The sequence below is a fragment of the Gordonia sp. J1A genome, assembly GCF_055393515.1.
Window position 1 is genome coordinate 1310455 of the sequence record NZ_AP041607.1, and the last position, 56162, is coordinate 1366616.

Below are 56162 nucleotides of genomic sequence, written 5' to 3' on the forward strand. Positions count from 1 at the left end.
TCGAAGGCGATGTTCGCGGCGATGCCGTCGCCGCCGCACGAGGTGCCGAGCCGCAGCGACAGCTGCTGCCGGAGCCAGCGTTCCACTCCGCGCTCGGGGACCGCGACGATCTCGGTCCGCATGGGATCGGCCAGCGGCTGGGACAGGGTGTCGGCGAGCGCCTCCACGAGGCATCCCGCCTGCTCGGCGCGGTGCACGGTCAGCACTGGCGACTCTCCCCTCTGCTCAACTGGCGCTACCGGACTGCTCGGCCGTCTGGGACGGTGTCAGCGGCGCCGCCGGAACTCCACTTCCCCGCCGGTGTGTTCGGCGAGCCCCGCACGCACCGCCTCCGGGAGCGGCGCGGGTCGGCCGGTCGCGAGATCCACCACGGCACAGGTGGTCTCGGCGAGCGCAGCGAGTTCGCCGTCCCAGGCGCGGACGCGGTAGCCGTAGTCGAACGACTTCTCGCCGATCCGTGAGATCCAGATCTCGACCTTGGCCGATTCGTGGTGATAGAGGAGCGGAGTGACGAACTCGATCTCCTGCCGCGCGATCAGGAAGCCGAACCGCCGATCGTCCTTCTGGAACCACAGGTGCATGGCCCGGACCCGAGCCTCCTCGAGGATCCGCGCGAACTGCACGTTGTTGATGTGGCTGAGCGGGTCCATGTCACCCCAGCGCAATTGAATCTCGACGACGAACGGTGTGTCGGGCATGCGTGCACCCTATCGCCCACCTCCGACAGTCCGGCCCGCCGGGACGGGTCGGTCGGTGCGCCTCGCCGACGGACCCGAAGTCGCGCCGCGATGTCGGTCGTCGCCGATACACTCCCCACGTGGACATCGGGACTCGACGACTTCGGCTGCGCCCCGTGGCACCTCACGACGCACCGCTGCTGCACGGCCTGGACGCCGACCCGGTGGTGATGGAGTTCGTCACCGGAGGCGAAGCCACTGCGCCGGCGATGATCACCGATTGGGTCATCCCCCGATCCCAGGCGCAGTTCCGCGAATGCGGAACCGGCCTCTGGGTCGCGTTCGACCGCCGAACCCGGCTGTTCACCGGTTGGGTCTGGCTGCGGGCACCCCGGCATTCGGCGGTGCCGGAGCTGGAGCTCAGCTACCGGCTGCGGCGCGAATCGTGGCACCGAGGACTGGCGACCGAGGCGGCGTCCGCACTGATCTCGGTCGCCTTCACCGAGACCGGGACCGAGCGGATCTTCGCCAGCACTCACCCGGACAACATGCGATCGCAGCGGGTGATGCAGAAACTCGGCATGCGTCTGGCGGCCGAACACCTGCGTCGCGAGCAGTTCGACGACGGATTCACCGGTCACGATGTGGAGTACGAGATCTGCCGAGCCGATTGGCTCCGGACCCGCCGGCCCGCAGCCGTCGCACCGTCCGGACCCCGGCACCGTGCGCGCGGCCCCGGCACCGTCGAGATGACCGCCTGATCGTCGCGGACTACCGTGATCGGTCAGGGGCCCGGCATCACCGAGCATCCGCTTCACCTCGTCATGTGAACCCACCACCCAGGAGACATTCAATGACCAGCAGCCCAGCCACCAGCCTGCGGCGCCGCCGACAGGTGGTGATCATCGGCTCCGGTTTCGGCGGTCTGTTCGCGGCACAGCGCCTCAAGAAGGCCGACGTGGACGTGACCCTGATCGCGAAGACCACCCATCACCTGTTTCAGCCGATGCTGTACCAGGTCGCGACCGGCATCATCGCCGAGGGCGAGATCGCCCCGGCCACCCGGGTGGTGCTGCGGAAGCAGAAGAACACCCGGGTCCTCCTGGGCGAGGTGTTCGACATCGATCTCGAGAACCAGGTGGTCCGCTCGCAGTTGCTCGAGCGCGTCACCGAGACCGCCTACGACGACCTGATCATCGCCGCCGGGGCCGACCAGTCGTACTTCGGCAACGATCATTTCGCCGAGTACGCACCCGGCATGAAGACCATCGACCACGCACTGGAACTGCGCGGCCGCATCCTCGGCGCCTTCGAGCAGGCCGAGCTCTCCAACGATCCGGCCGAGCAGAAGAAGCTGCTGACCTTCGTCGTGATCGGTGCGGGCCCGACCGGTGTGGAACTGGCGGGTCAGATCGCCGAGATGAGCGACAAGACGCTCCGCGGCGCGTTCCGCAACATCGATCCGACCGACGCGAACGTCATCCTTCTCGACGCCTCGCCCGCCGTTCTTCCGCCCTTCGGCCCCAAACTCGGCGAGAAGGCGCGACGCAGGCTCGAACGCCTCGGCGTGGACGTGCAACTCGGTGCGATGGTGACCGATCTCGATTACGACGGTCTCACCGTCAAGGAGAAGGACGGCACCACCCGGCGCATCGAGAGCCAGTGCAAGGTGTGGTCGGCCGGTGTGCAGGCCAGTTCGCTCGGCAAGGTGCTGGCCGATCAGTCCGACACCGAACTCGACCGCGCGGGCCGGGTGAAGGTGGGACCGGACCTCACGATCCCCGGTCATCCCAACGTCTTCGTCGTGGGCGACATGATGGCGGTCGACGGCGTCCCCGGAGTCGCGCAGGGCGCGATCCAGGGCGGCCGGTACGCCGCCGACGCGATTCTCGCGGAGATCCGCAAGGGGCAGACGCCCGACCAGCGCAAGCCCTTCAGCTACTTCGACAAGGGCTCGATGGCCACCGTCTCACGCTTCAGCGCCGTGATGCAGGTGCCGATCCCCGGAACCAAGTGGAAGTTCGAGAGCGAGGGTTACATCGCCTGGCTCGGCTGGCTCGCACTCCACTTGGTGTACCTGGTGGGCTTCCGCAACCGGTTGAACACCATCATCAACTGGTTCTTCGCCTTCAACACCCGCGGGCGCACTCAGCTGGCGGTCACCGAGCAGCAGGTGTACGCGCGGACCGCCCTCACCGAACTGTCCTATCTCGAACGGCTCCGGCTGGCCGAGGCCGCCCGCGCCGACGGCGACGGCCCCGAACGGACCGACACTGCCGGCTGACCGATCGTTCCCGTGACCCGGGCCCTCTCGCCGCGGCGAGAGGGCCCGATCGGCATTCTCAGCCCGCGGGTGTCTCGATGTTCTGCAGGCGGACCCGCGACTGCGCGACGAGCCTGCCCGTCTGATCGGTGATGTCGACCTGCCAGAGCTGCTGGCGGCGGCCCCGGTGAATCGGGCTGGTCGACACCGACAGCGTCCCGCTCGACACCGAGCGGAGGAAATCGGTCGAGTTGTTCGCACCGACGGCGGTCCCGCCGAGTCCGCTCTCCTGCAGCCAGCAGAAGGCGCTGATGCTCGCGGCGCTCTCGGCCAGTGCGCAGTACACACCGCCGTGAGTGATGCCGAAGGGCTGATGGTGGATCTCGGAGAGTTCCAGCGTGCCGCGCAGTCCCTCGCCGTCTGCGTGGGTCACGGTGAAGCCGAGGAGTCGGTCGAGGCCTCGGGCCTCGGTCGGGTCGATCGCAATTGACGTCTCTTCCATACGTGAACCCTGCCACTGCCGGCAGGCCAGACGCCAGTGACCCCCGCGCTCCTCATCGAACACGGGGGTCACCGTCGCGGATCGGGGGTCTCTGCAGCCCTCAGGACTCTCACGCGATCCTTGGTGATGAATGTAGGCTAACCTTAGTTTCGTGTCAACACGGTCCGCCGCAGAGCCGACGGGAACTCCTTCCCCGCCTCACGCGTTACACAATCGTGAGCGATGGCGGCCTCGACCGACACGAACCATGACCGGCACGAAGCGGAGAAATCAGGGAGTCGACGTAAGATGAAGAAGATGAATGGATTGGGCGATCTCGAGCGTGCCGTCATGGACACCCTGTGGGCGTCCGCGACGCCACAGACCGTGCGTCAGGTGCATGCCGAACTGGCCAAGAGCCGCACTCTCGCGTACACGACCGTCATGACCGTGCTGCAGCGTCTCACCAAGAAGGGTCTGGTTACCCAGATCCGTGACGACCGCGCACACCAGTACACGGCCACCTCGCCGCGCGAGGACCTCGTGGCCAAGCTGATGGTCGACGCACTCAGTTCCGCCGACGCCCCGGACTCGCGTCACGCGGCCCTCGTCTCGTTCGTCGGACGAGTCGGCGCGGACGAAGCCGCGGCACTGCGCGAAGCTCTCGATGAGCTGGAAACCACGCGCGGCAGCCACAGTTGACTACCCTGACATGAGATCACCGACTCCGACGACCTGGGGAGGGCCATGACGGCGCTGCTGTTCGGCATCCTCACGATCGCCTTGGTCGGACCGATCCCCGCTTCCCTCTCCCGCGCCACCTGGCCGCTCTACGCTCCGCGTGCGGCGATGGCCCTGTGGCAGTCGATCGCCCTCGCAGCCGTGCTGTCGGCATTCAGCACCGGGCTCGCGATCGCCGCCAACCTGCTCTCGCCCGGGCCCAACGGTGCGCCGACCAGCAATCCCATCGAAGAGATCCACCGGCTCGGCTGGTTTCTCTGGACGGTCTACGTCGCGGTCTTCGCGCTGACCTTCCTCATCGGCGCGCGCCTGATGTACACCGTGATCCGCGTCGGCATCCGCACGCGGGCGCGACGCAATGCGCACCGCACGCTCATCGACCTGGTCGACAACGCCGACCGCAGGCTCGCGGCCGGGCGCGACATCCGGATCCTCGACGTCCCCGCGCCGCTCGCCTACTGCCTGCCCGGACTGCGCAGGCGAGTAGTCCTCAGCGAAGGGGTGCTGGCTCGACTCGACGAGCGCGAGCTGACCGCCGTCATCGAACACGAACGCGCACACCTGCGGGCCCGGCACGATCTGGTGCTTGAGGCATTCATCGCGCTGCACGAGGCCTTCCCCCGATTCGTCCGGTCCAAGTCCGCGCTCGGGTCGGTGGAACTGCTGGCCGAGGCCCTGGCCGACGATCAGGCCGCGCGTGCCACCACTCCCACCACTCTCGGCCGCGCACTGGTGGCCTGCGCGGACGCGACCGCACCTCGCGGCGCCATGGCGGTCGGCGGCCCGACCACCCTCGTCCGCGTCCGGCGGCTCTCATACATGCACTCCGCACGCCGCATCTCGGCGACGGCCTACCTGCTCGCCGCGGCCATCCTGGTCGTTCCGACCCTCGCGGTGGCCATCCCCTGGCTCACCGAGCTCAGCCGCCTCATCGCCCACCACTGACGACCGCCGAGACGCTGTGACATGAAAGGTTCCCCGTGCGCTTCCTGGACGGCCACGCACCGCACTACGACCTGACTTACGACGACGTCTTCATCGTTCCGAACCGGTCGTCGGTGGCCTCGCGGTTCGACGTCGACATGTCGACCTCCGACGGCACCGGCACCACCATCCCGCTGGTGGTCGCCAATATGACGGCGATCGCCGGAAAGCGGATGGCCGAGACCGTGGCGCGACGCGGCGGCCTGGTGGTGCTTCCGCAGGACGTGCCGCTCGGTGTCGCGGCCCGGACCATCGCCTACGTCAAGAATGCGCACCTGGTGGCCGAGACGCCGGTCACCCTCTGCGCGACCGACGTGATGGCGCATGCGCAGGCACTGATCCCGAAGCGTTCGCACGGCTACGCGGTGGTCCTCGACGGACGTCGGCCGATCGGACTGATCCCACGCGCGGCGCCCGGACACGAGATCGACCTCTTCACCGATGTCGCCTCGGTCGCCGAGCCCGTGCCGGTGACCCTGCCCGCCGAGACCGACCCCCGGCTTGTCTTCGACGCGCTGGTCGAGGCGAACGCCGACCTGGCCGTACTCACCGACGGAGCCGGCGAGCTCGCCGGCGTGCTGACCCGCCTCGGCGCGCTCCGGTCCGGTATCTACCGCCCCAACGTGGACGCCTCGGGCAGGCTCCGGATCGGTGCCGCGGTCGGCATCAACGGGGACGTGGTCGGCAAGGCCCGCGCACTGGTCGAGGCCGGGGCCGACCTGCTCGTCGTCGATACCGCTCACGGACATCAGGAGAAGATGATCAGTGCGCTCGCCGCAATCGCGGGCGCCGATCTCGGCGTCCGGCTGGCCGCGGGGAATGTGGTGTCCGCACAGGGCACGCTCGATCTGATCGAGGCGGGCGCCGACATCGTCAAGGTCGGTGTCGGCCCGGGCGCGATGTGCACCACGCGGATGATGACCGGCGTCGGCCGGCCACAGTTCTCGGCGGTCGCCGAATGCGCCGCCGTCGCACGCGAGCACGGTGCGGCGGTGTGGGCGGACGGCGGCATCCGGCACCCGCGGGACGTGGCGCTGGCGGTGGCGGCCGGCGCATCGAATGCGATGGTCGGTTCCTGGTTCGCCGGAACGTACGAGTCGCCGGGCGACCTGCACGCCGACTCCGCAGGCGAATACAAGGTGAGCTTCGGCATGGCGTCGAAACGCGCCGTCGCCGCGCGTTCGTCCGCCGACGCCGCATACGATCGTGCCCGGAAAGCGCTGTTCGAGGAGGGCATCTCCTCCTCGCGCATCCGTATCGACCCCGACCGCCCCGGAGTAGAGGACTTGATCGACCACATCTGTTCAGGAGTCCGCAGCACCGCGACCTACGCCGGTGCCTCGACTCTGCAGGAATTGCACGACAAGGTGGTACTGGGCGTCCAGTCCGCCGCCGGTTTCGCCGAGGGACGCCCGCTCCCGGGTGGTTGGTGACCCGCGCCGGTGAACGTATTCGTCATCATCGCGAGTCTGGCCGGATTCATCGCGCTGACGCTGGGCACGGCGCTGTTCGTCGCCGGAGAGTTCTCGCTGACCGCGCTCGAACGGTCCACCATCGCGGGCGACGTCGCGCGTCGCGGCGATCGCCGTGCGCGAGCCGTCGACCGAGCGCACCGATCCCTCTCCTTCCAGTTGTCGGGCGCCCAGCTGGGCATCACGATCACAACGCTGATCACCGGTTACATCGCCGAACCGGTGCTGGCGACCCTGTTCGCGCCCGTGCTGGAGGCGATGAGGATTCCGGACGGAGTCGCCGACGGCATCTCCCTGGCGCTGGCCCTGATCATCGCCACCTCGCTCTCGATGGTCCTCGGTGAGCTGATACCGAAGAACCTCGCGATCACCAAGCCGCTGGCGGTCGCGCGCGCCACCGCCACTCCCCTCGCGATGTTCTCCTCGTTCTTCCGGCCGGCGATCAACGGCCTCAACGGCTCGGCGAACGCACTGGTGCGGCGCCTGGGCATCGAGCCCACCGAAGAACTCGGGTCGGCGCGGTCGGCTGCCGAACTCGCCGCGCTGGTGCGCAACTCCGCGCTGCGCGGGGCCCTCGACCCCGACACCGCGACTCTCGTCGACCGGTCGCTGCGTTTCGGCGATCTCACGGCCGCGGACCTGATGACTCCCCGCGTGCGGATCGAATCGCTCGAACCCAACGACTCGGTGCGCGATCTGATCGCCGCCGCTTCCCGGACCGGCCACTCCCGGTTCCTGATCGCCGAAGGCGGCGACCTCGACAACCTCGTCGGCGTCGTCCACATCAAGCAGGCCTTCACCCTGCCGCCGCAGAGCCTCGCGACCACGTCGCTGCGGTCGCTGGCACGCCCGATCACCCGGGTCCCGGACAGCCTCGACGGCGACTCGCTGATGGATCGCATCTCGTCGAACGGCCTCGAGGTCTGCGTGGTCATCGACGAGTACGGCGGCACCGCGGGCCTGGTGACGTCGGAGGACATCGTCGAGGAGATCCTCGGCGACGTCACCGACGAGCACGACGTCGAGGAGTCGGACGTGACTCCGGTCGGCAACGGCTTCCGCTGCTCCGGGCTGCTGCGGCTCGACGAACTGCAGAGCGGCACCGGCTACCGCGCACCCGAGGGGTCGTACGAGACGCTCGGCGGACTGGTGATGTTCTGCCTCGGCCGCATTCCGCGCACCGGCGACATCGTCGACCTTCCGCAGCGCGAGTCGGCCGGCGAGAACTTCCTCGACGAACCCGAACCCCGATGGCGCGCGACCGTGGTGCAGATGGATCAGCGCCGCGTCGACAAGGTGTGGATGACGATCATCGACGGCAGTGCCGAGCCCGGCGGGACGGAGGCGTCCCGTGGGTGACTGGTGGGGAATCCTGCTGACGGTGGTGCTCCTGGCCGCCAACGCCTTCTTCGTCGCCGGCGAGTTCTCGCTCATCGCGGCGCGGCGGGACCGGCTCGTCGCCCTCGAGGAATCGGGAAAGAAGCGTGCCCGCACGGTGATCGAGGCCTCCGAGCATCTGTCGCTGATGCTCGCGGGCTCGCAGCTCGGAATCACGATCTGTTCGATCCTGCTCGGTCGGGTCGCCGAACCGGCCATCGCCCATCTGATCAGCGCACCGCTGGATCTGATGCGCGTGCCGAGTCAGCTGCTGCACCCGATCGCCTTCGCGATCGGTCTGGCGATCGTGGTGATCCTGCACATCCTGCTGGGTGAGATGGTGCCGAAGAACATCGCGCTCGCCGGCCCCGAGACCGTGGCGATGCTGGTGGTTCCGGTGCACCTGGTCTTCATGCGCGTCGCACGGCCGCTGATCTGGTTCTACAACGCGTTGGCGAACATCTCGCTCAGGGCGATGCGCGTCGAGCCCAAGGACGAGTTGGCGACCACGGTCAACGAGGCCGAGCTGGCCGACATGATCGGCGAGTCCCGGGAGCTCGGTCTGCTCGACGCCGACGAGCACGAGCGGCTCACCCGCGCACTGACGACCGTCGAACGGACGGTGGCCGAACTGATGATCCCGCTGAGCACGGTGCGCAGCGTGCGCGTTCAGCTCGACGCATCGACGGGCGGACTCGGTCCCACACTCGGTTCAGTCGAGCGTGCGGTGCGCGAGACGGGTTACTCCCGCTTCCCCGTCCGCGGGTTGGACGGCTCGTTCATCGGCTACCTGCACATCAAGGACGTGCTCGACGACATCCTCGATCCGGCCGTCGGCCCGGAGTCGATCATCGGTGTGGACCAGATTCGGCCGCTGCCGAAGATCGGTTCGGCGACACCGCTGGACGAAGCCACCGTCGTGCTCCGCCGCACCAGCGCCCACCTCGGGGCGGTCGTCGACACGGCGGGCACGATCATCGGGGTTATCGCACTCGCCGACCTCGCGGAGGCCTTCGTCGGCGACCTCCGCGACTCCACGCACCGCATCTGATGCAGCGGCAGGAGACGCTGTCGCGCCCGGAGTGGCAGTCCCGGGCCGACGCCCACCGGGAGCGCGTCGAGACCCTCATCGGTCCGTATCTGCGGATGCGGAACGAAGGACGCAAGCACCCGGTCATCGACTTCCTGTTCACCTACTACTCGGCCCGCCCCGGTCAGGTGCTGCGCTGGCATCCCGGCTACGGTGTGCGGCTGGCCCAGGCCCACCGCTACTCCGGTCTGCGTGGCTACCGCGTCGATGTCGACGGCACCGCAGAGGTGACGCGCGAACATCTCGAGTCCCGGGTCCGGCTGCTCACCGACACCGTCCGCATCACGCGGGCGACGGCGAACCGCGCACCGCGCCTCGGTTGTCTCGGCCTGCACGAGTGGGCGATGGTGTATCGCGCCGACGAGACCCGTCACGAACTGCCGCTCCGGCTCGGCGCGCGCGGCACCGACGCCGTGGTCGAGGAGAGCACACTCGCGTGCACGCACTTCGACGCCTTCCGGTTCTTCACCGCGGACGCGGTCGGGCGCAACGCCACCGCCCTGAGTCGAGCCGGAGCCGTCGACAACGAGCAGCCGGGCTGCCTGCACGCGACGATGGACCTGTACCGCTACTGTCTGCGCCTCACGCCACTGCTCCCGGCGGACCTGCTGGCCGACTGCTTCGAGCTGGCCCTGGACGCGCGGGAACTCGACATGCGAGCCAGTCCGTACGACCTCACCTCGTACGGCTACGCACCGGTGGCCATCGAGACGCCCGAGGGGCGGGCCCGGTACGTCCGCGAGCAGGCGGCTATCGCGCGGCGCGGGCAGGAACTCCGTGAGGCCCTCATCACAACCTGCGACAGCCTTCTCGAATCGGTCGGCCTCGGATAAATACTCGCTGGTAACCCCTTGTAACATGAATGATTGTGGGCGGGCCGCTTCCGGAGTCATCCGGCACGCAGCCGACGTTCCCGCAGTACGCACTCGCAAAGGAAAGGTTGCCATGACCGAACGCGTCACCGTCAACGGATTGCAGGTCGCCGAAGTCCTCTACGACTTCGTCAACAACGAAGCGCTTCCCGGCACGGGTGTAGACGCCGAGAAGTTCTGGGCGGGCGCTGCGGCCGTGATCAACGACCTCGCTCCCCGCAACCGCGAGCTGCTCGCCGTCCGCGACGACCTGCAGGCCAAGATCGACGCCTGGCACCGCGACCACCAGGACTTCGACTTCGACGAGTACAAGGCCTTCCTGACCGAGATCGGCTACCTCGTCCCGGTGCCCGAGGACTTCCAGATCACCACGGAGAACGTCGACGAGGAGATCGCGAACATCCCCGGACCGCAGCTGGTGGTGCCGATTCTCAACGCCCGTTTCGCCCTCAACGCGTCCAACGCGCGCTGGGGCTCGCTGTACGACGCTCTCTACGGCACCGACGCGATCCCGGAGACCGGCGGTGCCGAGAAGGGTTCGTCCTACAACAAGGTCCGCGGTGACAAGGTCATCGCGTTCGCCAAGGCCTTCCTCGACAAGGCCGTGCCGCTGGAGCAGGGCAGCCACGCCGACGTGACCTCGTACACCGTCGTCGACGGCAAGGTCGTCGCCGCGATCGGCGACGCCACCACCACCTTCGCCGACCCGAACGCGTTCGCCGGCTACACCGGCGACGCCGCAGCGCCGTCGGGCATCCTCCTGCGCCACCACGGTCTGCACGTCGAGATCCAGATCGATCCGGAGTCGCCGATCGGCGCCACCGACGCCGCCGGCGTCAAGGACGTCGCCGTCGAATCCGCCGTCACGACGATCATGGACTTCGAGGACTCGGTCGCCGCGGTCGACGCCGACGACAAGGTGCTCGGCTACCACAACTGGCTCGGCCTCAACAAGGGCGACCTGGCCGAAGAAGTCAACAAGGGCGGTAAGACCTTCACCCGCACGCTGAACCCGAACCGGGTCTACACCGCGCCCGACGGCACCGGCGAGGTGGAACTGCACGGTCGTTCGCTGCTCTTCGTCCGCAACGTGGGCCATCTGATGACCAACCCCGCCATCCTCGACGCCGACGGCAACGAGGTCCCCGAGGGCATCATGGATGCGCTGATCACCTCGGCGATCGGCATCCACGGTATGAGCGCCGAAGGTCTGCAGAACTCCCGCACCGGCTCGATCTACATCGTGAAGCCGAAGATGCACGGTCCCGACGAGGTCGCCTTCACCAGTGAACTGTTCGGCCGCGTCGAGGACGTCCTCGGCCTGCCGCGCAACACCCTCAAGGTCGGCATCATGGACGAGGAACGCCGCACGTCGGTGAACCTCAAGGCGTCGATCAAGGCGGCCTCCGAGCGCGTGGTGTTCATCAACACCGGTTTCCTCGACCGCACCGGCGACGAGATCCACACCTCGATGGAGGCCGGCCCGTTCGTCCGCAAGGCCGAGATCAAGGGCCAGACCTGGTTCAACGCGTACGAGGACTCGAACGTCGACACCGGTCTGCACGCGGGTCTGCAGCACAAGGCGCAGATCGGCAAGGGCATGTGGGCGATGCCGGATCTGATGGCCGACATGCTGGAGCAGAAGATCGGTCACCCCAACGCCGGTGCCAACACCGCGTGGGTGCCGTCGCCGACCGCCGCCACCCTGCACGCGCTGCACTACCACGAGGTCGACGTCTTCGAGCGTCAGGACGACATCGCCAAGCGCGAACCGGCGTCTGTGGACGACATCCTGACCATCCCGCTGGCGAAGAGCACCGACTGGAGCGAGGAGGAGAAGCGCGAGGAACTCGACAACAACGCGCAGTCGATCCTCGGCTACGTGGTCCGGTGGATCGATCAGGGCGTCGGCTGCTCGAAGGTGCCGGACATCCACGACGTCGCGCTGATGGAGGACCGCGCGACGCTGCGCATCTCCAGCCAGCTGCTCGCCAACTGGCTCCGTCACGGCATCGTCACCGAGGACGAGGTCGTCGCCGCGCTCGAGCGGATGGCACCGGTGGTCGACCGGCAGAACGCCGGCGATCCCGCCTACCGTCCGATGGCGCCGAACTTCGACGGCAACATCGCCTTCCAGGCCGCCAAGGACCTGATCCTCAAGGGCGCGACGCAGCCGAGCGGGTACACCGAACCGCTGCTGCACGCCGCGCGCCGCGAGTACAAGGCAGCCAACGCCTGATATACACGGAAGGTGCAGACCACCGAGCCCGGACCGGATTCTCGGTCCGGGCTCGGTGCATCGGCCCGCTGGACGCGCATCGGCCTGGCATGACACGAATCGCCGGAGGAAGGACGATCAGTGGCGAAGCACAATTCGGGTGGACGCAGTAGGACTTACATCAGCCGACCGCTGCTGGCATTCGTCCTCGCGATCATTCTGATCGCGGGCATCGTCACGGCGTGGCGTCAACTCGGCGATCGAATCGACGACGAACAGCCGGTGGCGGCCGGTGAGTGCCTCGAGGGACCGGCGAAGATCTCCGTTCTGGCCGATCCCGCGATCGCACCGGGTCTGCAGAGAATCGCGCAGGACTACAACAACACCGAGCCGGTGGTCCGCGACCACTGCATCACCGTGGACGTGCGACCCGCCGACGCCCGCGCGACTCTCGAGGGTCTGACCGCCCAGAAGTGGGACGCGCAGACCTACGGTGATTTCCCCGCCGCCTGGGTGCCCGAGTCGTCCATCTGGTCCGCGGCCCTGCAGACCGCGAAGCCCGACGTGCTCCAGGGCAACCCGGAATCGCTCGTGTCGTCGCCGGTCCGGCTGGCGATGGAGCCCGAGATCGCGAAGGCCGCCGACGGCCGCATCGGGTGGTCCGACCTGCCCGCGCAGACCCGCGCCAATTCCCTCTCCGCGTACGGCAGATCGTCGTGGGGCTCGATGCGCATCGCGATGCCCACCGGCCCGCAGTCGGCCGCGACCGCACTGGGAGCCCAAGCAGTCGCGGCCGCGACCGTCCCGACCCAGAAGCCGCTCACTCTCCGACAGGCGCAGTCACCCGAGGTGGTCGCTGCGCTCGATCAGCTCATGTCGGCTCCGCCGAAAGTCGGGGACGGCTCCATCGACGCCGCCGTCGACTCGATCGCCGGGACCGGCGATCCCTCCGATGCGCCGGTCCGCGCCGTGTCGGTGACCGAGCAGCACCTCTACATGCTCACCAAGGACGACAAGACCGCCCGGGTCGCGGTGGTCGCGCCGAAGGGCCCGACTCCGTCGGCCGACTATCCGGTGGTGAAACTGTCGGGCCAGTTGGTTCCGGCGCACGTCAGCGACGCCGTCTCTCAGTTCTTCACCTTCGCGCGCAAACCGGCCCAGATGCAGATCCTGACCAAGGCGGGTTTCCGCGGTGCCGGGCCGCTGCCTGCACCGACGCCGACCGTGACCTTCGGCCCGATCGCCGACCCGATGCCGCTCCCCGAGCCCGCGGCCGCGGTCGCGATCAGCAAGGTGGTCTACCCGGCGGCGGCGCCGTAACAGCGGGACCGGCGCGAAGGGCCTACCGCTTCCGATTCCAGAACTGGTGTATGAGGCCGCTGCCGGTGGTCACCGACTCGACGTCGAAGCGGTCCTGGAGTTCGGCACAGCTGTCCCAGATCGAGACGCCCGAACCGATCACCACCGGGACGACGACCAGATGCATGAAATCGACCAGGTCGGCGTGCAGGAACTCGCGGACGGACGTGGGTCCGCCACCGAGGCGGACATCGCCGCCGGCGAGTCCGCGCGCGTACTCGAGCGCCTGCGGCGCCGGGGCGTCCACGAAGTGGAAGACGGTGCCGTTCGCGAACTCGATCGGCGGGCGCTCGTGATGCGTCAACACCACCACGGGTGTGCGGAACGGAGGCTCGTCGCCCCACCACCCGCGCCAGCCGTCGTCGGCCCACGGTCCGGTCTGCGGACCGAACTTGCGGCGTCCCATTATCTCGACGCCGATCCCCTGACTCCACGCACTGGTGAACACGTGATCGGCGCGAACCGGCTCGGCGATCGCGTCCACACCCCAGATCACCCGGCCGTCGAAGTGGTCGAACAACCGGGCCGCCTCGCCGATCGGCGCATCGTACGTGACGGTTCCGCCCGCACTGAAACCGTCGAGCGAGACGTTGAGGTTGTGGACACGGACTTTGGACATCGCGAGCCTCCTGTCGGTGCCCGCGAGCCTACTCGCTGAAGGCCTCGATCGGAGGGCAGCTGCAGACGAGGTTCCGGTCGCCGAAGGCTCCGTCGATCCGGCGGACGGCCGGCCACACCTTGGCGCGCGCTCCGGACGACGGGAGACCGTTCGGGTACACGGCGGTGAGCCGGTCGTATCCGTGATTCCACTCGCCCACCAGGCATTCGGCGGTGTGCGGCGCGCCGGCGAGCGGATTGTCCTCGACCGACCAGGTGCCGTCGGCGACCTTGTCGATCTCGCCGCGGATGGCGATCATCGCGTCGATGAAGGCGTCGAGTTCGGCGAGATTCTCGCTCTCAGTAGGCTCCACCATCAGGGTTCCGGCGACGGGGAAGCTCATCGTGGGCGCGTGGAAGCCGTAGTCGGCGAGTCGCTTGGCGACGTCGTCGACCGAGACTCCACTGTCCTTGGTCAGTTCACGCAGGTCCAGGATGCACTCGTGAGCCACCCAGCCGCCCTCTCCGGTGTAGAGCACCGGGTAGTGGTCGCGCAGGCGACGCGCGATGTAGTTGGCGGAGGCGATCGCGGTCAGCGTGGCGGTCCGCAGTCCCTGGGCACCCATCATGGCGATGTACGCGTAGGTGATCGGCAGGATCGACGCCGAACCGTACGGCGCCGCCGAGATCGCGACGCCGGTCTGCGGAAGTTCGGAGGCCAGCGGGCTGCTCGGCAGGAACGGCGCCAGATGCTCGCGCACCGCGACCGGTCCGACGCCCGGGCCGCCGCCGCCGTGCGGAATGCAGAACGTCTTGTGCAGATTCAGATGCGAGACGTCGCCCCCGAACCGGCCCGGCCGGGCCAGGCCGACGAGCGCGTTGAGATTGGCGCCGTCCACGTACACCTGGCCGCCGGCCTCGTGCACCGCGTCGCAGATGTCGGTGACCTCGTGCTCGAACACGCCGTGGGTGGACGGGTAGGTGATCATGATGCCCGCCAACTCGTCGCGGTGCTTCTCGATCTTCGCGCGCAGATCGTCGATGTCGACGTCCCCGGTGTCACGGCTGGCCACCACCACCACGCGCAGCCCGGCCATGACGGCCGACGCCGCATTGGTTCCGTGAGCACTGGAGGGGATGAGGCAGACGTCGCGTGCGTCGTCGCCGCGCGAGAGATGGTAACGGCGAATCGCGAGCAGACCCGCGTACTCGCCCTGCGAGCCGGCATTGGGCTGCAGGCTCACGCGGTCGTAACCGGTGACGGCCACCAGCCAGTTCTCCAGCCGAGCGATCAGCTCGCGGATGCCCTCGCTGTCGGAGAGCGGGGCGAACGGGTGCAGGCCGCCGATCTCCGGCCAGGTGATCGGCTCCATCTCGGTGGTCGCGTTCAGCTTCATCGTGCACGAGCCCAGGGGGATCATGCTGCGGTCGAGAGCGATGTCCTTGTCGGAGAGCATCCGCAGGTAGCGCAGCATCGCGGTCTCGGTCCGGTGCAGGTGGAAGGCCGGATGCGTCAGATATTCGCTGCTGCGGTTCGCGATCGGGGCACTGAACTGCGTCGCCGCGGCACCCGCGGCGCCGAAGGCGTCCAGGACGGCATCGATGTCGGCGGCGGTGGTGGTCTCATCGCACGCGACGCCCACGCGGTCGGCGTCGATCAACCGCAGGTTGATGCCGTGGCGCGACTTGGCCGCGTCGACGATCTCCGCGGCCCTGCCGTCGGCCCGCACGGTGAGGGTGTCGAAGAACGAGGCGTGCTCCACACCGAATCCACCGCCCGCGAGGCGATCGGCGAGGTCTGCGGCGTGCCCGTGCACCCGCTCGGCGATCGCCTTGAGCCCGGACGGGCCGTGGTAGGAGGCGTACATCGCGGCGATGATGGCGAGCAGCACCTGCGCCGTGCAGATGTTGCTGGTCGCCTTCTCGCGTCGGATGTGCTGCTCGCGGGTCTGAAGTGCCAGGCGGTACGCGAGGTTGCCGTCCGCGTCCTTGGAGACGCCGACGAGGCGCCCCGGAAGCTGACGAGTGCGTTTGGTGTGCACCGCCAGGTAGCCGGCGTGCGGTCCACCGAAGCCCATCGGGACACCGAAGCGCTGTGTGGTGCCGAAGCACGCATCCGCGCCGAGCTCTCCCGGAGGGGTGATGAGAGTGGCGGCCAGCAGGTCGACGCCTGCGGCGATCAGCGCACCTCGCGCATGCGCCGCCTCGATGACCGGGCCGAGATCGGTGATCCGGCCGCTCGCACCGGGCGTCTGCACGATGACTCCGAAGAACTCGCCCTCGGGAAGCCCCGCGTCCGGCGCCGACCCATCGAGCTCGGCTTCGACCACCTCGATGCCTAGCGGCGTCGCACGGGTCTCGATCACCGCACGCGTCTGCGGGAAGAGGTCGGAGTCGACGACCACGCGGTTCGACTTCGACTTACCGGCGCGGCGCAGCAGCGTCATCGCCTCGGCGGCCGCGGTCGCCTCATCCAGCATTGAGGCGTTCGCCACCTCCATGCCGGTCAGATCGCACACCATGGTCTGGAAGTTGAGCAGCGCTTCGAGCCGACCCTGGCTGATCTCCGGCTGGTACGGGGTGTAGGCGGTGTACCACGCCGGGTTCTCCAGGATGTTGCGCTTGATGACTCCGGGCGTGTGTGTGTCGTAGTAACCGAGACCGATCATCGATCGGGCGACCACATTGCGATTCGCGAGTTCGCGCATCGCCGCGGTCGCCTGCGCCTCCGTCAGCGGAGCGGGCAGGGCGTCCAGTCCCGGAGCGAATCCGTTCGTGTCCGCGCCGTCGGCGATCGACGCGGGAACCACCTTCGCGGCGATCTCGTCCAGGGATCCGACGCCGAGGACGTCGAGGATGACAGCCAGTTCGTCGGCGTCGGGGCCGAGGTGACGCTGGGAGAACTCAGAAGCGGGGGTCGACAAGAGGGCACCTTGATCTTCTCGGTCCGGCCGCGCCGGACTGGTCCCTCCCCCTCTGTCATGCCGCACGAACGCAGCGCCTGAGAGATTCGGCAGCGGCGGACCGATGCCTTTCACCGTGGGCGGGCGGGTGCGCGCACCCGCCACTTTCCAGAGACGTCGTCAGCAGCCACGGTCCCGGGTGCCTGAGAGTTTGACGGAGAGGTGTTGCTCCTTCGGCGGTTGCCCGGATGTCCCGGACGACGCTCTCCCGCAGCGTAGCGACGCACCGACAGGGTACCAAGAGTCGGGCGCGAATCACGGTCCGGCGTGTGGACCGTCACGCGGGACTGCCGACGTGGCCTATCCGGTGCGCCGGGTGCGGTTCTTGCGACGGGCCGCCAACTCGTCTTCGGGCGACGGTTCGCTGACACCGTCGTCGGCACGCTCCCCCGGGAAGTCCGCGATGGTTCCGGTGAGTTCGCGCATGGCGCCCGACACGGCGATGCCGAACACGCCCTGTCCGCCCTGGAGGAGGTCGACGACCTCTTCGGCGGAGGTGCACTCGTAGACCGTGGTGCCGTCCGAGAACAGGGTGATCCGGGCGAGGTCCTCGACGCCGCGCTTACGAAGGTGGTCGACCGCCACTCGGATGTTCTGCAGCGAGATGCCGGTGTCGAGCAGCCGCTTCACGATCTTGAGAACGAGGATGTCTTTGAAGGAGTAGAGACGCTGGCTTCCCGAGCCGGCCGCGCCCCGGATCGACGGCACCACGAGCGAGGTGCGAGCCCAGTAGTCGAGCTGTCGGTAGGTGATCCCCGCGATCTGGCAGGCGCTCGGCACGCGGTAACCGACCAACTCGTCGGGCACCGTGTCGTTGGGGAACAATCCCGGAGCGATGTCATCCAGGCCGCCTTGTACCGGCATCGCACTCACCGATTCCGCATCGGCGGACGGGTGGTCGCCGGACTGCAGATCTGACGGATGATCGCCCACGGTAGCTCCCTTACACAAGACTCGGGCCGGCGGAACTCTCGTATCGAGCGTACTCCCGACCGCTGACAAAGTGTTCGTCAACGCTCACGGTGACGATGCTGGGATAAAACTATGGACTCCGCGGCACGCAATCAACGCGACTCGCGGTAAACCTCAACCTAAACTTCAGGTGTAGACAAACGGTGATGACGAAGAGACGGATTCGTTACCGTGTCGGGCGGCGCGCCGCCCCGGAATCCGACGTCGCATCGGGTTCGGCGACGAGCCCGTAGGGTCAGGACCCCGACTCGGGACCGAGGAAGTCCTCGGGCGAGACCTGGTCGAGGAACTCGCGAAACGCCTCCACCTCGTCCTCGCTCGCACCGTCCGCGGCCTCCGCGGAGGGCTCGCCGTCCTCGTCGGGCATCAGCATCCCGGCGTCGTCGAGGACGTCGTCGGCGGCGATGATCGGCGCACCGCAACGCATGGCGACCGCGATCGCATCCGACGGACGGGCCTCGACGACCACCTCGCCGTCGAAGACCATCTCTGCGTAGAAGGTGCCCTCCTGCATGTCGACGATCCGAACCTGCTGAAGGGAACGGCCGAAGGCCTCACAGAGATTGACCACGAGATCGTGAGTGAGCGGGCGGGGCGGCTCCACGCCCCGCTGCTGCAGCGCGATGGAGGCGGCCTCGCTCTGGCCGATCCAGATCGGCAGATACCTGGCGCCGCTCACCTCGCGCAGCAGCAGGACCGGTTGGTTCTGTGGAGGCTCCACTCGGATACCCACGACACGCATCTCACCCATGGTCTCGCCTCCTGATCTCTTGAAATACAGGTTACGCGGCTACCGGTCAGTCGAGGGCGCCGCGAACGGCGGCCTTGACCAACTGCGTATGCAGCGTCACCGACAGTGCCGCCATCTCACGGACCAGTTCCTCGGCACGGTCGCGCGCACCGGTGCCCTTGCCCTTCGCGATGGGGCCGGCGATCTGTGCGACCAACCCGGCCTCGCGGTCGGCACTGACCTTGAACGCACGCAGGTGGCGCGTCTCGAGCCCGAAGTTGGCCAGCGCCGCAGCAGCCTCCACCAGGCGCACGGCGTCCTCGTCGAAGAAGCCGCCGGGGCCCGCAGAGAGGAGTCCGTTGCGCACGAGTTCGGAGATGAACGCCGAGTCGACGCCGGTCCGTTCGATGAGCGTCTCCCGATCCACCCGGCCGCCGCGCGAGCTGAAATCAGTCGCCGGGGCCACCGCACTGCGCGCCGACGACAGCAGTCGCGGGCCCGCGCCGCCGGCGGCCGCGTCGATCTCGTCGAGCTGCTCGCGGATCACCTTCAACGGCAGATACCGATCACGCTGAGCGGTGAGCACGAACCGCAGCCGCTCGCAGTCCTGATCGCTGAATCGGCGATAACCGGACGGCGCACGATCGGGAGTCACCAGACCCTCGGTTTCGAGGAACCGAATCTTCGAGATCGTGACGTCGGGGAACTCTTCTCGCAGCACCGCGAGCACAGCACCGATCGACATCGTGCGGTCGCTCGCGGCGGACGCGCGCGCAGCAGACGAGGTCACGACTGCGTGGCACCTGCCTCACCGGCGCGCGGGCCGGACAGGAACACCAGACGGAACTTGCCGATCTGCACTTCGTCCCCGCTCGTGAGGGTCGCGGTGTCGACCGGCTCGCGGTTGACGTAGGTGCCGTTCAGGCTGCCCACATCGACCACCTGGAAGTCGTCGCCGTTGCTCCGGAACTCGGCGTGCCTGCGGCTCACCGTCACGTCATCGAGGAAGATGTCGCTGTCGGGGTGACGGCCGGCCGACGTGGTCGGCTGGTCGAGCAGGAACCGCGACCCTGCGTTCGGTCCCCGCTTCACGACCAGCAGCGCCGTTCCCGGCGACAGCCGCTCGACACCGGTATCGGCCGGCTCGTTCGACGCCGCGGGGGCGTCTACTTCCTTGATGAAGTCCTCGCGGAAGACCGAAGTCGTCTCCACGGGCGCTTCAAAGCCGTTGTCGTTACCGCTCACCACATCTCCTTCATCGTCAACGCACCCCGCCGTGACTCAAGACTCGCGACGCCCCCTGGTGGGGCATGCCGCAGGTCAGCCGAGGTACCTGCGCGAACTCCAATTGTCCGGGGGTACCGCACCTTTGGGCTCACTCGCTGTTACACATGCATCGGACCATCTCGTCGTTGAGATGTGCGTCTGCGAGGCAGGAACCTTCTTAAGTGAACCTACCGTCTTTGTCCGAACGCCGCCCGGGGTCGGGGACGTTTGGCGTACTGGAAATCATATCGACCCGGTCCGCGGTGCGGGCACGAGTCGCCTCCGGAAAGCCCGGTCGTCAGCTGGCGGTCAGCCGCTGATAACCGCCCGGTAGCCTTCCGCGTCGAGCAGACCGGCGAGAATCTGGTCCAGGTCGGCGTCGTCGCCGACCGTGATCTCGACCAGCCAGCCGTCCTCGTACGGGGACGAATTGACCAGCTCGGGAGCACCGTCGAGAGCCTCGTTGGCAGCGGCGACGGTACCGTCGAGCGGACCGAAGATGTCCGAGACGCTCTTGGTCGATTCGACCTCGGCGAACGACTCGCCCGTCTCGACGTCCGAGTCCACCTCCGGAAGCTGAACGAAGACCACGTCGCCGAGCGCGTCCTGCGCGAAATCGGTGATCCCCACTCGGACGGTCTTGTCACCGACCTTGCGGATCCACTCGTGCTCGTCGGTGTAACGCAGCTCTGCGGGGATCTTGGTGTCGCTCACGTTGCGGCCTCTCTCAGGAACTGTCGGAAGACTTGGACTCACCCTCGCCCGCCGCTCCGTTGCGGCCGCGAGGCGCTCCATGACTTTATCGTGACGAGCCGCCGGATCGCGCATCAGCCCGACCGAGCGAGCGATGCGTGATCAGCCTGTGACTGACCTGGGCGGCATCGTCCGCACCACGGCGACGGTCTGAATCCAGTACAGGACCAGCGACCACAGATACAGGCCGACGCCCCAGATCAGGAAGGCCCAGCCGATCGGATGGCACACCGTGCCCACCACACCGTCGATCTGACCGGCGAGAAGCAACGGGAAGGCGCTCATCAGCGCGAAGGTGGCGGCCTTGCCGACGTAGAGGGTCGGCAGGGCCGTCACGCCCCTCGATTTGAGCAGCGGCGCCGTGGCGAAGAGCAGCAGATCGCGGCCGACGATCAGTCCGATGAGCCACCAGGGAACGAAGTCGCGGATACCGAAGCAGATCGGGATCACGATCACGTACAGGCGATCGGCCGCCGGATCGAGCAGCGCGCCGAGCTTAGACGACTGTCCGAGCCAGCGCGCGAGCTTCCCGTCGAGCCAGTCGGTGAGGCCCGAGACGAAGAGCACCGCGAAAGCCCAGGCGGCCGACTCCTCCACGAGCAGCAGCCAGATGAAGACCGGGATCAGGAGCAGACGCAGCACGCTGAGCGCATTGGGCACCGTCCACACGGCGTCACTCCGTTCGGCTCGCGGTGCCTCGCGCGAGTCCTGCGGCCGCGGCCGAGTCATCGGAAGATGCCGACGATGCCCTGAATCGCCTGCGCACCGGCGGATGCGAAGTGATTCTCGTGAACCAGGTAGGTCCACGTCATCGTCGAGCGATGCAGTCCTTCCAAGCCGAGGTCGACGCCGTCGGCGGTGATGCGGGCGTCCACGAAGGTCTTGCGCGCCGCCTCCATCGCCTCGTCGGCGAGCTTGGCGAACTCGGCGAAGATCAGCTTGTGGAACTCCTCGAGCGGGCTCTGCGCGCCCAATGCCCGCAGGTGGATGCTGGCCTGCACGTCAGCGATGTACGCGAGGTGATCGGCCCACGCGCGGTCGAGGTGGTACAGCACGATCTGCCGCGCGGCCTCCGCCAGGACCTCGTCGTCGACGTCCGCCGACAGGCTCTCGTACCGCTCGGGCTCGGACTCCTTGAGGTCGGTCAGGGCTTGATCGGTGGTCAGTACCGCCATCCGCCGCCGGACGATCGCGTTGCGCTGCTCGTTGACCTGCTTGTTGTACTCCCACGTGTTGCTGTGGAGTTGCAGCATCGCGCCTTCGGCGATCTTCTGGGCGTTCTCGACGCTCTCGACTCCCTTGGCTCCCATCGACCCGTCCGAGGAGATCGGCTGCTGCTCACGCTGGTGCGTGAGGTTCTTGGTGACGAGCGGATCCTCCAGGCTCGAGAAGAAGACCGATCGGCCGGGATCGCCCTGCCGCCCCGCACGGCCGCGCAGCTGGTTGTCGAGCCGCTCGGTGTCGTAGCGTCCGGTGCCGACCACGCAGAGTCCGCCGAGCTCGATCACCTCCTCGCGGGCGGCCTCGTCACCGCTGGAGCCGCCGAGCCGGATGTCGGTGCCGCGGCCGGCCATCTGCGTGGAGACCGTGACGGCTGATCTACGGCCCGCCTCGGCGATGATCGCCGCCTCTTCGGCGTCGTTCTTCGCATTGAGCACCACCGACGGAACTCCCGCCCGCTCCAGGAAGTACGCGAGCTCCTCCGACTGCGCCACGTCGTGCGTGCCGATCAGGATCGGCTGTCCGGTCGCGTGGATCTCGGAGACGAACTCGACGACCGCCTCCACCTTGTGCGCCTTGGTGTCGTAGACGCGATCGGGCTCGTCGACGCGGATGTTGGGGGCGTTCGGCGGAATCTGCGATACCTGCAGATCGTAGAACTGCCGGAACTGCTCACCCGCAGCGATCGCCGTGCCGGTCATGCCCGCGACGCGCGGGTACCGGCCGATCAGCGCCTGAACGGTGATCGTGTCGATCACCTCGCCCGCCTGGGTGGGGTTGAGGCCCTCCTTGTACTCAACCGCGGCCTGGACACCGTCCGGCCAGCGCTGCAGCCGCGCCACTCGGCCGCGGGAGGCGTTGATCAGATGCACGCCGCCGTCGCGCACGATGTAATCGACGTCGCGTTCGAGCAGGTAGTAGGCGTAGAGCGCGACGTTCACGTGCACCAACGTGCTCGAGACATGTTCCTCGTCGTAGAGGTTGATGCCGCCGAGCGTGGACTCGACGAACTGGGCGCCCTCCTCGGTCAGCGAGACGTTCTTACCGTCCTGGTCGAGTTCGTAGTGCTTCGACTTGAGGTGGGACACCACCTCGTGGATCGCCTTGTTCGGGATCTCCGCGTCGGTCGAGCCGGCGAGGATGAGCGGAACCAGTGCCTCGTCGACCAGCACCGAATCGGCCTCGTCGACGATCACCACGTCGGGTTCGGGTGCGACGAGTTCGTCCGCGTGCAGCGCGAGGTGGTCGCGCAGGACGTCGAACCCGATCTCGTTGACCGAGGCGTAGGTGACGTCGGCGTCGTACGCCGCCTGCCGCTCCTCGCGGGTGGAGTGCTCGTTGATCGAGGCGACCGAGATCCCGAAGACGTCGTACAGCGGCTTCATCCACTTCGCGTCACGATCGGCGAGATAGTCGTTGACCGAGACCACGTGCACCTGATGACCGTCGAGCGCGTAGCCGATCGCCGCGATGGCGCCCGCGAGGGTCTTGCCCTCGCCGGTCGCCATCTCGACGACGTCGCCCTCGAGCATGCGCAGCGCACCCTGCAACTGCACGTCGAAGGGCTTCATGTCGAGCTTGCGGTCGCCGGCTTCGCGCACCAGCGCCAGGAACTTCGCGCGGTCGCCGACCACCGACATGTCGAGTTCGGCTGCGGCGCCCGCGAACTCACCGTCCCCGAGCCCCGCGGCCCACTCGTCGTGTTCAGCGGACTCCTCGATCATCGTCAGCGACTGCGACTGGTTGCGAGAGGTCTGCGCACCCAGCATGCGCCACATCGCGTTGGTGAGTCTTCCCACGTGCTTCCTGTTCCTCGAACTCCGGACTGCAGAGACCTCGGTGCGCGTCGCGACGCCGGGGTCGATCGTGATCTACCGTACGCGGCGCTGCGCTACCGTGGCGCACATGATCATCGGACGCCGGACGCGTTGGCGGGTGCTGGCAGCTATGGGCGCGATCGTCGCCGGTACGTCGATTCTGGCGGGCTGCGGGGACCGTTCGACCACGCCCGACGCCGACCCCGCAAAGCTGGTCGGGAAGACGTATCTGTCCACGGAGGTCCGGGGCCCGCAGATTCCGGGCGGAGGACCGCTGCTGCTCGCCTTCGGCAAGGGCACCATCAGTGCGAATGCCGGATGCAACGGGCACGGCGGCGCCGTCGCGTTCACCGGCGGCGTGCTCACGACCGGGAATCTGGTCGGCACGATGATGGCGTGTCCGCCGCCACGCGACGGCGCCGACCGATGGGTCACGGACCTGTTCGGCTCACCCCTGTCGTGGCATCTGGACGGTACGACGCTCACTCTGCAACGCGGCGATCGGAAGGTGACGCTCGCCGAGCGGCGCGAGCGTCCCGTCGTCGGCACCCGATGGCGGGTCAGCGCGCTCGTCACCGACGCCGCGGTCTCGACCTCTGCCGCACTCGAGAACAGCAAGCCGTACTTCGAGATCGCGAGCGACGGCGCGTTCGCGGGCAGCACGGGCTGCAACAGGATGACCGGGCGGGCGCGCGTCGACGGAGACCGGATCCACCTGTCGCCGATCGCGACCACCCGCCGGGCGTGCGATCCGGAGACCGCGGACGTCGAGCGCACGGTGCTCGCAGCGCTCCGGGACGAGGTGATCGTGGAGGTCGACGGCGACGAGATGCGGCTGACCAACGCGGCGAACAGTGCCGTCGGGCTGCGGCTGACGGCGTCGGGCATCGCGTAGCGCGTCCTGTCGGCGGTCCGCGGCCGCGGCCCCTACACTGCGTCTATGCCGAAGAAGAGCGGGCGGCCGCCCAAGCTGCCGAAGGACATCTACGAGGCCGAGCTGTTCCGCCTGCAGACCGAACTCGTGACCCTGCAGGAGTGGGTGCGGGCCACCGGAGCCCGCGTGGTGGTGGTCTTCGAGGGCCGGGACGCCGCAGGCAAGGGCGGAGCGATCAAACGCATCAGCGAGTACCTGAGCCCGCGGATCTGCCGGGTGGCGGCGCTGCCCGCACCCACCGATCGGGAACGGGGACAGTGGTACTACCAGCGATACGTCGCACATCTGCCCGCGCCCGGTGAGATCGTCCTCTTCGACCGCTCCTGGTACAACCGCGCCGGTGTCGAGAAGGTGATGGGCTTCTGCACGCCCGAAGAGCACACCCGGTTCCTCCGGCAGACACCGATCTTCGAGCAGATGCTCATCGACGACGGGATCATCCTCCGCAAGTACTGGTTCTCGGTGTCGAATGAGGAACAGCTCCGCCGATTCCGCGCCCGCCGCGACGATCCGGTGCGCCAGTGGAAGCTGAGTCCGATGGATCTCGAGTCGGTGTACCGCTGGGAGGAGTACTCCCGGGCCAAGGACGAGATGATGGTGCACACCGACACCTCGAGCAGTCCGTGGTACGTGGTCGAGTCCGACCAGAAGCGCAACGCCCGGCTCAATATGATCTCCCACCTGCTCTCCACCATCGACTACGAACCCGTCCAGCGGGCGGAGGTGAAGCTGCCCAAGAAGCCGATCGAGTCGGGCAACTATCATCGGCCGCCGCGGTCGTTGTCGAAGTTCGTGCCCGATCACGTGGCCGCTCTCATCGGCGACCGGGAGTCCTGATTCCGCCGTGTCCGTCCTGAACCTCCTCGCGTCCCGGCTGCCGGTCGGAACGCGGGAGGTGGTGTACCTGGTGAGCGTCGCCGGCTTTCCCAATCTCGGCGACGAACTCATCGCCGAGGCCTGGCTCCGGCATCTGGCGGCGCGGCGACCGGCCGCGGTGGTCGTGGTCGATTCGCCTCGGCCCGGGCAGGCGGCGCTGCTGCTCCAGCACGCCAATCCCGCCGCCGTGTTCGTCGACACTCTGTGGCGCCGGGTCTTCGCACCGGGCGACGGCCACCGCTCCGATCCGGTCTACGACCTGCATCGGTCCGCCGGCTCCGATCCCGGGGCCCGACTGCTGCTGCGGGCGGGGACCGTCCACATCGTCGGCGGCGGCTTCCTCAACGGCCTGTGGCCGCATCACCTCGCGCTGGTCCCCGCCGTCGCCGCGGTGACGCGGTCCACCGGCGGACGGGCGGTGGCCAGCGGTGCCGGTCTGACACCGGGTTTCGCAGGTCTCGACGCCGAGGATTTCCGCGCTGCCGTCGACGGCTTCGACGTCTTCGACGTTCGCGACGCGCCCAGCGCGGAGTACCTCGGGCCGGTCCGCGGTGCATCGTTCACCGGCGACGACGCGTGGCTGTCGGCCGCGGTGGCCCGCCCCGAACCCGGCCCGCCGGAAGAGGCGGGCGTGGTGGTGTGCGCACAGGGCGATCTGACCGACGACTTCTCGTGGCGCGGTGACCGCGGAGTGACCGCTGTAGCGCGATTCATCGAGGCGACGCTCGACGAATGGGCTGTCGCCGGCCCCGAGGTGGTGATCGCCGAGTGCAATCCCGGCATCGACGCGGTGGTCGCGAACCGCCTGGGCGCCCGGCTCGATGGCGCCGAGCGGCTGTCGTTCCAGCAGGTCTGGGCGTCGGGGCTGCCCACGGGCCGGGGACGGACGTGGGTGTCGACTCGTTTCCACCCGCACCTGATCGCGGCTTCGGCCGGAGATTCGGGCGTCGCGGTGATCGCCAAGCCCGACTACTACGGCACCAAGCACGCCTCGCTGTCGGAGGCCGGTTCGGCGTGGACCTTCGTCGGTCCGGACTGCGACGTTCCCCCGCGGCCCTGCGCCGGCGGCTTCTCCCCCGCCACCGTGGCCACGAATCGGTCTCGCAAGGCCGCGCTGGCGCACCGGCTGTACCCGCCGGGAACCGGCTTGCGCTGATCGGAAGATGCCGTAGAGTCGGCAACCCTATGTGGATAGGTTCTCTCGAATTCGATTTCCTGCTCGGCGACGTTCACTCGTTGAAGGGCAAACGCTCCGTCATCCGGCCGTTGATCGCCGAGATCCGCCGGCGGTACGACGTCTCGGTGGCCGAGGTGGATCATCGAGACGTCCACCGGCGGACCCTCATCGGGGTCGCGGCGGTCAGCGGCGACGCCGCGCACGTCACCGAGGTGCTCGACGCCGTCGAACGGTTCGGCGCCGCCCGGCCCGAGGTGGAACTCCTGTCGGTCCGTCGCCGGATGGTCTCGACCGACGACCTGTGAACCGTCCGCCCGGCGACGCTGTGGGCCGGTGACCCGGTCGCGTTCAGTCCGATGCGACGCAGAATTGATTGCCGTCCGGATCGGCCAGCGTGGTCCAGGCGAACCCGTCGCCCATGCTGCGCTCCGCCACCAGGGTCGCACCGGCGGCGATGAGACGCTCCACCTCCGCGGTCCTGTCGTCGGCACGCAGATCGAGGTGGATCCGGTTCTTGCCGGGGGTGGGGTCGGCGACCTTCTGGAAGGCGATCATCGGTCGGCCCGCCCCCAGCGCAACCGTCACGAACCAGCCCTCGTTCTCCTCCGCGATCTCGCCGCCGAGCGCCTCGGCCCACCACCGCGCGAGCTTCAGCGCGTCGGCGGTGTCGACGGTGATCATTCCGATGCTGATGCCCATGCGAGAGACCTTAACGGGCACGCCGCTGGTCAGCGGCCGAATCCCGCATCGCGCAGCGCCTGCGCCATCGATCCGCCGGCCGGCCGGTCGTCCCGCCGGGAACCGCCCCGGCCCTGACCGGCAGCGCCGCGCGGGCCGCCTCCGCGGCCCTTTCCGCCCCGGTTGTTGTCGCTGCCCCGGTTCTCGCCGCCCCCGCGTCTGCGACCACCGCCGCGCGGACCGGCGTCGGCCTCGTCGTTCAGTCGCAGCGACAAACCGATCCGCTGCCGGTCGACGTCCACCTCGAGCACTTTCACCTTCACGATCTGGCCCGAGCGAACCACCTCGTGCGGGTCGGAGACGTACCGGTCGGCCATCGCCGAGACGTGGACGAGTCCGTCCTGGTGCACGCCCACGTCCACGAAGGCACCGAATGCCGCGACATTCGTGACGACGCCTTCGAGCACCATGCCGGGCCGCAGATCGGACACCTTCTCGACTCCGCTCGCGAAGGTCGCGGTGGTGAACGCCGGCCGCGGGTCGCGGCCGGGCTTCTCCAGTTCGGCGAGGATGTCGGTGACGGTGGGGACACCGAACGTGTCGTCGGCGAACTCCGCGGGCTTGAGGGTGCGCAGCGTCGTGCTGTCACCGATGAGCTCGGTGAGTTCGCGACCGCTGCGGTCGAGGATCTTGCGCACCACCGGGTACGCCTCCGGATGCACGCCGGAGGCGTCCAGCGGATCGTCGCCGCCGCGGATGCGCAGGAAGCCGGCGCACTGCTCGAACGCCTTCGGACCCAGACGGGGGACGTCGAGCAGACCGGTCCGGCTTCGGAACGCACCCGTCCGGTCTCGGTGAGCCACGATTCCGGCGGCGAGTGTGGGGGTGATCCCCGAGACGCGCGAGAGCAACGGAACCGACGCGGTGTTGAGATCGACGCCGACGGCGTTCACCGCATCCTCCACGACCGCGTCGAGGCTGCGCGCGAGGTTGGTCGCCGAGACGTCGTGTTGGTACTGACCCACGCCGATCGACTTGGGATCGATCTTGACCAGCTCGGCCAGCGGATCCTGGAGGCGACGCGCGATGGAGACCGCGCCGCGGATCGAGACGTCGAGCTGCGGGAGCTCCTGGGAGGCGTACTCGGACGCAGAGTACACCGATGCGCCCGCCTCCGACACGACGGCCTTGACCGGCGGCCGGGCGCCGGACTTCTTGATGTCCGAGAGCAGCTCGCCCGCGAGCTGATCGGTCTCGCGCGAGGCCGTTCCGTTGCCGATCGCGATCAGTTCCACCCCGTGGCGCGCGATCAGCGCGGCCAGCGTGGCTTTGGCCTGATCCCATTGCTGCTGCGGCTTGTGCGGGAAGATCGCGCAGTGGTCCACCACCTTGCCGGTCGCGTCGACCACCGCCACCTTCACGCCGGTCCGGTACCCGGGATCGAGGCCGAGAGTGGTGCGCGTCCCGGCGGGAGCCGCCAGGAGCAGATCCTTGAGGTTGGTCGCGAAGACGGCGACCGCGTCGTCCTCGGCCCGGCTCCGGAGCTTCATCCGCGCGTCGATCGTCGCGGTGATCATGAGCTTGGTCCGCCACGCCCAGCGAACCGTAGCGGTGAGCCAGTCGGTGGCCGCACCCGGATGCGACTGGTCGACGCCCAGGGTCGCTGCGACCATCGCCTGGTACGGCTCGTCGTCGCCACCGTCGAAGGTCAGGCTCAGGACCTCCTCCTTCTCGCCGCGCAATACGGCGAGCACGCGGTGGGACGGCATCGCGTCGAGCGGTTCGGCGAAGTCGAAGTAGTCGCGGAACTTCTGCGCGGCGGCATCGGTCTCGGCACCGGGCCGGACCTGAGTCCGGAGCGAGCCGTCGGCCCAGAACTTCTCGCGGACCGCACCGACGAGCTCGGCGTCCTCCGAAGCGCGCTCGATCAGGATGTGGCGTGCGCCGTCGAGAGCGGCGGCGGCATCGGCGACCTGCTCGCCGATGTAGGCGGCAGCGGCGTCGGCGGGAACCAGCGACGGATCGGCGAGCAACGCCTCGGCCAGCGGCTCGAGACCGGCCTCACGCGCGATCTGCGCCTTGGTTCGACGCTTGGGCTTATACGGCAGGTAGATGTCCTCGACGCGCGCCTTCGTGTCGGCGGCCAGCAGCGATGCACGCAGTTCGTCGGTCAGCTTCCCCTGCTCGTCGATGGACGCGATGACGGCGGCCCGGCGCTCGTCGAGCTCGCGCAGATAGCGCAGTCGTTCGTCCAGCAGACGCAGCTGAGCATCGTCGAGACTGCCGGTGACCTCCTTGCGGTACCGGGCGATGAACGGGACGGTCGATCCTTCGTCCAGCAGCTTCACCGCCGCGCTGACCTGGCCTTCGCCGACGGAGAGCTCCTTGGCGATGCGGGCATTCACTGACTCGAGAGGCGCACTGTTGGTCACCGCATGCAGGCTACCGAAGGGTGGTGCCCGGGCCGCTGGCCGCCCGTGTCATAACCTGGCTGGCATGACCGAACCGACCCCGTTCGACAAGCTCGCGTTCACGTGGGAGGCGGCCTTCACCGCAGTCGACGCAGCCGAGGCGTCGCCGCGCGGAGCCGAACCCGGCGACATCGCATGGATGGAGACCATGCGTCCGCAACTGGAGAATCTGCGGCGGCGCAACGACGCGGGCGAGGACCTGGAAGCCGACTTCGACACCATGATGTGGGTGATGGCCAATACGCAGACGGCGATGCAGGTGCTGTCGCGCTATCGGACCACCCGCGAGGGCGCCGACAAACTCGCCGAGTTCGAGCGGCTGCGCGCGCAATCGCACACACTCGAGGCTCCGGACGACTGAGCGCCGCTCAGCACTCACGTTCCGGGTCCGGGGCGGCGACCGGGACCTCGGCGAACATTCCGAGCCGGCTGTCGCGCGCCAGCCCGGAGATCCCGTTCGACCGTCCGCGCTGCACGCGCACGGCTACCAGCGCCAGCACTCCGGCGATCACCGCCACCTGGATCACGCCGCCGCCGATGAGCGGCGCCCGCGGTCCGAACCATTCGGCGAGCAGACCGAGGAGCGGCGCGCCGATGGGTGTGCCGCCCATCAGCACCGTCATGTAGAGCGCCATCACCCGCCCGCGGACCTGCGGGTCGACATGCATCTGCACGTACATGTTGGTCGCGGTGAGCGACAGCAGCGCGGAGAGTCCCACGAGAGGCAGCACCAGGCCGTAGAGCAGCGGGGTCGGCAACGCACCCGACAGCACGTTGACGACCGCGAAGACCAGCGCGGCGCTGACGACGAACCGCAGTCCGGGAGACGACTTCCGCCGCGCGGCCAGCAGCGCGCCGAGCAGCGACCCCGCGCCCGAGACGGTGCCGAGCAGACCGTACATCTCGGCGTCCAGGTGGAACTCGTTGCGCACCATCAGCGCGTTCGTCATCTGGAAGTTCAGACCGAAGGTGCCGACGGCGAAACCCACGCCGAGGGCGATCAGCAGATCGGCGCGCGCGGCCACATACCGAACCCCCTCGCGCACCTGGCCCTTCGCCCGGCGCAGCGGTTCGGCCGGGACCAGTTCGTCCCTGTTCAGCAGCATCAAGGCGATCAGGAAGGCGAGATAGCTGACGCCGTTGCTGAGGATCGCCCACCCGCTGCCGAAGGCCGCGATGATGAGCCCTGCGACTCCCGGGCCGATGAGCCGCGCGGCGTTGAAGGCCGAACTGTTGAGCCCGATCGCGTTGGTGAGCCGTTCGGTTCCGACCATCTCCGAGACGAAGGCCTGGCGGGCGGGTGCGTCCAGCGCCGTACCCATCCCGAAGACGACGGCGAACACGTACACGTGCCAGGTCTGGGCCACGCCGGAGACCGCGAGGGCGCCGAGCACCAGCGCGCTCAGCGCCATCCAGCTCTGCGTGAACATCAGGAGTCTGCGCTTGTCGAAGCGGTCGGCGAGGACACCGCCGAAGGGTGAGAGGACGAGCGCCGGAACGAATTGGAGCGCCGTCGTGATGCCGACCGCCATCGCCGATCCGCCGGAGAGCTGCAGCACCAGCCAGTCCTGGGCCACCCGCTGCACCCACGTGCCGACGTTGGAGACCAGTGCGCCGGTCACATAGGTCCGGAAGTTCGGTACGGCGAGGGAGGCGAATGTCGACGACTGCCTCAGCTGCACGAACCCTCCTGGACTCCAGACTTCCGCAGTCCAACGTACGCCCTGTCCCCGCGCGTCTGCGCGGGCGATCGGTTCGCATTACCGTGGACGGCATGCGCGCAGTCATCATGCATTCGCCCGGAGACGTCAGCGTCGTCGATCGACCCGATCCCCGAATCGAACAGCCCACCGATGCGGTCATCCGTCTCGCCGCCACGTGCATCTGCGGCTCCGATCTGTGGCCCTATCGCGGTGCCAATGACGTCGACGAGGCGCCGATGGGCCACGAGTACGTCGGCTACGTCGAAGAGGTCGGGCCCGAGGTACGCACCGTGAAGGTCGGTGACTTCGTGGTGGGTTCGTTCATGGCCTCGGACAACACCTGTGAGATCTGCGAGGCCGGCTATCAGTCCCGATGCGTCAACGTCCACCCGATGGGCGGGATCGGAACCCAGGCGCAGTACGCCCGCATCCCGTGGGCGGACGGAACGCTGGTCGCGACGCCGGCGCCGCCCGACGACGACCTGATCCCCTCGTATCTCGCGGCGTCCGATGTCCTGGGCACGGGCTGGTTCGCGGCGGACGCCGCCCAGGTCCGGCCGGGCAAGACCGTCGCCGTCGTCGGCGACGGTGCGGTGGGCCTGCTCGGCGTTCTATCGGCGCGCCAGATGGGAGCTGAGCGCATCATCGCGATGAGCAGACACGCCGACCGCCAGGAACTCGCCAGGCAGTTCGGTGCCACCGACATCGTCGCCGAGCGCGGCAAGGACGGCGTCGCGGCGGTCAAGGAACTGACCGGTGGACTCGGCGCGCACTCGGTGATCGAGGCCGTCGGAACCCAGGAGTCGATGATGCAGGCGATCCGATCGACCCGCCCGGGCGGCCACGTCGGCTTCGTCGGCGTCTCGCACGGCGTGGAACTGCCCGGCGACAGGCTCTTCTACTCGGCGGTGCATCTGCACGGCGGGCCCGCACCGGTCCGCCGGTATCTGCCCGATCTGGTGCGCCGCATCGCGGCCCGAGAGATCGACCCCGGCCGCGTCTTCGATCTCTCACTGCCCCTCGAGGACGCGGCCCAGGGCTACCGCGCGATGGACCGGCGCGAAGCGATCAAGGTGATGCTCACCGTGTGAGCTGCTCGTTCAGCGTTCCCTCACGGCCCGGGCGCTCCACCGACCCTGGGCGTGGTCGACGGCGATCCGATGGTCGAAGGCCCGGCTGATGACCTCCGACGTGACCGTCTGAGCCGCCGTTCCGGAGGCCACCACCGCGCCGTCGCGGATCACGAGTGCGTGGCTGGTGGTCTCGGGCAGCTCCTCCAGGTGGTGGGTGACCAGCACGGAGGCCACCTCGGGCTCGGACACCGCGAGTGCGTCGACGGTTTCGAGGAGTTGTTCCCTGGCGGCGACGTCGAGGCCGGTGGTCGGCTCGTCGAGCAGCAGGAGTTCGGGATCGCTGATCAGTGCGCGCGCGATCAGCGCCCGTCCCCGTTCGCCCTGCGACAGGGTGAGCCAATCGGAGTCGGCACGCGCGCTCATTCCGACGTCGTCGATGAGGGCTGCGGCCCTGGCCCGGTCCTGCGCGGAGGGCACCCATCGCATCGGCAGATCGATGGTTCCGGTGACGCCGGTGAGGACGACCTCGGTCACGGTGAGTCCGGTCTGCAGCCGATGACGCGGGTTCACGTGGCCGATGTGGCGGCGCAGTTCGGCGGTGTCGACGCGACCGAGGCGCTTACCCAAGACGTCGACGGTGCCCGTCGTCGGGTGCGTCTGAGCAGCGCAGAACCCGACGATGGTGGTCTTGCCCGCTCCGTTCGGGCCGAGCAGCGCCCAGTGCTCTCCCGCATGCACGGTGAAGTCGATGCCGTGCAGGATCTGCCGGCCGTTGCGGCGGAAGGTGACGGCGTCGAGCCGCAGAACCTGTTGTGCGCGTGTCACGCGAGTGCCTCCTTGAGTCCGTCCAGATGGGTGCGTGCCGCGGTTGCGGCGTCGGCAGGTCGCCTCGCCGCCACGGCGTCGACGATGTCGGCGTGGGCGCGATGGTCGATGTCGGTGTCGAACTCTCGACGGATCCGCAGCAAGTCGACCATCGCGACGCGCACCCGCGGGGTCATCGCGTCGAACAGTTCGGTCAACACCGGGTTCCCGGCGGCGGAGACCACCGCCCGATGGAAGTCGATATCGGCCGCGACGCGGTCCTCGATTCCGCTCCGGCTCTGTTCGCGCTTCTCGAGCGCCGCACGCATGGCGCGCAGCTGCGCCGGAGTGCGGCGCCGTGCCGCCAGCGCGGCGGCTTCGGTCTCGATCGCGGTGCGCGCCTCCAGCACTGCGACGACGTCCGCCCTGCGAAGGACGTCGTCCCAGTTCTCCGGCACGTCGACTGCGGCGACGAAGACGCCGGCGCCCTGGCGTGACGAGAGGACGCCGCGCCCTGCCAGCTGGCGCACCGCCTCCCGCACGGTGGATCGGCCGACCCCCAGCTGGACCGCCAGCGTGCTCTCGCCGGGAAGCTTCTGGCCCAGTGTCCACTCCCCGGCGCGAATGCGCTCGAGCAGTACCTCGGCGGCCTGATCGGCCAGCGGCGTTCGCCGCACCTGTGCGGGCATGACCACTCACTCCTCTACTTGTCTGATGAGTTGTGTTAGATTCTAGCGCCATGCAGAACCTCGCTTCCCTCCGACTCATCAGCCACGGAGAGTCCTGATCCGCAGACCGGCGACTCCCCGTGGGCCCCGACGCCGGTCTGCACCCGACTTCTGCGAAAGCGAGATCCCATGTTCACCGAATCCGAATCCCCCGCGTCCCGGCCCGACGCCTTCGGCTCCATCAGCACCCCTGCCGGGCCGATACCCGACCAGTCACCCTCATGGAACCGCCAGCGGCGATCCCAGATGCCCTCGCACCGGTACCGCGACGTGTACCGTCGCGTCGAGGTTCCGCTGACGACGCGCCGGTGGCCCGAGGCTCGCCTCACGTCCGCGCCGCTGTGGGTTCCGGTAGACCTGCGCGACGGCAACCAGGCACTGCCGGAACCCATGAACCCGGCACGCAAGCGCCAGCTGTTCGAATTGCTCGTCGCCATGGGCTACAAGGAGATCGAAGTCGGCTATCCCTCGGCGTCGGCCACCGACTTCGATTTCGTCCGGCAGATCGCGGAGACCGATCTGGCCCCCGACGACGTGACGGTGGTCGTCTTCACTCCGGCGCGACGGGATCTGATCGAGCGGACCGTGGAGTCCATCCGCGGGATCGACAATCCCGTGGTGGTGCACATGTACACCGCCACGGCACCCGTCTGGCGCGACATCGTGTTGAGACAGTCGCGGTCGGAGCTGCTCGAGACCGTTCTGGGCGGCGGCCGGGACGTGTTGGAATTCGCCGGCGACCTGCCGAACGTCCGTTTCGAGTTCTCCCCCGAGGTCTTCAACCTCACCGAGCCGGATTTCGCGCTCGACGTCTGCAACGCGATGACGCGGCTGTGGGACGCCGCTCCTGATCGTCCGGTGATCCTGAATCTGCCTGCGACCGTGGAGATCGCGACGCCGAACGTCTACGCCGACCAGATCGAGTACATGCACCTGAACCTCGAGCGTCGGGAATCGGTGATCCTGTCGGTGCACCCGCACAACGACCGCGGCACCGGAATCGCGTGCGCGGAACTGGCGGTGCTGGCCGGCGCCGAACGCGTCGAGGGATGCCTGTTCGGCAACGGCGAACGGACCGGCAACGTCGACATCGCCACCTTGGCCCTCAATCTCCACGCACAGGGCGTCGACCCGATGATCGACTTCTCGGACATCGACGAGATCCGCCGAGTCGTCGAGGAGGCCAACCAGATCGAGATCCATGCACGCCACCCGTACGTCGGCGACCTGGTGTACACGGCATTCAGCGGCACTCATCAAGACGCCATCGCCAAGGGATTCGCCGACCACCGACGCCGGTCCGCCCATGCCGGTCACGCCGAATCGGAGATGCCGTGGGACGTGCCCTATCTGCCGGTCGACCCGGCCGACCTGGGCCGCACGTACGATGAGGTGATCCGGGTCAACTCGCAATCCGGCAAGGGCGGTATCGCGTATCTGCTGGCAGCCGAGTTCGGCGTCGAGTTGCCACGCCGCCTTCAGATCGACTTCGCACGCGTCGTGCAACGGCACACGGACACCGAGGGCCGCGAAGTCGACGCGGAGACGCTCTGGACGCTGTTCTGCGCGGAGTACATGCCCGCAGACGGCGCCGCGGACAGCACCTCAGCGCGCGCGGACGCCATCGAACCTCTGAGCCGTCACCGGAGCGCGATCACGGCGCCGGAACGCGGACGCTTCCTGACCGTTCTGGAGTGGCGGCGCGGGGACGACTGCGGCTGGTCGGCAGGCATCGGGGCGTCGGAGGACGAGGCCGATCGGGCGGCGTCGGCCGCCGCCCGCAGGCACTGAGCGGCCCTGCGTCAGTCCGCGTCGACACCCTGGCGCTCGAACGCGTCGTTGAACGCCCGCAGCTGAGCGAGCAGAATCGCGGGATCGCCGGGAGCGAGATCGGCGAAGACGCGATTGAGCCGATCGGCACGTCGTCTACCGTCGTGTTCGAGCGCCTCCATCCCCGCCGCGGTGGGCCGGTGCATCCGACTGACCTGCCCGTCGACGGGGAAGCGCTCGACGTATCCGCGCTTGATCGCCGCGTTGACCTGCCGGTTCACCGTCGACTGCTCCAGCGCGAGATCGTGGCTCAGTTCACGCAGAGTCCGCGCGCGGCCGTCCGACAGCAGCCAGAGGATATGAAACGCGGATGCGTCCAGAATCGCCTTCGGGTCGACCTCGTCACGTCTGCGACGCAACCGCAGGAGTTCTTCGACCACGTCCCGATGCACCTGGGACGGCCAGGTGGGCTCGCCTCCGTCTACCGTTCTCACCTCGTTCTCGACTGGACCGCACACAGCCCCGAGTTTGGGGTGTGCACGACGCATATGTACCTTACATAGGTTGTTCTCGCATGCTCCGCACTGAAACGAAGGCCTCTGAATGTCCTCCCCCTCCGGTACGGCGGATCCGACCGCCGACGATGTGAACCCCGCGCCCGCGCCGGCCGACGCCCCTGCCGCCGCAGCGTCGGACGAAACCGCAGGCGACCGCGGTGCACTCGGTATCGTCATCACCCTCTGTCTGGGCGGTCTGGTCGCATCCCTGATGCAGACGCTGATCATCCCGGTTCAGCCCGAACTACCGCAACTGCTGCACACGTCCATCTCGAACGCGTCGTGGGTGATCACCGCCACGCTGCTCGGCGGCGCCGTGGCTATGCCGATCGCGGGGCGCCTCGGCGACATGTACGGCAAGCAGCGCGTGATTCTCGCCAGCGCGCTGCTACTCGTCGTCGGCTCGCTGATCTGCGCCATCGGCGGCACACTCGTTCCGATGCTGATCGGACGCGCCGTCCAAGGCATGTCGATGGGCTTCATCCCGGTCGGCATCAGCCTGATGCGGGAGGTGACGCCGCCGCGTCTGACCTCGATGGCGGTGGCCGCGATGAGCGCCACGCTCGGCGTCGGCGGCGCCATCGGACTTCCGGTGTCGGCCTGGGTCGCGCAGACCTGGGACTGGCGGGCGCTGTTCTGGGCTTCGGCGGGACTGGCATTGCTGATCACCGTCCTGGTCGTAGTCATCGTGCCGAACGTCGCCGACAGTGCCGGTGGACGACTGGACGTAGTCGGCGCAGTCGGAATGGCGGCCGGTCTGTGCAGCGTCCTCATCGCCGTCTCGAAGGGTAAGGACTGGGGCTGGGCGTCCGGCGCCACCCTCGGCTTCCTCGCCGCCGGCGTGGTCGTGCTCCTGGCGTGGGCGATGTTCGAGTTGCGGCACAGTGATCCGTTGGTCGATCTGCGCACGACCGCCAAGCCGACGGTGCTGCTGACGAATCTGGCGGCGATCGCCATCGGATTCGGCATGATGGCGCAGGCGATCGTGGTTCCGACGATGCTCGAGGTGCCGGATTCGGTCGGCGGCTTCGGGCAGACCATCTTGCAGACCGGTCTGTGGATGGCTCCGGGCGGCATCATGATGATGCTCTTCGCCCCGATCTCCGGCATGCTCATCAACCGTCTCGGCCCGAAGCTCACGCTCGCGATCGGCGGCGCGGTCCTCTGTGTCGGCTACCTCACCGCGTACTTCCTGATGAACGCTCCCTGGCAGCTCGCCGTGGCTTCGGTGATCGGCTCGGCCGGCGTGGGCATCGGCTACGCGGCGATGCCCACGCTCATCATGGGCGCGGTGCCGATCACCGAGGCCGGGGCGGCGGTGGGACTCAACGGCCTGATGAGGTCGGTCGGCACCACCCTGTCGTCGGCGGTGATGGCGGTGGTTCTGGCTGCGTCGACCATCGATCTCGGTGGCGGTCACCAGGTTCCGACGCACTCCGCCTTCCGCTGGTGCTTCCTCATCGGGGCGGCCGCGGCCTTCGTCGGTGTGCTCATCACGCTGGCGATTCCGCGCGCCCGGGCGCGCTCAGCGGAGCTGGCGGTGGCCTGAGGGATTGGCGTTCACCCCTCGACGACACCGCCCGTCCCGTTCAACCGAGCGGGGCGGGCGGTGTTCCGTCTCCGAAGGGTCGGCCACCGAGCGCCTCCCTGCCGTGCGGTTCGGCCCAGTTCGACAGATCCGGACCCTTCGGCACGATCCCGGAGGGGTTGATGTCGCGATGCACCTGGTAGTAGTGCCGTTTGATGTGGTCGAAGTTCGTGCAGTCACCGAAGCCGGGAGTCTGATAGAGATCGCGCGCGTATGCCCAGAGCACCGGCATCTCGGAGAGCTTCTCGCGATTGCACTTGAAGTGGCCGTGATACACCGGGTCGAACCGCGCGAGCGTCGTGAACAGTCGCACATCCGCCTCGGTGATGGTGTCTCCGACCAGGTATCGCTGGGTGCGCAGCCGTTCGGTGAGCCAGTCGAGCCGGGAGAAGAGTTGGTCGTAGGCGTCGTCGTAGGCTTCCTGTGAGCCGGCGAAGCCGCACCGGTACACGCCGTTGTTCACGTCACGGTAGACCACCGCGTTCACCTCGTCGATCTCGCGGCGAAGGTCCTCGGGGTACAGCCGGGGCGCCCCGTCCCGGTGGAAGTCGACCCACTCGGTCTCGAAGTCGAGAGTGATCTGCGGGAAGTCGTTGGTGACCACCGCTCCGCTCGGGACATCGACGACTGCCGGGACGGTGATGCCCTTCTCATAGCCGGGGATCCGCCGGAAGTACGCGTCCTGCAGCCGCGGTATGCCCAGCACCGGATCCACCCCGCCCGGATCGAGGTCGAAGGTCCACGACCGCCAGTCGTGCGTCGGACCGCACACACCCATTGAAATCGCGTCTTCGAGACCGAGCAGCCGGCGCACGATGATCGACCGGTTCGCCCACGGACAGGCGTATGAGACGACGAGCCGGTAGCGCCCGGCCTCCACCGGGTAGCCGTCGGCGCCGTCGCGCGTGATCCGGGTCTCGATGTACCTGGTGTCTCGTTCGTACGGCTGATCTGCCTTGACGTACTTCTCGTGATCTCCCGAGCGGTTCTCAGTCATCTATCCAGCATGGCACCGAACAGGCGTCACATGCTTTCGAACGCGCGGCCGAGTTCGGCGTCGACGTCGATGAACCGGGCCTTGCGGATGGCCGGCTTGTCGATCTCGGTCTCCACGAACTTCGCGATGACCCTGCGGATCTCGTCGTCCACCTGAGCCAGATTGCGAATGATCTCGCCCCGGACGTTCCGCGAGCTGACGTCGACGAACACGTCGCGCGGTCGCGGTGGGTCCACCTCTATCCGCACCTGCAGCGGCGCCGCGCACCGGACCGTCAGCGGCAGTGTCACCAGACCGTCGACGTCGTACCGGATGCGGTCGACCTTGAGATCCACCGTCAACGCGATGTGCAGCGGCAGCTTGACCGTGAAGGTGATCAGCTGCCCGAGATCACGGACGATCTCCGGTTCGGCGACGCGCACCATCGCCCGCACTTTCACCACTCCTGCCGGTCCCGACCCGATCGGGCCGACCTCGAACTCCTCGCCCGCGATCGAGGTGAACGCGCTGCCGATCCGTTCCTCGGTGACGGCGAGCTCGAAGAACCGTCGACCGAACTCCTCGTACGACAGGTATGCGGGCTCGACGTCCGCCGCGGACCCATCGTCGGTCCCGCCGGCGCCGAGCGCGGCCTCCATCGATTCGACGGCTTCGACGACATCGGCCGCGTCGGCATCGACGACGCGGTCGTCCAGTTCGCCCGCCTCGGACGGTTCAGGGACGGCGTTCTCGTGGTCTGGGTTCTCCGACACGGCATTCATCCTTCCCTATTGGGCCAGAGGTTCGTAGCCGCAACCGTCCACGCGCACGCACGTGGCACGGCGGCCGACGAGACCAGGTCAGCGGCTCGCTGCGTCGGGGAGCCTGGGCGGGCACGCCGTTCCGGGCAGCGCCGCCAGTTCGAAGTGCCACCACTCGTTGTCGTACACCCGGCACAGGCCCCAGCGGATGCCGTTGGCCTGCAGCCAACGCGCGCCCGACCGCGGTCCCACATCGACGGCCTCGCCCGTGACGTGGGTCGACTCATCGGGCGGCAGTACCCAGCGGCGCGCGGCGGCGGCACTGCCGTAGTCGGCGATGCCCTGCCGCCACAGTGCCGCCTGCTCCGCGCGCGAGCGCTTTCCGGACGTCACCGACAGCGCCACCCCGGAGGCACGCGCTTCACGGTGCGCGAGCGTGTAGGCGATCGCCAACTGCGGCGTGAGTCCGGCGGTGCCGGGGGCCAACGACACGCCGAGGAAGTTCGCCCGGGCCGTCGCCGGATCGGCATGGGCGGCCGGCGCGACCGCCGCGGATGCGGCGATCGCCAGGGCCGCCGCAGCAGCGGTCACTCGCACTCGGATCACGGGGTCGAACCTACTACGGACCCGGTCGGCATGCGAGACGTCGACCTCCGACGGACCGGGCGACACGCCGATCAGCGTGCGTATCGGGGTACTTGCCCTCGAACCCGGCAGCTGCGACGGTTGACCGATGACAGGTTCGCCGCGCCAGGCCCGTGATCGTCGTTCCTTCACTCGCCGCCCCGTCAGCGGACGCCGCCGTGTCGCCGCGGTCACCGCCGTCCTGGCGGTCGGCGCGGCGGCAGCCGTCCATCCGGCCGAGGCGTCGGCGGCGCCCGCCGCCGCCTCGGCCCTCACACCGCACGACGTCGCCAGTGCTCCGTACGGCGCGCTGTTCTCGATGGGTGTCCCGGTGTACGAGCGCGTGAGGTTCATCCGCGAGCCGGGGGCGCACAGCCGGACGATGATCATGCAGCGGTTGCATCGTCCCACCGAAGGCAAGCGCGGCAGCGCCCGCTACGCCTTCCTCGGCGACCGGCTTCCCGAATCATTCCTGGTGAGCGAGGACTGGAGTCGAAACGGAACGCCTCAGGGCTTGGTGGTCCCGATGACCCGCAAGTCGCGCGGACGACCGCCCACCCCGAAGTATCAGTCGATCACCACCGTCACCGGACCGGTCGGCGAGCTCCGCGCGATCGGCTGGTCGCACCGCTACTCCGACTGATCTCACCGATTCGAGATCAGCGGCACCAGTTGTTCATCGTCGGTCCAGGCACCGTGATGACCGGCCATCGTCGACTCCATGGGCTCAGCGGTGGGACAGACGAGGACGCTCGTTCCTCGCGCCACCGCCAGAACGTCACCGATCCGGGACTCGATCGTCGGCACCGGAGGCCTGGGACCGAACCAGTGTTCGTCGAGCGCCTGCTCGCGAGTGACGATGCGGGCGTGCTCGCCGAGTGCCCCGGTCCATCGATCGGCCACGTCACGCACGGCGTCCGGATGGTCGGAGTAGACGTGCCGCACTCGGGCTTCGCCGGAGACCAGGCGGACATCGCGGCGCAGTTCGGGATCCGCCTCGAGGTCGATGGCCGCCCCCGCACGAATCATGCCGTGATCGCCGGTGATCAGCAGGGTGCACGTCGGGGGCAGGTCGTCGATCAGCTGTGCGACCATTGCGTCGACCGCGCCGAGCACGGCGCGCCACTGCGCCGACTCCGGCCCGGCGACGTGCCCGTGCATGTCGAGGTCCGGGAAGTAGGCGTAGGCGAATCGGCGCCCGCGATCGGTGTGCCGGGCGAAATCGAGGAGTCCGTCGCGCACGGAGTCGAGATCTGACGCCGGGTGGAGTCGTCCGGCCGTGCGGAACGCCGCCCGCGTCAACCCCGAACGCATCTGATAGCCCGGCACCACGTAGTGGACCTCGACACCGCTCCGAGCCAGCCGCTGCACCGAACTCTCCACGGGCTGAACGTCTTCCGGCACATGGGTGGTTCTCGCATCCGGCCCTTCGGCGCTGCCGGTCCGCCAGCGCAGCGCGTTGAAGTTCTCCGGTCCGGCGGCGGAGGGCAGCGCGAAACTGTATCCGATGATCCCGTGTGTGGCACAGGGTGCTCCGATCGCCAGACTCGAGATGCTCGAGGCCGTCGTCGCGGGGAACCCGGCTGCCAACGTGGTCCGCAGGTGCGCCGTCAGAGTCGGTGCCACGTCGCCGTGCCGCCGCAGGAGTTCGGCTCCCAGTCCGTCGATCAGGAGGACGGCGATGTCACGAGCCGGGGCCACCTCGAGCCCCTCGGTCTCGGCGCCGTCGAATGCGGCGGACACCGCGGGCAGGATGTCGGCGAGGGTATGACGCATGGCTCCCACTATGCCGGGCGCGGTTCCCGACTACGGTGGAGTCCATGGCGCCGCGCCCCGAATCCGCGCCCGATCGGGCGGCCAGTGCCCGCACGTTGACCGCGTTGGACGATCTGGTCGCACAGTGCCGGGCCTGTCCGCGGCTCGTCGCCTGGCGCGAAGAGGTCGCCACCGTCAAACGCGCGGCCTTTCGCGACCAGACGTACTGGGGTCGCGCCGTTCCCGGTTTCGGACCGGACGACGCACGGATCCTCGTCGTCGGGCTGGCTCCGGCCGCGCACGGCGCCAATCGCACCGGCCGGATGTTCACCGGCGACCGCAGCGGCGATTTCCTGTTCGCCGCACTGCACGCCGTCGGACTCGCGTCAGCGCCGCGTGCGGTATCCGCCGACGACGGCCTGCGGCTCATCGACACCCGGATCACGTCGCCCGTGCACTGCGCTCCGCCGGCCAACAAGCCGACGCCCGATGAACGTCGCCGGTGTGCGCCATTCCTGTCGCGGGAACTGGAACTGCTGGCACCGACCGTCCGGGTGGCGATCGCACTCGGCGGATTCGGCTGGCAGGCGCTGCTGTCGTCCCTCTCCGAGGGCGGTTGGATCGTGCCGCGTCCACGGCCGCGGTTCGGGCACGGCGTCCGCGTGGTGATCGACCATCCGAACGGCCGGCGTCTCACCGTTCTCGGATGCTTCCACGTCAGCCAGCAGAACACCTTCACCGGGCGGCTGACGCCGGAGATGCTCGAAACCGTGTTGCTGGACGCGAAGGCCGCAGCCACGCCGCCGGGCTCGACGGCACCGATAACGTCGAGGACATGACCACCGATCCCGAACCCGTCGAACTGTGCTGTCAACTCTGGGCCCGGCCCGGCCTCGCCGCCGATCTGTCGGCCTATGAAGACGAGGTCCTCGCCCTGCTACCCGATCACGGCGGGGTGCTTCTCGCTCGCGCGCTCGGTTCCGGCACCGCCGACGTTCCCGACGAGACGCAGCTGATCGGTCTGCCCGATCAGGCGGCCCTGGAGGCCTACCTCGCAGATCCGCGCCGGACGAGCCGGAGCGCCGAGCGCGATCGTGTCGTCGAGCGCACCGTGCTGTTCCCGGTCCGAGTCGTGACGCCGCACTGACGGTCACCGCATCGCGTCGGACGCCCTCGAATCGAGCAGATCGCGCAGCGCGTCGATCGTGTCCGCCTCGGCGGCGGGCTTGGCGTCGGCCCCGACGCGATAGCGTTTCACCCGCGCGAACCGCAAGGCGACCCCGCCCGGATAGCGCGATGACCGCTGCACGCCGTCGATCGCGATCTCCACCACCGTCTCCGGCCGCAGCGCGGTGACATGGCCCGCAGTGTCGACGGCGATCGTCGGAAAATGCGCGGTCTGCCATCGCAGCAGCTCGTCCGTGAGTCCCTTGAAGGTCTTACCCACCATGACGAATCCACCGGGCGGACCGAATCGCCCCGCCGGATCCCGCGCGCCCAGATGCAGGTTCGACAGCATCCTCCGCCGCCGTCCCGATCCCTGTTCGACGGCGAGCACGACCAGATCGAAGGTGTGCACGGGCTTCACTTTGATCCAGTGACTGCCACGGCGCCCGGCCGCGTACGTCGAGTCGAGCGACTTGACCACGACCCCCTCGTCGCCGGTGCCGACCGCCGCGGCGAAGAAGTCTTCGGCGAGGTGGCAGGCGGAGGGACCGGTCACCTCGATCCCGCGGATCATCCGCTCCCCGACGATCTCGGCCAGCACCCGCCGCCGACGCCGCAGCGGTGAGTCGATCAGGCTCTCGCCGCGGGCGTAGAGCACATCGAAGAACCACGCCGACAATGCGGTGCCGCCGCCGGAGCCGAAGCGACTCATCGTCTCCTGAAACGGCCGCGCCGCACCCGAGGGATCGAGAGCGAGTGTCTCGCCGTCCAGGACCAGGTCGCCGCCGGGGAACCCGGACACCAGTTCGGCGAGTTCGGGGACCCGGGAGGTGACGTCGGCCAGACTGCGCGTGTAGACGGTGACCGCGCCGCCGACGCGATGCACCTGGATCCGGGCGCCGTCGAGTTTCGCCTCTACGGAGGCCTCCCCCGTTTCGGCGACCGCGGCCGACGCGGACTCGGCCGTGGAGGCGAGCATCGGCGAGACCGGGACTCCCGGCGTGAGGCCGACTGCGGTGAGGTCGGATCCCGCACACGCCTGACGGACAGTGGTACCGAGGTCCCCGGAGAGCATCGCCGCCCGGCGCACCACTGCGGTCGGCAGACCGGACGCGATCGCGGCCGCATCGGTGACCACGCTCTCGAGCGCACCCGTCCGCATCTCGGCGGTGAGCACCCGGATCAGATAGTCCTGTTCGTCGGCGGTCGCACGCGACATCAGGGCGTGCAGTGCCTCCGCCCGGGTGCGCACCGCACCGGGACCGCGTGTGTTCGCCAGCGTCGTGAACGCCGCGTCCACATCGCTCACGGTGAGCGACGGGGTCGCCGCCGGTTCGGTGCGAGCGGCATGAGCGGCACGCCGGCCGACTCCGAGCCGGCCTTGACGCGGGCGGCCCAGCAACAGTCCGACGGACGCTGGAATCTCATCGGCCGACAGCGCTCGGAGAAGATCGGCGATCCGCTGTGTCTTGGCGTTGCGAGACCTCGTGGCGGTCACGTCCACGGCCGTCTGCACGACGGCGTCGAGTCCTGTGCGTTGCTGTCGCCGTGCGGTCACTCCACCGAGGATAGTGGGGCGCGCCCGCCCGCGGAGGTGTCGCGCACCGTCAGAACAACGGACCGGCGTTGCGACGAGCAACCCGCTGTGACGCGGAGACATCCGCACGACCACGCGGAGATCTACGGTGTGAGGATGGATCCAGTGCTGGCCGCGGGCGCGGTCATCGTCGACGACGGCGGACGAATACTGATGGTCAAACGCGGTCACGCACCGGAGAAGGGACGTTGGTCGGTACCGGGCGGACATGTCGAGGCCGGCGAGACCCTCGCCGAGGCTGCCGCACGTGAGGTCCGGGAGGAGACCGGCCTCGAGGCGGTGATCGGCAGGGAACTCTGGTGCGCGATCATCGATTACAGCGACGCGGAGACCTTCGAGATCCACGACTTCGCCGCGACGGTGATCGGCGGCGAGCTGCGCGCGGGCGACGACGCCGAGGACGCACGATGGATGACCGCTGACGAACTCGAACGTGCACCGCTCGTCGGCCGGCTCCGCGCGCATCTGCGTGCCGCCGGAATCCCACCCTCGGACCAGGTGGCGCCAAAGGGTCCCATCTGATCGGCCGGCGGGGTTTACTCCCCCTATGAGCCTCCGACCGCGAGCCCCGGCGCTGCTACTGGCAGTGCTGATCGCGGCAGTGGCAGTGGTGGGCGGATGCGGCGGTCCCGACGGTGGGCGTAGCGGCGAAGGCGTGCTCCGAGTGGGAACCGAGGGCACCTATGCGCCGTTCAGCTTCCACGACCCCGCGACCGGTCGACTCTCCGGCTACGACGTCGACGTGGCCGAGACCGTCGCGCATCAGATGGGCATGCGGGCCGAGTTCGTGGAGGCTCCCTGGGACTCGCTGTTCGCAGCACTCGGCGCGGATCGATTCGACGTGGTCGCCAATCAGGTCACGATCACTCCGGAGCGGCGAGCCGAGTACGCGTTGTCCAGCCCGTACGCCGTCGGCGAAGGGGTGGTCGTGACACGGGCGGACGACTCGTCGATCCGGTCGTTGAACGATCTGAGGGGCCGCACCGTCGCCCAGACGGCGACGAGCAACTGGACTCAAGTCGCTCGCGACGCGGGTGCACAGGTGCAGACCGTCGAGGGTTTCACCCAGGCGATCACACTGCTTCGGCAGGGCCGGGTCGACGCGACGGTCAACGACAGCATCGCCGTGTACGCGTATTTCGCCGAGACCGGCGACTCGTCGGTCACGATCTCGGCCAAGACCGGGCAGACGAGCGACCAGGCCTTCGCCGCCGCCAAGGGCAGTCCGCTGATACCGAAGATCGACCACGCGCTCGACCGTCTGCGGGCCGACGGCACGCTCACGGCGATCTCAGAGAAGTACCTCAAAGCCGATGCCAGCGGCAGCGGCCCGCGGGCACAGCCGCCGGAGAGCACCTGGGAGTTGATCGGGAGAAACCTCTGACCGATGGCGGAAGCCACGCTCACCACCACCATCCCGCTCGCGGCGGTGAGCTTCGTGATCGGCCTGGCGATCGCGCTCGTCGTGGCACTCGCCCGGCTCGCGGAGAACCCGATTCTCTCGCGACTCGCGCGGATCTACGTCTCGATCATCCGGGGCACCCCGCTGTTGGTCCAGCTGTTCATCATCTTCTACGCGCTGCCCGAGCTCGGATTCAAAGTGCCGCCGCTGCCTGCCGCCGCGATCGCTTTCTCGCTCAACGTCGGCGGGTACGCCGCCGAGATCATCCGCAGCGCGATCATGTCGGTTCCCAAGGGCCAGCGCGAGGCCGCCGCGACCATCGGCATGAACTACGCGACCACGATGCGCCGCATCGTGCTCCCGCAAGCGGCGCGGATCGCGGTTCCCGGTCTGTCGAACACGCTCATCTCACTGGTGAAGGACACCTCACTCGCCTCCACGATCCTGGTGACGGAGCTCCTGCGCGTCGCGCAGATAGCCGCCGCGCCCACCTTCGAGTTCTTCGCCCTGTACATGACCGCCGCGGTCTACTACTGGATCGTGTGCCTCGTGCTGTCGATGCTGCAGGGCGTCCTCGAGACCCGTCTCGGAAGGTTCATCCCGACATGACCGCACTCATCCAGGTCGATGGTCTGACGAAGGCCTTCGGTGACAACGAAGTGCTGCGCGGCATCGAGTTCAGCGTCGACTCCGGGTCGGTCACCGCGGTGATCGGCCCCTCCGGATCGGGCAAGACCACCCTTCTGCGGTCGCTCAATGCGCTCGACGTACCGGACACCGGTGTGATCCGGGTGGCCGACGTGACGATCGATTTCGCCGGCGACTACGCCAAGTCCGACATCGCCCGCTATCGGAGCCAGAGCGGATTCGTCTTTCAGAACCACAACCTGTTCCCCCACAAGACGGTCTTGGAGAACGTCATCGAGGGACCGGTGGTGGTGCAGCGACGGCCGGTGGCTGACGCGACCGCGGATGCGCAGCGGTTGCTCGACAGCGTCGGCCTGGGCGACCGCGCCGACGACTACCCGGCTCAACTGTCCGGCGGTCAGCAGCAGCGGGTGGGGATCGTGCGCGCCGTCGCGATGAATCCGAAGGTGCTGCTGCTCGACGAGCCGACGTCGGCACTCGACCCGGAACTGGTCGGCGAGGTCCTGCGGGTGATCCGCGACCTCGCGGCACAGAACTGGACCATGGTCGTGGTCACGCATGAGATCTCGTTCGCCCGCCAGGTGTCCGACCAAGTGTTGTTCGTCGACGGCGGCGTGATCGTGGAACGCGGCGCACCGGAGCAGGTCATCGGCGCTCCCGAGCACGAGCGGACAGCTGCCTTTCTGCGTCGTCTCACCGACCCGATCTAGATCCGGCAGCGGTCAGGCCGGCGCCACCCGAGCGGCGCCGGTGTACACGTTCATCGAATCGCCGCGGAGAAAGCCGATGAGCGTGAGTCCCGACCGCTCGGCGAGTTCGGCGGCCAGCGAGGACGGCGCCGACACCGCCGTGAGCATCGGGATGCCGGCCATCACCGCCTTCTGCACCAGTTCGAAGCTCGCCCGGCCCGACACCTGCAGAATGGTTCCGCGCAGCGGCAGCCGGTCGCGTGTCAGCGCCCACCCGATCACCTTGTCGACGGCGTTGTGCCTGCCGACGTCCTCTCGCAGGGTCAGCAACTCACCCGACTCGGCGTCGAACAGCGCCGCCGCGTGCAGTCCGCCGGTGCTGTCGAAGGCTCGCTGTCCGGCGCGCAGACGTTCCGGCAGTTCGACGAGCAGCGACGGTCGCACCGTCGTCTCGTCTCCGCGCAGGTCGAACGCCGACGAGGTCTCCACCGCGTCGATGCTCGTCTTGCCGCAGATTCCGCATGCGCTGGTGGTCAGGAAGTCGCGCGCGGTGGCCGGTCCGGGCGGCGGGGTGTCCGCGGAGAGTGCGATGTCGAGCACGTTGTACGTGTTCTCCGTGCCGCCGGTGCCCGGCCCGCCGCAGTGGATCGCGGCCCGGAACTGCTCGGCACGGGTGATGACCCCTTCGGAGACGAGGAATCCCGCCGCGAGTTCGACGTCGGTGCCCGGTGTCCGCATCGTCACCGCCAGCGGCCGTCCGCCGATCCGGATCTCGAGTGGTTCCTCCACCGCGAGTCGGTCGGGACGACGCCGCGGCTCGTGTCCGATCCGCACCTTCGTCACCGGCCATCGGGCGGTAATCCTTCCCACCTCCGCCAGGGTATCCGCTGGGCCGGCCGATAGAGTCCCCACCGTGCAGACCCGTCCCGATCCCCTGCCTCGTGTGCCGCCGAGCGCGCTGGTGGTCGCTGCGGTGTTCAGCGTCCAGTTCGGCAACGCGATCGTCGGTTCGCTGTTCGACCGGGTGGGACCGTTCGGCGCCGCCGCCCTGCGACTCGGGTGCGGCGCGCTGATCCTGGCCCTTCTCGTCCGGCCACGGGTGCTGAGCTGGCCGCGGCGCACGTGGCTCGGCGTGCTGCTGCTGGGTCTGGGCCTGGGCGGAATGAACCTGTTCATCTATCTGGCGATCGATCGCGTTCCGCTCGGCGTCGCGGTCACCGTCGAGCTGATGGGACCGTTGGCCGTCGCCGCCGCGGGCAGCCGGCGCCTGATCGACGCCCTGTGGGTCGCGCTCGCCGCGCTCGGGATAGCGATGCTCGGCGTGCACGGCGGCGCTGCCTTCGATGTCCGGGGAGCAGGATTCGCGGCGATGGCCGCCCTCTGCTGGGGCGTCTACATCGTGGGCTCGGCCCGACTGGGAACCCGGGTGCACGGCGTCGACGGCCTGTCGGCGGCCATGCTGGTCGCGGCTGGGGTGATCGTCCCGATCGGACTGTTCCAAGCGGCGCCCGCGGTCGCCGACGACCCGGGCCTGCTCGCGGCGTTCGGCGGCGTGGCCGTGCTGACCTCAGTGATCCCCTACGCCCTGGAGTTCACCGCACTCAAACGGATGTCGACGCGCGTGTTCGGCGTGCTGTCGAGTCTGGGCCCCGCGGTGGCCGCTCTCGCCGGCTTCGTGGTTCTGGACCAGTCGCTGGACTCACGTCAGCTCGTCGCCATCGCACTCGTCGTCACGGCGAGCGCGGGCGTTGTCCTCACAGCCGCGCGGTGAGTGTCTCAGCGGGATGTGGTGACGGCCGAGGCGTCACGATTGAGCCGCAGCACCAGCGCGACGATCAGCGGCAGCTGACACGCTGCGTAGATGATGTGGAAGACGTAGTGCACGTTGGGATTCTGCGGCCCTGAGACTGCGTTGCTCTGCGGTATGAGGCCGATCAGTGATGCGACCACCAGGATCCACGCCCAGATCAAGAGCAGCCAGCTCGACGCGGCACGAGCTCGTGGAACGAAGCCCAGCAGTCCGAGACCGAGGTAGACCGCGGTCGGAAACATGTTGGTGACGCTGAGCAGAGGCGTGGCCGGCATGTCGACGCGGTCGTGAATGAGCACCCCCGCCAGCGCGACGGCGGCGAATGCCAGGACGAGCACGTCGTCGCGCCTCGCGATGCGCCGATCCACCTGCGCCGACTTCGCTGTCCGCGTCCGCACCGCCACAAGAACCCACCTTCACTCCCTGCAGTGATGCCGATCCCTCGACCGCACTGGAGACTTCACCCCAGGACAAGGTAAGTGCATGAGAGCGGCAGAAATCTAGGGACCAAAGTAATCAGCCGGCGACGAAATGTCGGGACATTCGGATTGCTCGACCGCTTTGCGCACTGTTCAATGTCCTCGTGTCATTTGAACGTACGACAAGAATCAGAATCGTCGCGATCATCGCAGCCGTCGGATCACTCCTCGGTTCGCCCGCCACCGCGTCGGCCGCGCCGGCGCGCACGTGCGTCGTCGATCCGGGGAACGCCACGCGAACGGTCACCTCCCTGATGGAACACTGCACCGCCGAGGAGATCCTCGGGTTGTTCGCCGATGCGCCGCTGGGCGTTCGTCCCCTCGGGAAGAAGAAGCTCTCCCTGCTCCCGGTGTTCCAGCTTCGGGGCCGGACACTGCCCCATGATGCGGCGAAGACCCTCACTCGCACCCAGAGTGTCCTCGGGGACGCATTGACCTTCACCGAACGGGGCGGGCGCCCCTGGGTGTACAAGAACTACGTCTGGGGCACCGACGCCGGAGCCGAGGTGGTTCCCGCCGTCTCGCGCGTCGACGGTCGGCCGGTCTACGCCGCGGACTTCTCGGCTGATTTCCTCGGTGAGCCGGTCAGCCTCCATGAGTACCGTCAGCTCACGCCGGGTGTGTGGATCGCCCGCGACATCGGCGGCGGCAGCAGCCCCACCTCGACGCCGACGGGCGGGGTCATCGCGCTGAGCTGACCGGCCGAGGCCGCCTGCGTCACACCGGGATCCGTGCCCCCATCACGACGAGTTGCTCGCGCGGAAGCCGGAAGTAGTCACTCGCGTCCGACGACACGTGCGAACTCGCCAGAAACACTCGCTTGCGCCAGCCCGCCAGGCCCGGTTCGTCACTCAGACGCAACTCCACAGTCGACAGGAAGTACGTCACCGCCGCGGGGTCCACACCCACCGGAAGGTCACGGAGCGCACCGAGAGTCGCCGGGATGTCCGGCGGCTCGGCATACCCGAAGCGGACGACGACGGCGCTGATCCCCTCGTCGTCGGCACCGAGGTCGATTCTGCGGACCCGCGCCGCAGGATCGACGCGGGGCGCGGTAGCGACCTCCACCGACACGAAGAGGACCTGCCGGTGCCGGACACGGTTGTGATCGACGTTCGCCCGGAACGCGAGCGGTGCGCTGGCCGGGTCGCGATTGAGGAAGACCGCCGTGCCGTCCACCACGTCGACCTCGCGCTCCCCCGACCGCAGCGATTGGAGGAACTCGTCGACGGGGCCCTCGAGCAGCGATCGACGAGCCGCTACCAGCAGGCGACCGCGCCGCCACGTCGTCATGATCGCGAAAGCAGCGAGAGCGATGACCAACGGCAGCCACGCCCCGTGGACGAACTTGGTGATGTTCGCCGCGAAGAACAGCAAGTCGACGGTCAACAGTGCGGCCGCGGCGGGCGCCAGCAGCCACCACGGGATCCGCCAACGGTGCCGTGCGACGACGAAGAACAGGATCGTGGTGATCGCGATGGTCCCGGTGACCGCCATGCCGTACGCGTAGGCGAGGGCGTCGGAACTGCGGAATGCGAACACCAGGGTGATCACCGAGACCATCAGGAACCAATTGAGCCACGGAACGTACACCTGCCCGTACTCGCGGTCGGAGGTGTGCACCAGGCGTAGACGAGGCATGTAGCCGAGACGAGCCGCCTGCGAGGCGACGGAGAACGCACCGGAGATCACCGCTTGCGCCGCGATCACCGTCGCCATCGTCGTCAGGATCACGAGCGGGATCTGCCCCCACTGCGGGCTCAGCAGGAAGAACGGCGCGCTCAGATTGCGGACGTCGTGAAGCACCAGGGCGCCCTGACCGAGATAGCAGAGTGTCAGGGCCGGCGCGACGATCAGGATCCATGCGGTGGAGATGGGTCTGCGCCCGAAATGGCCCATGTCGGCGTAGAGCGCCTCGGCCCCGGTCACGGCGAGCACGATCGCGGCCAGCGCGAAGAACGCGACGTGGAAATGACCGGCGACGAAACGGACCGCGTAGGTCGGCGACAGTGCGCGCAGGATGCCGGGTTCGGCTGTGATTCCGTGTATTCCGAGCACCGAGATGACGACGAACCACGCCGCCATCACCGGCCCGAAGTAGCGACCCACGCCGCCGCTGCCGAACCGCTGGGCGAGGAACAGCACGAAGACGATCAATGCGGTCAGCGGGACCACCCAGGAATGCAGCTCCGGATCGACCACTTTGAGGCCCTCGACGGCCGACAGCACCGAGATCGCGGGGGTGATGATGCTGTCCCCGAGGAAGAGTGCGGCTCCGAGGATGCCGAGTGCGGAGAGCACGATGAACGTCCGCGGATCGATCTGTTCCACCCACCGTTTCAGGAGGGTCATCAAAGCGAGAATCCCGCCTTCGCCGTCGTTGTCCGCGCGCATGGCGAGCAGCACATACGTGAGGGTCACGATGATCATCACCGACCAGAAGATCAGCGAGACCACGCCGTAGACGTTGTCGGACGTCGGCGCGATCGGGTGCGGGTCCCTCGGGTCGAAGACCGTCTGAACGGTGTAGATCGGACTCGTCCCCAGGTCTCCGAACACCACGCCGAGTGCACCGACGACCATCGCCGCTCGCAGCGGTCGCACCGCGCGCACTGCCTGTTCAGACATTCCTCGGACAGTACCCCGGACCGCGCGCAGACGGGGCCGGTAACGGCACGTGCGAACCCCCGGCGCGGACGACAAATCCGCGACACCCTTGCGCGGCGGTGAGCGGGCCAGATAGCCTCGTGCAAATTAGAACGTGTTCTAGTCTGCTGGGACGGGGCACGCCAGATCACCGGGCACTGTGGTCTGTCACGTCGAGAATGAGGATGCACATGAAGGTCGCCGTCACCGGAGCTGCTGGATTCGTCGGAACCAACCTGGTCAACCAGTTGGTCGCCGACGGGCACGACGTCGTCGCCATCGACCGGGTGTCGCCGGCGCACGGCCTCGATCACCCGCAGGTGACCTGGACCGCCGCCGACATCTTCGACCACGACGCACTCGTCGCCGCGTTCGACGGCGTCGACACCGTGTATCACCTCGTCGCGATGATCACCCTCAAACAGCAGGACGAACTCGCCTGGCGAGTGAACACACAGGGCGTCGCATCCACCGCTCGAGCCGCGCTCGCCGCCGGTGTGCGACGCTTCGTCCACTGCAGCTCGATTCACTCCTTCGACCAGTACACCGACAACGGGATCGTCGATGAGAACTCCGCGCGCTCGGAGAATCCCGCGCTCCCGGTGTACGACCGATCGAAATGGGCGGGCGAGCAGGAACTGCGCAAGGTGATCGCGGACGGGCTCGACGCCGTGATCTGCAATCCGACCGGTGTCTACGGTCCCGTCGACCACGGACTCTCACGCATCAACGGCATGCTGCGCGACGCGGCGCAGGGCAGAGTCCCCTTGTTCGTCGAGGGCAACTTCGATCTCGTCGACGTCCGTGACGTGGCCAAGGGCCTCACCCTCGCCGCCGCGCACGGCGCCACCGGCGAGAACTACCTGCTCGGCGGTGAACAGGTCTGCCTCTTCGAGGCCATGCGCGCCGTCGCAGAGCTCTGCGGGCGATTCCGCCCGCTGTTCGCCGTACCGCTGCGTCTGCTGAACATGGTGGTCCCCATCGCCGAACCGATCAGCCATCTGTTCGGCTCCGACCTCGTCTCGCGTGCGTCCATCGCGGCGCTGGTCGCCCAACCCGTCGTCGACATCAGCAAGGCACGGACACAGCTCGGCTACGAGCCGCGGCCGTCCGCGGACACTCTCGCCGACCTCGTCTCCTTCCTGTGCGACTCGAAGCAGATGGGTTCCGCGCGCCCCCGGTCGGGCCGCGCGTTCGAGTCGGTCCTCCCCACCCCGGTCGGCTGACCCCGCCCCAGCCCCTCCAAGAACTCCCGCGCTGCTCGTCTCGCCCCCACCCGGGCGAGGCGAGCAGCGTTTTCGCATCTCACCATTATGCGACAGTCGCAAAATTATTATTGCGACGAGGTCTGGTGAGCGAGCGATCCCGCCAGGCTGATCTTCAGGCTTACTGCGAGCGACCCCGCGAGGCCCAATCTTCGCGCTCACTGAGCGAGCGCGACCCAGTCAGGCCTCATCTTCAGGCTTATTGAGCGAGCGCAGCGAGTCGAAATGAACCGCCACCACCGCAGGAACGACCCCGCCCCCACTGCGCTCGCTCGACCAGCCTGAGCGAACCACTCGAATTCGGGAGTGTCGCAAAACCAAGACCCGCCACTTTTGCGATACATTGTGAGACATGAGAGACGATGAGGCCGTCGGCGCCGGGTACCGACTCGGCTATGCACGAGCGCCCGGAGGGTCTCAGCGACTCGAGGCACAGATCGATACGCTCACCGATGCCGGCGTAGAACCGTCGCGGATCTACAGCGACAGGTCCGGCGCCGGTACCCCCTCCTCCGAGCGCCCCGGCTGGGCAGCGCTGCTCGACTACGCGAGGCCCGGAGACACCACCGTCGTCGTCGGCGTCGACCGACTGGGCCGCACCGCACGCGAAGTGCTCTCGAGTGCGCGCGAACTCACTCGGCGGCGGATCGGACTGCAGTCGCTGCGCGAGGGAGTCGATACCGCAGACCCCGCCGGAGCGATGATCGTCGGTGTCCTGGCGTCCCTCGCCGAGCTCGACGACGAGGAGCCGACATCGGAACACCGTCGGTCTCCGCATCGGCGCTCCCACGCCGCTTCCGGCGTCGGCCGGCCCCGCGCGCTGGACGAGACCCAAGCCGCCGCCGCCGAGCGCATGCGTGCCGCCGGCCATCCCGTACCCGCGATAGCCGCCGAACTCGGAGTCAGCCGAGCCACCCTGTACCGAACCCTCGCTGAAAGACGAACCCGCCGATGACCGCTCACTCCGCCGACCCTCAGACGACCGCGCCGCTCAGCGGTCACGCCACCGTGACGCGTCTGCCGACGTCGTATCCGCTCGTCGATCCGGAACTCGACGCATGCCTCGATCCGGACCTCTTCCAGCAGGGGTTCGACGAGTCGCTCGCCTACCTGTCGAGCCTTCCGCAGACGTGGGCGCGGCACCACGCGGCGTCAGTTCTCGAGAACGGCACCGACCCCGACGACGACCTGAGCTATCAGCGCGGTTACCGCGCCGGCCTCTACGGATTCCTTCGCCACGGCACCACCTGACACCCTCGCGTCGGTCTTACCTGCCGCGCGGCGTGAGAATGACCACGGGGATGTCCCGATCGGTCTTGCGCTGGTAGCCCTCGTAGCCGGGGTTGATCTTCACGATCGACGGCCACAGCCGCGACTTCTCCTCGGCGCTCGCCCGTCGCGCGGTCCATGACGTCGTCGTACCGTCGACAGTCACCTCCACGTCGGGGTTCGCTGCGAGGTTCTTGTACCAGTCGGGGTGGTCGGAGTGTCCGCCCTTCGAGGCGACGACCACGATCTGATCGGCCGAATAGATCGGTGCCGTGAGCATCGTCGACCGGCGCTGCCCCGACTTCCTTCCGATCGTGTGAAGCTCAAGAGTCTGCATCCCCAGCATCCGTTTCGGGAAGCGTCCGCCGGTGATCGCCAGGAGCGCGCGATGACCGTTCTCCAGAACCCAGGCACCGGCGGACGCGGTCGTGTCAGAGAGCTTCATGCGGCCCATTGTGCCGGAACGGCGCGTGCAGCGCCCTCGGCAGTCATGGATGACCGCTCAACCGACCGAACAGGTCACCATTCGTAGAATTCCTGCCCCGTCTTGCGGCCGAGATGCCCGGCTGCCACCTTGTCACGGAGGATCGCGGGCGGCTCGAACCTCGGTCCGATCTCCTTGGCGAGATGCTCGGCGATGGCGAGACGGACGTCGAGTCCGACGATGTCCGTAGTGCGCAAGGGTCCGGTGGGATGCTTGTAGCCGAGGGTCATCGCCGTGTCGATGTCCGCCGCGGAGGCGACACCTTCCTCCACCATCCGCATCGCCTCGAGTGCGATCGCCACTCCGAGCCGCGACGAAGCGAACCCCGGCGAGTCCGTGACGGTGATACCGGTCTTCCCGATGTCGCGCACCCACTGC

At 68.3% G+C, this 56162-nt stretch carries 56 protein-coding genes, 1 pseudogene and 2 riboswitches (2 of these 59 only partly in view); of the genes and pseudogenes, 29 read left to right on the forward strand and 28 right to left on the reverse strand.

Translation table 11 applies throughout. The annotated features are described in order from the left end of the window. Positions 1–206, reverse strand: partial view of an exodeoxyribonuclease V subunit gamma gene (recC, locus tag ACZ5QD_RS06100; RefSeq protein WP_062367704.1) — the start only. The gene continues 3175 nt to the left of window position 1, outside the view; the window shows 206 of its 3381 coding nt (coding positions 1–206); it begins with the start codon at positions 204–206; its stop codon lies off the left edge, out of view. Positions 207–266: 60 nt separating this feature from the next. Next, positions 267–698, reverse strand: coding sequence for an acyl-CoA thioesterase (locus tag ACZ5QD_RS06105; protein ID WP_062367703.1), 432 nt, complete (start codon positions 696–698; stop codon positions 267–269). Between the two features lie 119 nt (positions 699–817). On the opposite strand from ACZ5QD_RS06105, the gene ACZ5QD_RS06110 reads away from it, so the two are divergent. Together ACZ5QD_RS06110 and ACZ5QD_RS06115 are read left to right on the forward strand one after the other, a co-directional pair. Then, positions 818–1438: a GNAT family N-acetyltransferase gene (locus ACZ5QD_RS06110; protein WP_006895062.1), complete on the forward strand. Its 621-nt coding sequence runs from the start codon at positions 818–820 to the stop codon at positions 1436–1438. 92 nt (positions 1439–1530) lie between these two features. Further along, positions 1531–2961: an NAD(P)/FAD-dependent oxidoreductase gene (locus tag ACZ5QD_RS06115; protein WP_006895064.1), complete on the forward strand. Its 1431-nt coding sequence runs from the start codon at positions 1531–1533 to the stop codon at positions 2959–2961. Positions 2962–3019: 58 nt separating this feature from the next. Here ACZ5QD_RS06115 and ACZ5QD_RS06120 read toward each other — a convergent pair whose 3' ends face one another. Then, positions 3020–3442 carry a PaaI family thioesterase gene (locus ACZ5QD_RS06120; protein ID WP_045537875.1) on the reverse strand — a complete coding sequence of 141 codons (423 nt, stop codon included), beginning with the start codon at positions 3440–3442 and terminating at the stop codon, positions 3020–3022. A 288-nt stretch (positions 3443–3730) separates the two neighbouring features. On the opposite strand from ACZ5QD_RS06120, the gene ACZ5QD_RS06125 reads away from it, so the two are divergent. The 8 genes from ACZ5QD_RS06125 to ACZ5QD_RS06160 all read left to right on the forward strand — a co-directional run bounded on the left by ACZ5QD_RS06125 (position 3731) and on the right by ACZ5QD_RS06160 (position 13495). Further along, a complete protein-coding gene (locus tag ACZ5QD_RS06125) occupies positions 3731–4123 on the forward strand; it encodes a BlaI/MecI/CopY family transcriptional regulator (RefSeq protein ID WP_006895066.1) in 393 nt (130 codons plus the stop codon). Positions 4124–4168: 45 nt separating this feature from the next. Beyond that, entirely contained in the window at positions 4169–5107 is a 939-nt protein-coding gene (locus ACZ5QD_RS06130) for a M56 family metallopeptidase (RefSeq protein WP_006895067.1), read from the forward strand. A 35-nt stretch (positions 5108–5142) separates the two neighbouring features. Continuing rightward, positions 5143–6579 carry a GMP reductase gene (gene guaB1, locus ACZ5QD_RS06135; RefSeq protein WP_045537873.1) on the forward strand — a complete coding sequence of 479 codons (1437 nt, stop codon included), beginning with the start codon at positions 5143–5145 and terminating at the stop codon, positions 6577–6579. Between the two features lie 9 nt (positions 6580–6588). Continuing rightward, positions 6589–7977 (forward strand): hemolysin family protein, encoded by a 1389-nt coding sequence (locus ACZ5QD_RS06140; protein WP_006895069.1) that lies wholly within the window; start codon positions 6589–6591, stop codon positions 7975–7977. Next, positions 7970–9046, forward strand: coding sequence for a hemolysin family protein (locus ACZ5QD_RS06145; RefSeq protein WP_006895070.1), 1077 nt, complete (start codon positions 7970–7972; stop codon positions 9044–9046). The genes ACZ5QD_RS06140 and ACZ5QD_RS06145 overlap by 8 nt, the downstream gene beginning before the upstream one ends. After that, positions 9046–9918 (forward strand): hypothetical protein, encoded by an 873-nt coding sequence (locus ACZ5QD_RS06150; RefSeq protein ID WP_006895071.1) that lies wholly within the window; start codon positions 9046–9048, stop codon positions 9916–9918. Before ACZ5QD_RS06145 ends, ACZ5QD_RS06150 begins: the two co-directional genes overlap by 1 nt. A gap of 112 nt (positions 9919–10030) precedes the next feature. Continuing rightward, positions 10031–12196 (forward strand): malate synthase G, encoded by a 2166-nt coding sequence (locus ACZ5QD_RS06155; RefSeq protein WP_222111436.1) that lies wholly within the window; start codon positions 10031–10033, stop codon positions 12194–12196. Positions 12197–12316: 120 nt separating this feature from the next. Further along, complete coding sequence (locus ACZ5QD_RS06160) at positions 12317–13495, forward strand: substrate-binding domain-containing protein (protein ID WP_006895073.1); 1179 nt, start codon at positions 12317–12319, stop codon at positions 13493–13495. 22 nt (positions 13496–13517) lie between these two features. Here the strand turns inward: ACZ5QD_RS06160 and ACZ5QD_RS06165 are convergent, their stop codons facing one another. From ACZ5QD_RS06165 to secA2, 9 genes are all read right to left on the reverse strand, one after another. Beyond that, the gene (locus tag ACZ5QD_RS06165) at positions 13518–14153 is read right to left on the reverse strand and encodes a dihydrofolate reductase family protein (protein WP_006895074.1); all 636 of its coding nucleotides are present in this window, start codon (positions 14151–14153) and stop codon (positions 13518–13520) included. A 28-nt stretch (positions 14154–14181) separates the two neighbouring features. Further along, positions 14182–17055 (reverse strand): aminomethyl-transferring glycine dehydrogenase, encoded by a 2874-nt coding sequence (gene gcvP, locus ACZ5QD_RS06170; protein ID WP_006895075.1) that lies wholly within the window; start codon positions 17053–17055, stop codon positions 14182–14184. A 42-nt stretch (positions 17056–17097) separates the two neighbouring features. Then, a riboswitch (glycine riboswitch) is annotated at positions 17098–17214 on the reverse strand. Further along, positions 17215–17315: riboswitch (glycine riboswitch) on the reverse strand. Positions 17316–17394: 79 nt separating this feature from the next. Next, complete coding sequence (locus ACZ5QD_RS06175) at positions 17395–18027, reverse strand: MerR family transcriptional regulator (RefSeq protein ID WP_006895076.1); 633 nt, start codon at positions 18025–18027, stop codon at positions 17395–17397. Positions 18028–18301: 274 nt separating this feature from the next. Next, complete coding sequence (locus ACZ5QD_RS06180; protein WP_006895077.1) at positions 18302–18817, reverse strand: bifunctional nuclease family protein; 516 nt, start codon at positions 18815–18817, stop codon at positions 18302–18304. 46 nt (positions 18818–18863) lie between these two features. Beyond that, positions 18864–19586: a transcriptional regulator FtsR gene (gene ftsR / locus ACZ5QD_RS06185; RefSeq protein WP_006895078.1), complete on the reverse strand. Its 723-nt coding sequence runs from the start codon at positions 19584–19586 to the stop codon at positions 18864–18866. After that, positions 19583–20044, reverse strand: a complete 462-nt coding sequence (garA, locus tag ACZ5QD_RS06190) for a glycogen accumulation regulator GarA (protein WP_006895079.1) — start codon at positions 20042–20044, stop codon at positions 19583–19585. The genes ftsR and garA overlap by 4 nt, the downstream gene beginning before the upstream one ends. Before the next feature lie 327 nt (positions 20045–20371). Then, positions 20372–20776 (reverse strand): glycine cleavage system protein GcvH, encoded by a 405-nt coding sequence (gene gcvH / locus ACZ5QD_RS06195; RefSeq protein WP_006895080.1) that lies wholly within the window; start codon positions 20774–20776, stop codon positions 20372–20374. Positions 20777–20917: 141 nt separating this feature from the next. After that, positions 20918–21544, reverse strand: a complete 627-nt coding sequence (locus ACZ5QD_RS06200) for a CDP-alcohol phosphatidyltransferase family protein (protein ID WP_464367182.1) — start codon at positions 21542–21544, stop codon at positions 20918–20920. Further along, positions 21541–23835: an accessory Sec system translocase SecA2 gene (gene secA2 / locus ACZ5QD_RS06205; protein WP_006895082.1), complete on the reverse strand. Its 2295-nt coding sequence runs from the start codon at positions 23833–23835 to the stop codon at positions 21541–21543. The genes ACZ5QD_RS06200 and secA2 overlap by 4 nt, the downstream gene beginning before the upstream one ends. Before the next feature lie 106 nt (positions 23836–23941). Between secA2 and ACZ5QD_RS06210 the strand changes: the two genes are divergently transcribed. The 4 genes from ACZ5QD_RS06210 to ACZ5QD_RS06225 are packed head-to-tail and all read left to right on the forward strand — an operon-like array spanning position 23942 to position 27145. Then, complete coding sequence (locus tag ACZ5QD_RS06210) at positions 23942–24748, forward strand: META domain-containing protein (RefSeq protein ID WP_464367183.1); 807 nt, start codon at positions 23942–23944, stop codon at positions 24746–24748. A gap of 45 nt (positions 24749–24793) precedes the next feature. Then, complete coding sequence (ppk2, locus tag ACZ5QD_RS06215) at positions 24794–25624, forward strand: polyphosphate kinase 2 (protein WP_006895084.1); 831 nt, start codon at positions 24794–24796, stop codon at positions 25622–25624. A gap of 7 nt (positions 25625–25631) precedes the next feature. Further along, positions 25632–26819 (forward strand): polysaccharide pyruvyl transferase family protein, encoded by a 1188-nt coding sequence (locus ACZ5QD_RS06220; protein WP_045537867.1) that lies wholly within the window; start codon positions 25632–25634, stop codon positions 26817–26819. A gap of 29 nt (positions 26820–26848) precedes the next feature. After that, positions 26849–27145, forward strand: a complete 297-nt coding sequence (locus tag ACZ5QD_RS06225) for a DUF503 domain-containing protein (protein WP_045537865.1) — start codon at positions 26849–26851, stop codon at positions 27143–27145. A gap of 43 nt (positions 27146–27188) precedes the next feature. On the opposite strand, the gene ACZ5QD_RS06230 is transcribed toward ACZ5QD_RS06225, so the two are convergent. Together ACZ5QD_RS06230 and ACZ5QD_RS06235 are read right to left on the reverse strand one after the other, a co-directional pair. Then, the gene (locus tag ACZ5QD_RS06230; RefSeq protein WP_006895087.1) at positions 27189–27539 is read right to left on the reverse strand and encodes a VOC family protein; all 351 of its coding nucleotides are present in this window, start codon (positions 27537–27539) and stop codon (positions 27189–27191) included. Between the two features lie 29 nt (positions 27540–27568). Beyond that, on the reverse strand, positions 27569–29959 hold the full coding sequence (locus ACZ5QD_RS06235; RefSeq protein WP_464367260.1) for a Tex family protein: 2391 nt from the start codon (positions 29957–29959) through the stop codon (positions 27569–27571). A gap of 55 nt (positions 29960–30014) precedes the next feature. Between ACZ5QD_RS06235 and ACZ5QD_RS06240 the strand changes: the two genes are divergently transcribed. Next, positions 30015–30350 carry a hypothetical protein gene (locus ACZ5QD_RS06240; protein ID WP_006895089.1) on the forward strand — a complete coding sequence of 112 codons (336 nt, stop codon included), beginning with the start codon at positions 30015–30017 and terminating at the stop codon, positions 30348–30350. 7 nt (positions 30351–30357) lie between these two features. Here ACZ5QD_RS06240 and ACZ5QD_RS06245 read toward each other — a convergent pair whose 3' ends face one another. Beyond that, positions 30358–31671, reverse strand: a complete 1314-nt coding sequence (locus ACZ5QD_RS06245) for an MFS transporter (protein WP_006895091.1) — start codon at positions 31669–31671, stop codon at positions 30358–30360. A gap of 92 nt (positions 31672–31763) precedes the next feature. Between ACZ5QD_RS06245 and ACZ5QD_RS06250 the strand changes: the two genes are divergently transcribed. Continuing rightward, positions 31764–32783, forward strand: coding sequence for a zinc-dependent alcohol dehydrogenase family protein (locus ACZ5QD_RS06250; protein ID WP_346076507.1), 1020 nt, complete (start codon positions 31764–31766; stop codon positions 32781–32783). Between the two features lie 9 nt (positions 32784–32792). Here the strand turns inward: ACZ5QD_RS06250 and ACZ5QD_RS06255 are convergent, their stop codons facing one another. Together ACZ5QD_RS06255 and ACZ5QD_RS06260 are read right to left on the reverse strand one after the other, a co-directional pair. Next, the gene (locus tag ACZ5QD_RS06255; RefSeq protein ID WP_045539443.1) at positions 32793–33590 is read right to left on the reverse strand and encodes an ABC transporter ATP-binding protein; all 798 of its coding nucleotides are present in this window, start codon (positions 33588–33590) and stop codon (positions 32793–32795) included. After that, on the reverse strand, positions 33587–34258 hold the full coding sequence (locus ACZ5QD_RS06260) for a FadR/GntR family transcriptional regulator (RefSeq protein ID WP_006895097.1): 672 nt from the start codon (positions 34256–34258) through the stop codon (positions 33587–33589). Before ACZ5QD_RS06260 ends, ACZ5QD_RS06255 begins: the two co-directional genes overlap by 4 nt. Before the next feature lie 168 nt (positions 34259–34426). Here ACZ5QD_RS06260 and ACZ5QD_RS06265 point away from each other — a divergent pair, with 168 nt between their 5' ends. After that, positions 34427–36088: a 2-isopropylmalate synthase gene (locus ACZ5QD_RS06265; protein ID WP_464367184.1), complete on the forward strand. Its 1662-nt coding sequence runs from the start codon at positions 34427–34429 to the stop codon at positions 36086–36088. 11 nt (positions 36089–36099) lie between these two features. Here ACZ5QD_RS06265 and ACZ5QD_RS06270 read toward each other — a convergent pair whose 3' ends face one another. After that, complete coding sequence (locus ACZ5QD_RS06270) at positions 36100–36615, reverse strand: MarR family winged helix-turn-helix transcriptional regulator (protein WP_082084014.1); 516 nt, start codon at positions 36613–36615, stop codon at positions 36100–36102. A gap of 55 nt (positions 36616–36670) precedes the next feature. Here ACZ5QD_RS06270 and ACZ5QD_RS06275 point away from each other — a divergent pair, with 55 nt between their 5' ends. Continuing rightward, a complete protein-coding gene (locus ACZ5QD_RS06275; protein ID WP_375004002.1) occupies positions 36671–38173 on the forward strand; it encodes an MFS transporter in 1503 nt (500 codons plus the stop codon). A gap of 40 nt (positions 38174–38213) precedes the next feature. On the opposite strand, the gene ACZ5QD_RS06280 is transcribed toward ACZ5QD_RS06275, so the two are convergent. The 3 genes from ACZ5QD_RS06280 to ACZ5QD_RS06290 all read right to left on the reverse strand — a co-directional run bounded on the left by ACZ5QD_RS06280 (position 38214) and on the right by ACZ5QD_RS06290 (position 40555). Next, positions 38214–39209 carry a glutathione S-transferase family protein gene (locus ACZ5QD_RS06280; protein ID WP_464367185.1) on the reverse strand — a complete coding sequence of 332 codons (996 nt, stop codon included), beginning with the start codon at positions 39207–39209 and terminating at the stop codon, positions 38214–38216. Between the two features lie 26 nt (positions 39210–39235). After that, positions 39236–39970 carry a hypothetical protein gene (locus ACZ5QD_RS06285; RefSeq protein WP_006895104.1) on the reverse strand — a complete coding sequence of 245 codons (735 nt, stop codon included), beginning with the start codon at positions 39968–39970 and terminating at the stop codon, positions 39236–39238. 78 nt (positions 39971–40048) lie between these two features. Continuing rightward, positions 40049–40555: a M15 family metallopeptidase gene (locus ACZ5QD_RS06290; RefSeq protein ID WP_082781327.1), complete on the reverse strand. Its 507-nt coding sequence runs from the start codon at positions 40553–40555 to the stop codon at positions 40049–40051. 127 nt (positions 40556–40682) lie between these two features. Here ACZ5QD_RS06290 and ACZ5QD_RS06295 point away from each other — a divergent pair, with 127 nt between their 5' ends. After that, on the forward strand, positions 40683–41216 hold the full coding sequence (locus ACZ5QD_RS06295; protein ID WP_062367692.1) for a hypothetical protein: 534 nt from the start codon (positions 40683–40685) through the stop codon (positions 41214–41216). A gap of 2 nt (positions 41217–41218) precedes the next feature. Here ACZ5QD_RS06295 and ACZ5QD_RS06300 read toward each other — a convergent pair whose 3' ends face one another. After that, positions 41219–42349, reverse strand: a complete 1131-nt coding sequence (locus ACZ5QD_RS06300; protein WP_346076498.1) for an alkaline phosphatase family protein — start codon at positions 42347–42349, stop codon at positions 41219–41221. A gap of 44 nt (positions 42350–42393) precedes the next feature. Between ACZ5QD_RS06300 and ACZ5QD_RS06305 the strand changes: the two genes are divergently transcribed. Next, on the forward strand, positions 42394–43167 hold the full coding sequence (locus tag ACZ5QD_RS06305; protein ID WP_062367690.1) for a uracil-DNA glycosylase: 774 nt from the start codon (positions 42394–42396) through the stop codon (positions 43165–43167). After that, positions 43164–43475 (forward strand): hypothetical protein, encoded by a 312-nt coding sequence (locus tag ACZ5QD_RS06310; RefSeq protein ID WP_039866854.1) that lies wholly within the window; start codon positions 43164–43166, stop codon positions 43473–43475. Before ACZ5QD_RS06305 ends, ACZ5QD_RS06310 begins: the two co-directional genes overlap by 4 nt. Positions 43476–43478: 3 nt before the next feature. On the opposite strand, the gene ACZ5QD_RS06315 is transcribed toward ACZ5QD_RS06310, so the two are convergent. Then, entirely contained in the window at positions 43479–45053 is a 1575-nt protein-coding gene (locus ACZ5QD_RS06315; protein WP_464367186.1) for an ATP-dependent DNA ligase, read from the reverse strand. Between the two features lie 135 nt (positions 45054–45188). Between ACZ5QD_RS06315 and ACZ5QD_RS06320 the strand changes: the two genes are divergently transcribed. The 3 genes and pseudogenes from ACZ5QD_RS06320 (at position 45189) to ACZ5QD_RS06330 (ending at position 47852) form a co-directional block, all read left to right on the forward strand. Beyond that, the gene (locus ACZ5QD_RS06320; protein ID WP_045538894.1) at positions 45189–45614 is read left to right on the forward strand and encodes an NUDIX hydrolase; all 426 of its coding nucleotides are present in this window, start codon (positions 45189–45191) and stop codon (positions 45612–45614) included. 25 nt (positions 45615–45639) lie between these two features. Then, positions 45640–47103 (forward strand): annotated as a pseudogene (locus ACZ5QD_RS06325) (ABC transporter permease subunit). After that, positions 47100–47852, forward strand: a complete 753-nt coding sequence (locus tag ACZ5QD_RS06330) for an amino acid ABC transporter ATP-binding protein (protein WP_006895113.1) — start codon at positions 47100–47102, stop codon at positions 47850–47852. Before ACZ5QD_RS06325 ends, ACZ5QD_RS06330 begins: the two are co-directional and overlap by 4 nt. A gap of 12 nt (positions 47853–47864) precedes the next feature. On the opposite strand, the gene fdhD is transcribed toward ACZ5QD_RS06330, so the two are convergent. Continuing rightward, positions 47865–48701, reverse strand: a complete 837-nt coding sequence (gene fdhD / locus ACZ5QD_RS06335; protein ID WP_062367687.1) for a formate dehydrogenase accessory sulfurtransferase FdhD — start codon at positions 48699–48701, stop codon at positions 47865–47867. Positions 48702–48744: 43 nt separating this feature from the next. Here fdhD and ACZ5QD_RS06340 point away from each other — a divergent pair, with 43 nt between their 5' ends. Further along, positions 48745–49602: an EamA family transporter gene (locus ACZ5QD_RS06340; RefSeq protein WP_045538878.1), complete on the forward strand. Its 858-nt coding sequence runs from the start codon at positions 48745–48747 to the stop codon at positions 49600–49602. A gap of 5 nt (positions 49603–49607) precedes the next feature. Here ACZ5QD_RS06340 and ACZ5QD_RS06345 read toward each other — a convergent pair whose 3' ends face one another. Then, complete coding sequence (locus tag ACZ5QD_RS06345; protein WP_045538880.1) at positions 49608–50045, reverse strand: hypothetical protein; 438 nt, start codon at positions 50043–50045, stop codon at positions 49608–49610. Positions 50046–50224: 179 nt separating this feature from the next. Here ACZ5QD_RS06345 and ACZ5QD_RS06350 point away from each other — a divergent pair, with 179 nt between their 5' ends. After that, entirely contained in the window at positions 50225–50818 is a 594-nt protein-coding gene (locus ACZ5QD_RS06350) for a hypothetical protein (protein ID WP_045538882.1), read from the forward strand. Positions 50819–50837: 19 nt separating this feature from the next. On the opposite strand, the gene ACZ5QD_RS06355 is transcribed toward ACZ5QD_RS06350, so the two are convergent. After that, a complete protein-coding gene (locus tag ACZ5QD_RS06355) occupies positions 50838–52748 on the reverse strand; it encodes a potassium transporter Kup (protein ID WP_045538884.1) in 1911 nt (636 codons plus the stop codon). 209 nt (positions 52749–52957) lie between these two features. On the opposite strand from ACZ5QD_RS06355, the gene ACZ5QD_RS06360 reads away from it, so the two are divergent. From ACZ5QD_RS06360 to ACZ5QD_RS06370, 3 genes are all read left to right on the forward strand, one after another. Further along, the gene (locus ACZ5QD_RS06360) at positions 52958–53992 is read left to right on the forward strand and encodes an NAD-dependent epimerase/dehydratase family protein (protein WP_045538886.1); all 1035 of its coding nucleotides are present in this window, start codon (positions 52958–52960) and stop codon (positions 53990–53992) included. A gap of 391 nt (positions 53993–54383) precedes the next feature. Further along, positions 54384–54986, forward strand: a complete 603-nt coding sequence (locus ACZ5QD_RS06365; protein ID WP_045538888.1) for a recombinase family protein — start codon at positions 54384–54386, stop codon at positions 54984–54986. Continuing rightward, positions 54983–55282, forward strand: coding sequence for a hypothetical protein (locus tag ACZ5QD_RS06370; RefSeq protein ID WP_045538890.1), 300 nt, complete (start codon positions 54983–54985; stop codon positions 55280–55282). The genes ACZ5QD_RS06365 and ACZ5QD_RS06370 overlap by 4 nt, the downstream gene beginning before the upstream one ends. 16 nt (positions 55283–55298) lie before the next feature. On the opposite strand, the gene ACZ5QD_RS06375 is transcribed toward ACZ5QD_RS06370, so the two are convergent. After that, positions 55299–55745 carry a nitroreductase/quinone reductase family protein gene (locus ACZ5QD_RS06375; protein ID WP_045538898.1) on the reverse strand — a complete coding sequence of 149 codons (447 nt, stop codon included), beginning with the start codon at positions 55743–55745 and terminating at the stop codon, positions 55299–55301. A gap of 74 nt (positions 55746–55819) precedes the next feature. Then, on the reverse strand, positions 55820–56162 hold the final stretch of the coding sequence (locus ACZ5QD_RS06380; protein ID WP_045538900.1) for a 3-hydroxyacyl-CoA dehydrogenase family protein. It continues 500 nt past the right edge of the window; the window shows 343 of its 843 coding nt (coding positions 501–843); the start codon falls outside the window, past its right edge; it ends in the stop codon at positions 55820–55822.

What these genes read in the sequence shown, in the direction of transcription:
- ACZ5QD_RS06375 (WP_045538898.1), bottom strand. Translation starts at nt 55,745, where the DNA reads ATGAAGCTCTCTGACACGACCGCGTCCGCCGGTGCCTGGGTTCTGGAG.
- ACZ5QD_RS06120 (WP_045537875.1), bottom strand. Translation starts at nt 3,442, where the DNA reads ATGGAAGAGACGTCAATTGCGATCGACCCGACCGAGGCCCGAGGCCTC.
- ACZ5QD_RS06240 (WP_006895089.1), top strand. Translation starts at nt 30,015, where the DNA reads ATGACCGAACCGACCCCGTTCGACAAGCTCGCGTTCACGTGGGAGGCG.
- ACZ5QD_RS06105 (WP_062367703.1), bottom strand. Translation starts at nt 698, where the DNA reads ATGCCCGACACACCGTTCGTCGTCGAGATTCAATTGCGCTGGGGTGAC.
- ACZ5QD_RS06365 (WP_045538888.1), top strand. Translation starts at nt 54,384, where the DNA reads ATGAGAGACGATGAGGCCGTCGGCGCCGGGTACCGACTCGGCTATGCA.
- ACZ5QD_RS06265 (WP_464367184.1), top strand. Translation starts at nt 34,427, where the DNA reads ATGTTCACCGAATCCGAATCCCCCGCGTCCCGGCCCGACGCCTTCGGC.
- ACZ5QD_RS06305 (WP_062367690.1), top strand. Translation starts at nt 42,394, where the DNA reads ATGGCGCCGCGCCCCGAATCCGCGCCCGATCGGGCGGCCAGTGCCCGC.
- ACZ5QD_RS06360 (WP_045538886.1), top strand. Translation starts at nt 52,958, where the DNA reads ATGAAGGTCGCCGTCACCGGAGCTGCTGGATTCGTCGGAACCAACCTG.
- ACZ5QD_RS06300 (WP_346076498.1), bottom strand. Translation starts at nt 42,349, where the DNA reads ATGCGTCATACCCTCGCCGACATCCTGCCCGCGGTGTCCGCCGCATTC.
- ACZ5QD_RS06155 (WP_222111436.1), top strand. Translation starts at nt 10,031, where the DNA reads ATGACCGAACGCGTCACCGTCAACGGATTGCAGGTCGCCGAAGTCCTC.
- ACZ5QD_RS06310 (WP_039866854.1), top strand. Translation starts at nt 43,164, where the DNA reads ATGACCACCGATCCCGAACCCGTCGAACTGTGCTGTCAACTCTGGGCC.
- ppk2 (WP_006895084.1), top strand. Translation starts at nt 24,794, where the DNA reads ATGCCGAAGAAGAGCGGGCGGCCGCCCAAGCTGCCGAAGGACATCTAC.
- ACZ5QD_RS06370 (WP_045538890.1), top strand. Translation starts at nt 54,983, where the DNA reads ATGACCGCTCACTCCGCCGACCCTCAGACGACCGCGCCGCTCAGCGGT.
- ACZ5QD_RS06125 (WP_006895066.1), top strand. Translation starts at nt 3,731, where the DNA reads ATGAAGAAGATGAATGGATTGGGCGATCTCGAGCGTGCCGTCATGGAC.
- ACZ5QD_RS06225 (WP_045537865.1), top strand. Translation starts at nt 26,849, where the DNA reads ATGTGGATAGGTTCTCTCGAATTCGATTTCCTGCTCGGCGACGTTCAC.
- ACZ5QD_RS06270 (WP_082084014.1), bottom strand. Translation starts at nt 36,615, where the DNA reads ATGCGTCGTGCACACCCCAAACTCGGGGCTGTGTGCGGTCCAGTCGAG.
- ACZ5QD_RS06355 (WP_045538884.1), bottom strand. Translation starts at nt 52,748, where the DNA reads ATGTCTGAACAGGCAGTGCGCGCGGTGCGACCGCTGCGAGCGGCGATG.
- ACZ5QD_RS06250 (WP_346076507.1), top strand. Translation starts at nt 31,764, where the DNA reads ATGCGCGCAGTCATCATGCATTCGCCCGGAGACGTCAGCGTCGTCGAT.
- ACZ5QD_RS06260 (WP_006895097.1), bottom strand. Translation starts at nt 34,258, where the DNA reads ATGCCCGCACAGGTGCGGCGAACGCCGCTGGCCGATCAGGCCGCCGAG.
- ACZ5QD_RS06115 (WP_006895064.1), top strand. Translation starts at nt 1,531, where the DNA reads ATGACCAGCAGCCCAGCCACCAGCCTGCGGCGCCGCCGACAGGTGGTG.
- ACZ5QD_RS06200 (WP_464367182.1), bottom strand. Translation starts at nt 21,544, where the DNA reads ATGACTCGGCCGCGGCCGCAGGACTCGCGCGAGGCACCGCGAGCCGAA.
- ACZ5QD_RS06230 (WP_006895087.1), bottom strand. Translation starts at nt 27,539, where the DNA reads ATGGGCATCAGCATCGGAATGATCACCGTCGACACCGCCGACGCGCTG.
- ACZ5QD_RS06165 (WP_006895074.1), bottom strand. Translation starts at nt 14,153, where the DNA reads ATGTCCAAAGTCCGTGTCCACAACCTCAACGTCTCGCTCGACGGTTTC.
- ACZ5QD_RS06275 (WP_375004002.1), top strand. Translation starts at nt 36,671, where the DNA reads ATGTCCTCCCCCTCCGGTACGGCGGATCCGACCGCCGACGATGTGAAC.
- ACZ5QD_RS06285 (WP_006895104.1), bottom strand. Translation starts at nt 39,970, where the DNA reads ATGAATGCCGTGTCGGAGAACCCAGACCACGAGAACGCCGTCCCTGAA.
- ACZ5QD_RS06150 (WP_006895071.1), top strand. Translation starts at nt 9,046, where the DNA reads ATGCAGCGGCAGGAGACGCTGTCGCGCCCGGAGTGGCAGTCCCGGGCC.
- ACZ5QD_RS06295 (WP_062367692.1), top strand. Translation starts at nt 40,683, where the DNA reads ATGACAGGTTCGCCGCGCCAGGCCCGTGATCGTCGTTCCTTCACTCGC.
- ACZ5QD_RS06330 (WP_006895113.1), top strand. Translation starts at nt 47,100, where the DNA reads ATGACCGCACTCATCCAGGTCGATGGTCTGACGAAGGCCTTCGGTGAC.
- ACZ5QD_RS06210 (WP_464367183.1), top strand. Translation starts at nt 23,942, where the DNA reads ATGATCATCGGACGCCGGACGCGTTGGCGGGTGCTGGCAGCTATGGGC.
- ACZ5QD_RS06320 (WP_045538894.1), top strand. Translation starts at nt 45,189, where the DNA reads ATGGATCCAGTGCTGGCCGCGGGCGCGGTCATCGTCGACGACGGCGGA.
- ACZ5QD_RS06130 (WP_006895067.1), top strand. Translation starts at nt 4,169, where the DNA reads ATGACGGCGCTGCTGTTCGGCATCCTCACGATCGCCTTGGTCGGACCG.
- ACZ5QD_RS06180 (WP_006895077.1), bottom strand. Translation starts at nt 18,817, where the DNA reads ATGGGTGAGATGCGTGTCGTGGGTATCCGAGTGGAGCCTCCACAGAAC.
- ACZ5QD_RS06280 (WP_464367185.1), bottom strand. Translation starts at nt 39,209, where the DNA reads ATGACTGAGAACCGCTCGGGAGATCACGAGAAGTACGTCAAGGCAGAT.